Source organism: Streptomyces sioyaensis (assembly GCF_004122735.1).
Lineage (GTDB): Bacteria > Actinomycetota > Actinomycetes > Streptomycetales > Streptomycetaceae > Streptomyces > Streptomyces sioyaensis.
In genome coordinates this window covers 1-56,838 of sequence record NZ_SDIF01000012.1, presented here as the reverse complement: position 1 = coordinate 56,838, position 56,838 = coordinate 1, and the positions used below count along the sequence as shown (strand labels likewise).

Here is a 56,838-nt window from a genome sequence, read left to right as displayed (position 1 = left end):
TGCGGCTCGTCGCCCGCCAGGGAGTCTCCTCCGTCATCACCGCGCCCTGCGTCCGGCCGTACGGATACAGCGTGTCCAGGACGACCAGCCGGGCGCCGGTGGTCTCGACGGCGGCCAGCACCGCCTGCTGGACCCGGGGCATGACCTCGACCTGCTGATGATACCCGACGTTCACGCAGTGGTACACGACATCGGCGCCCTCGACGGCGGCCAGCGCCCCCTCGGGCGTGCTCACATCGATGGCGCGGCCCTGCACGCCGTCGGGAGTGGCGTCCGGCGCCGAGCGGCTGACCAGCCGTACGGCGTGACCGCGGCGGGCGAGTTCGGCGGCGAGCGTGGTGCCGGCCGGGCCGGCACCCAGGACGGCGTGGAGACGGCGTGCGGCAACAGACATGGCGATTCCTTCTCTGCGGGGCGGCGGGCTGCATCGGATCAGGGAGAGGGTGGTGCGGCAGGTTCCCGCTTGCCTCCCTCACTTCTGTTAGAGACCATAACTCTAGCGATGGTCCATTGCAACTGAAGGAGTGGCTACGATGAGCGAGGACCGCTCACCCAAGGCCGTCCGCCGCCCCGCGACGCAGGAGGAGAACATGGCCGCCGAGGTACGAAGCCCCCGCGCGCGCTACCGCGAGCAGAACCGTGCGGAGATCAAGACGGCCGCGTTGCAGCAGCTCGCCGAGGGCGGCGTCCAGGCTGTGGCGCTCACCCGGATCGCCAAGGACATGGGCCTGTCCGGGCCGGCCCTCTACCGCTACTTCGCCGGCCGGGACGATCTACTGGGCGAACTCATCCGGGACGCCTACGACGATGTGGCGCAGGCCATCGGGCAGGCCGACGGGGCCGCGGCCGGGGACGCGCGGGCCACCCTGCATGCCCTCGCCGGCGCCTACCGGAGCTGGGCCGTCGCGCAGCCGCACCGCTACCTCCTGATCCAGGGAACGCCGCTCCCCGGTTACGCGGCGCCGCCCGACACGCTCCAGCGCGCGCGGGCCGTCCTGGGGCCGTTCCTCAAGGTGTTCGCCGCCGGTGAGCCCGCCGAGGCGCTCCGGCCGGTCGTCGCCGAGATGGCCGCGTGGGTACGCAAGGACGACGGCGTCGCCGACTGGGTGGCGCAGCACACCGGACTGCCGGCGCACGGCAAGGCGGCGGGCACCGCCCTCGCCGGAACGGTGCTGGCCTGGTCGCAGCTGCACGGCACGGTCGGTCTGGAGGTGTCGGGCCAGTACGCCGGGATGGGGCACCGCGCACCGACCCTGCTCACCGCGCAGATCGACACGCTGGCCGACTCCTTCCGGCTCTAGCTCCCCGATGCCCGCCGTGCCCGTCCGCGCGCTCCCGGGGCCGCGCCTTGCCGGCGGCCGCTCAGTATCCGGCCGGGCGGATCAGCCCCGTCTCGTAGGCGAAGACGGCGGCCTGCGTCCGGTCGCGCAGGCCCAGCTTGACCAGGATGCGGCCCACATGGCTCTTCACGGTCTGCTCCGCCACCACCAGACGCTCCGCGATCTCGCCGTTCGACAGGCCCTGGGCGATCAGTGACAGCACCTCGGTCTCCCGTTCCGTCAGATCGCCGACCCGGTCCTTGAGCGGGGCGCGCGGGGCGCTGGTCACCCGGGAGAACTCGGCGATCAGGCGCTTGGTGATGTTCGGGGCGAGCAGGGCGTCGCCGGCCGCCACCACCCGTACCGCCTGGGCGAGTTCGGCCGCCGAGGCGTCCTTGAGCAGGAAGCCGGAGGCGCCCGCGCGCAGCGCCTCGTACACGTACTCATCGAGGTCGAAGGTGGTCAGGACGAGGACCTTGACGGTGGCGCCGGCCGGTTCGGTGAGGCGGCGGGTGGCCTCGATGCCGCCGAGCCGGGGCATCCGGACGTCCATCAGGACGACGTCCGGGGCGAGTTCGGCGGTCTTGGCGACGGCGTCGAGGCCGTCCACGGCCTGGCCGACGACCTCGATCCCCGGTTCGGCGTTGAGCAGCACGGTGAAGCCCTGGCGGACCATCATCTGGTCGTCGGCGATCAGTACACGGATGGTCGTCATGGGGTGTCCTCGCCGGCGTCGGCCGGTGTTCTCGCAGGGGCGGGCAGCAGGGCGGTCACTTCGTAGCCGCCGTCCGGGGTCCGGCCGGCGGCCAGTTCGCCGCCGAGCATGGCCGTGCGTTCGCGCATGCCCAGCAGTCCGTGTCCGGAGCCGGGGGAGGGCGGGGCCGGCCCGTCCGGCGCGGTGTTGGTGACACGGAGGGTGAGGTCGTCGGGCCCGTAGCCGAGCTGGACCCGCACCGTTGCCCCGGGCGCGTGCCGCATCGCGTTGCTCAGTGCCTCCTGGACGATGCGGAACGCGGACAGCTCGGCCCCCGGCGACAGCGCGTGCGGCTCGCCGGTGGTCTCGGTGGTGACGGTGAGTCCGGCCGCCGTCACATTGGCGATCAGTTCCTCCAGCCGGCTGAGGGTGGGCTGCGGGGCGTGCCGCACGCCCTCCGCCGAGGGATCCTCGGAGCGCAACACGCCCAGCACCCGCCGGAGTTCGGTCAGCGCGTCGACGGCGTTCTGACGGATGCCCGCGAGGTTCTCGGTCAGCTCGTCGGTGGGGTGCTCGACGAGATGCGGCGCGACCTGCGCCTGGATGGAGATCACGGACATGTGGTGGGCGACCACGTCGTGCAGCTCCCGGGCGATCCGGTTGCGCTCCTCCAGCAGGGTGCGCCGGGCCCGCTCCTCGGCGGTGAGCTCCTCCTGCGCGACGAGCTGGGTACGGGCCACCCGGCGGCCGCGCAGTGCGGCGCCCAGGACCGTCGCGATGATCAGGAGCGAAACCGCCTGCGTCAGATTTTCGTGCTGACCCCGGCCGAGGAACATCAGGCAGACCAGCCCGGCCAGGACGTTGACCCCCAACGCCTCGGCTGCGACCCGGGGGCGTACCCGCAGCGCCAGCAGGAACGCCGTCGCGGCCTGCGCGAGCATGCCGGGTTCGGTCCAGGGGAAGCCCACCTCCCAGGGGAGGCTGCGCTGAGCGGCGAAGGCCGCGCCGACCATCGCGGCCGTCGACACCCACCAGGCCGGTACCGGACGGAACATGGCCGCGAGCAGTGCGCCGGACTGGCAGAGCGCGAGCAGCAGCGCCAGGCCCGGCACCAGCCGGTAGGTATGGGTGAGGAAGTCCGTGGTGAGGATGGCTGTCGCATAAGCGAGCACACCGATCACCGCATGCGGCAGCCGGGCCAGCAGACGGGGCCTGCTCAACCTCGGCAGCGGATCGGCCGCCGCCGTCCACAGATCGTCGCGCAGCGTACGCGGCACCGCCAACAGCGCCGCCCGCCACCGCGGTTCCCCGCCCTTCACGCCCCCCGTGATCATGTGAACCACTTTAGGGCCTGTCCGATGGGTCATGACCGGGCCCGCGGCTTTCCGACCCTGACCCCTGGTACAAGCCCTGGGCACCGGCCGGCCGCCGACAGGGCGGTCCGCCGCTCGGGCACGGCCCGGGCGTGGCCGCGCCGCCCCGCACGGCCCTGCTCGTACGCACGGAACGCGGCCCCGCACACCAGCAGCGCCACCCCGAACACCGGCAGCCAGGCCAGCCGGGCCAGCACCCACGAGGCTCCGTCGGGGGCGGTGTGCAGGCCGGGGAGCGGCCGGCCCGCGAGCAGGCCGAGCGCGGTGACCGCCATCATCGCGGTCTGGTGCCACAGGAAGACGGTCATCGCCGACAGGTTCAGCAGCGCCACCGGCGCCCAGACCAGGGGGCGTTGGAGGACCTGCCGGAGCGGACCGAGCAGCAGCAGAGCCGCCCCGCACTGGGCCAGGCCGAACGTGACGACCGCGAGGGTGGGCGGGTTGAGATTGGATATCCCGGCGCCCGGCACCCCGACCATGGCGGCCGGATACCCGGCCCATCCGACGAGTCCGAAGGTGGCGGCGCCGCCACCGAGCAGCAGCGCCCAGCCGGTCGACCGGCCGCCCAGGCGGCCGCGTGCCCAGGCCGCGCCCAGACAGTACGGAACCAGCCAGCCCGCCGGCACATTGAGCCAGCCGAGCCACTCCGGACCCCCCAACCCGAAGCGGAGCAGGTCGATATGGAGGACGACGGCCAGCGGCCACAGCGGGTGCAGCCGGGCGACCAACGGGGTCGCCGCCGTCAGCGCGAGGAAGACCAGCAGGAACCAGAGCGGGGACCACGCGAGCGTGCCCAGGGTGCGAACGGTCTCCAGGCCGGCCCCGGAGGCGAGCAGGGCGACCACCACCACGCACCAGAGCACCAGGACGGCCGCCACCGGCCGGAACAGCCGGGCCGTCCGAGCGCCGAGCCACCGCCCGTACCTCTCGCCCCGGGCGCGGGCCGCGACATGACTCGTTGCCGCCATCCGGCCGCCGACCAGAAAGAAGACCGCCAGGGTCTGGAAGACCCAGGAGACGGGGGTGAGTTGCGGCATGGTGTGCAGCGGGCTGGCGCCGTGCACGGCGCCGCTGTCGGTGACGAGGGCGGTCACCAGCCAGTGCCCGAGCACCACACCCAGGATGGCGAGCGCCCGCAGGGCGTCGACCCCACGGTCCCGGCCGTCCGGAGTGGCGGCGGCGATCCGCCGGGCGAGCTCACGCATCACGGCCCTCCCCGGACGGAGCCCGGCCGGAGACGATCCGGGCGATGTTCCGCAGGGCGACGGATCCGGGCCGGAGATAGTCGCTGTGGCCGCCGGTCCCCGCCGCGAAGACCCGGGCCCCGAAGGCGTCCGAGACCGGATCGGCGCCCAGCCCGAGCGTGGTGAACGGGAGGTCCAGCTGACCGTGCGGCACCTGGGCGATCCAGTCGCCCGCGCCCCGGCCGGCCCATATGGTCGCCCGGGTGTGCAGGGCCGCAGCGCTGCCGACCCCGGCGCCGGGGCTGCCGTACAGCACGAGGTCCGCCACCTCCAGCCCCGGCGCGGCGCGGCCGCAGACCACCGAACCGTAGGAGTGACACAGCACGGAGATCCGGGCCGAGGGCCGCAGCGCCGCCATCTCGCCGAGGAACGAGCGGAGTTGCGGGGCGGCCGATGCCGCGCGGCCGGGCGTGAGCACCTCGGGACTCACCGTGCCCGGCGTCTCGTACCCGAGCCAGGCGATCACGGCGGACCGGTCGTCGAGCGTCCGCCGGAGCGCCGTCGCGCCGGCCTGGAACCGTGCATAGGTGTCGAGGTTGGTGTCCGAGCCCGGCACGAGGACGGCGATCCGCTCGGCCCGCGCCAGATCGCCGAAGACCTCGGCGGTACGGCCCCCGCCCCGCCCGTCGAAGGAGAGGAACTGCCGCGCCGGGCCGGCCATCCGGCGCAGCGCACGGGCCCGTTCCCGGTCACCGTGCCCGTCCGCCATCCGGGCCGCCGCGCGGATTCCGGCACGGTTGACGGCATACCGCTCGGCGAGCGCGCCGGGGCCGGCGTCCCGCAACGGGGCGAGGGCCACCGGTGCGGGCGCCGGGACGGCCGCGGGGCGGGCCGCGCCGGACACGGGCACGGCCACCGAGGCGGCCACGAGCGCGGCGAGCAGGGTGCGCAGCAGTCGTCCGCTGCGCGGGCGGGACGCCATGAAGATCGGTCCTTCCGTCACGGAAGCCGGTCGTGGCTTCCGAGAGGACGCTATGAAGCGCATGGGTTGGTCCACGTCCCGCCGCGGAGCGCACTTCCGGCCTGGCTCTGAAGTACTAGGGGTAGGGGGCGGCGGCCCTGAACGGACGGTGCACAGCGGCCCGGTGCGACGTGTCCCGCACCCCCGGGACCGGCGCCCGCTGACGGCGAACGGCTGCCGCCGTTGGTGTCAGACAGGGCCGGCGCCGTGCGTGGTGTGTGGAGTGAGCGGGCGGGGGAGTGCAGGGTCGGCGTGGGCATCGGTCCGGGGCTGCCCGGGCCCGTCGGCCGGCGGGCCGTGGCGCCGGGCCGCCCGGCCGCACGGCCGCGCGCGGCCCCGCCGGGGCGGCCGGCGGCGCGGGACCGGAGCGGCCAACCGGTGAAGCGCGAGGCGAAGGGCGTGAGTCGTGGGTGTCGGTTTCACACAAGAGTCGACGTCGGTGCCGGCCGCGGCGACGGCGGTGCCGGAACGCGTCGTGCTGGCCGCCCGTCCGCAGGCCTCGCTGCGTCTGTACGCCCTGCCGCCCGCCGGCGCCGGCCCGGACTGCTATCTGCGGTGGGTGCCCCTGCTGCCGCCCTGGATCGAGCTGTGTTCCGTGGCGCTGCCCGGCCGCGGCACCCGCGCCGGGGAACCGTCGCTGACCGATCCCGCGTATCTGAGCGCCCGGCTCGCCGCGGTGCTCGACGACTGGACCGACCCCCGGCCCTTCGCGGTCTTCGGCCACAGCGCGGGCGCGCTGCTGGCCTACGAGGCGACCCGCCACCTGCGGCGCACCCATGGCCGCCCGCCCGCGCTGCTGGCGGTGTCCTCCCTGTCGGCGCCGCATCTCGACGCCTACAGCGCGGACCTGCCGCCGCGCCTGACAGCCGGTCTTGCCGGACTTCGCGAACTCGTCGGCCCGATTCCCGAGCAACTGCTCGCCGATGCCCGCCTGATGGCCGCGGCCTGCACCCCGCTACTGGCCGACCTGCTGCTGCTCCTGCACTACCGGCACCATCCGGAACCGCCGCTCCGGGTGCCCCTGGCCCTCTACGGCGGCGAGCTGGACCCGGTCACCGGTCTGCGCCAGCTCCGGGCCTGGAACGACCTGGTCACCACCCCGGCCTCCGCGCAGCTCTTCCCCGGCGGGCACGGCTATCTGCAGACGTCGGCGAAGGCGCTGGTCGACCACCTCACCGGCGTCCTCGGCACCGTCATCGAACCCCCCGTGGCGACGGCATGACGGCCACTCGGCCGGACGGCATGACGGCCACTCGGACGGCCGGGCCCGCCCGGCGTGCGGGCGCGGCCGCCGTGGTGTGCCTCGGCCTGTTCATGCTCGGCCTGGATCTGACCGTCCTCAATGTCGCCGTCCCCGACCTCCAGGGCGACCTCGACACCTCCACCGCGCAGGTGCAGTGGATCGTGGACGGCTATGCCCTGGTCCTGGGCGGAACGGTGCTGGCCGTGGGCGCCTTCACCGACGCCTGGGGCCGGCGGCGCTCCTTCGTCTGCGGCGTGACCGTCTGCGCGGGCGCCTCGCTGGGCGGTGCGCTGGCCGGACACCCGTGGCAGGTGATCGCCGCGCGCTGCGTCATGGGGGCCGGGGCCGCGCTGCTGATGCCGGCCACCCTGGCGGTCCTGCACCACCTGTTTCCCGAACCCCGGCTGCGCAGCCGGGCGATCGCCGCATGGGCCGCGGTCGGCGGGATGGGGGGACTGTGCGGTCCGGTCATCGGGGGCTGGCTGGTGGAGCACTTCTCCTGGCGCGCCGCCTTCTGGATCAATCTGCCCCTGGCCGGCGTCATCGTCGTCCTCGCCCTGGCGCTGGTACCCGAGTCCCGTACGGTGCGGCGCGCGGGCTTCGACGTGCCCGGTGCCGCGCTGTCCGCCGCGGGGCTGCTGGCGCTGGTGTGGGCCATCACCGAAAGCCCGCACCGCGGCTGGACCAGCCCGGCGGCCCTGACCGGATTCGCCGCCGCCGCGCTGCTGCTGGCCGCGTTCGTCGCCCGGCAACTGCGCACGCCCGCCCCGATGCTGCCGCTGTACCTGCTGCGGGTGCCGGGCATCGGAGTGGCGGCGGCTGCCCTGGCGTTGATGTCCTTCGCCATGTTCGGGGCGCTGTTCGTGCTGACCCTCTATCTCCAGGGGGTGCTGGGCTTCAGCCCCTGGCAGGCCGGCCTGCGGACGCTGCCGCTGCCGGGCGGACTGGCCCTCGGCGCGGTGTGCGCCGTGCCCCTGCGGACCCGGCTGGGCGGCCGGGTCCCCGTCGTCGCCGGCCTGACCCTCGTCACGGCCGGCTTCGCCGTCCTGGCGACCACCACCCCCGACTCCGGCTACCCGCACTGCGCGGTCTTCCAGCTGGTCGCCGGCGTCGGCGCGGGACTGGTCGCGGCAGCGGCCACCGAATCGGTGATGGGCTCGGTCGCCACCGAACGGGCCGGACTCGGATCGGCCATCAACGACGCCACCCGCCAGGTCGGCTCCGCCCTCGGCGTGGCGGTCCAGGGCTCCCTGCTCGCGGCCGTCTTCACCTCCCGGCTCAGTACGTCCCTGACCGGTCTGCACGCCCCCGCGCCGGTGACCGCGGCGGCCGAACACAGCATGCTGTCCGTCCCCGAACAGGCGCGGCACCTGCCCCCAGCGCTGCGCGCCGGCGTGCTGTCCGCCGCCCGGAGCGCCTTCACCGACGCGATGACGCTCACCGCCGTCGTCGCCGGAGCCGTCACCCTGCTCACCGCCGCGGCGGCCGCCCGCTGGCTCGGCCGGCCGCCCCGCCCCCATGACGCCCGCCGCGCCACACCGCCGGCTCCGCGCGCCATGGTCGCGGACCAGGGACGAACCCCCGGCGCCGCGGAGCGATAAGCCACTCGTTCGGAGGTGCCTTCATGCCCGGTGCCGAAGGACACGGTCGGCGACAGTGGAAGGCGCGCGACCGACCTCCGCGCACCGCCCCGGTGCCGCCCGCCTGTCTGGAGCCGCGATGCCGCACCCCCGTCCGCACCCGCACGGCCCGGCGCGCCCGCGCCCCCGCGTACCGGCGCGCGAGGGCGGTCCCCACCGGCGTCCCTCGCCCGGACGACACCGCGCCCGGGGCCCGCGGCCGGCGCCACCCCCTCCACCGAAGGAGCCCTCCGTGCCCACCAGTACCGAACTGATCACCACCACCCTCACCGAAACCTTCGACCTCGACCCGGCCGACGTCACCCCCGAGCGCACCTTCGAGGAACTGGGCCTGGATTCCCTCGCCCTGGTCGAGATGGGCCTGATGCTCCAGGAACGGACCGGCATCTCCCTGGACGACGTGCCCTTGCACACGACCATCGACGGGCTGGCGGCGCTCATGGACCGGGCCGAGGCCGAACAGGCCCTGACGGCCGCACCGAACAGCAGCAGCTGATGTCCGGACCCTGCCGCGAGGTCGCCGTCACCGGCCTGGGCGTCGTCAGCCCGGCCGGCATCGGCGCCCGGGCCACCTGGGAGGGGCTGCTCACCGGCCGGTCCACCGCCACCCGGGACCCGGGGCTGGCGGGCCTGCCGGTGGACATCTCCTGCCAGGTGCCGGACTTCGACACCGCGCGCCTGGTCGGCCGGAAAGCCGCCTGGCGACTCGACCGCTTCGTCGCCATGGCCCTCCTCGCCGCCCGGCACGCCGTCGCCGACGCGGGTCTCGCCCCCGCCGACTGGGACGCCGCCCGCGTCGGCGTGGTCATGGGGACGGGAACGGCCAGCATGGAGCGCTATGTCGGGGAGTTCGCGAAGCTCGCGGCCGGCCGCCCGCTGGACATCTCGCCGCTCGCCGTCACCCGCAGCGTGCCCAACATGGCAGCCGCCGAAATCGCCCTCGACCTGACGGCCACCGGCCCCAACTTCGCGGTCTCGACCGCCTGTGCCTCCGGCAGCAGCGCCCTCGGCGTCGCCCGCGATCTGCTGCGGGCCGGGACCTGCGACATCGTCCTGGCCGGCGGCGCGGAGTCCGCCCGCCACCCCATCCCCGCCGCCTGCTTCCACCGCATGGGCGCGCTCTCCCCACGGGTGGCCGACCCCGCGGGCGCCTGCCGCCCGTTCGACGCCGGCCGCGACGGCTTCGTCCTCTCCGAAGGCGCCGCCGTCCTGGTCCTGGAACGCCCCGCCCACGCCCGGGCCCGCGGTGCCCGCCCGCGCGCACAGCTGGCCGGCTACGGCGCGACCTGCGACGCCTACCACTACGCCGCCCCCGACCCGGAAGGCCGGGGCGCCGCGGCGGCCCTCACCGCGGCCCTGGCGGACGCCGGTCTGACGCCGGGAGACATCGACCACGTCAACGCGCACGGCACCGGAACCCGCCTGAACGACCTGGCCGAGGCCCGGGCCCTGCGCGCCGTCTTCCCCGCGCCCCCGGCCGTCACCTCGCTCAAGGGGGCTCTCGGCCACGCCATCGGAGCGGCCGGCGCCATCGAAGCGGTGGTCACCGTCATGAGCCTGCAGGAGTCCACCATCCCGCCCACCGCCAACCACGAGGACCCCGACCTCGACATCGATCTGGACATCGTGGCCAAGGCCCCGCGCAGCACGCCGCTGTCCGCCGCCGCCAGTACGTCCTTCGGCTTCGGCGGCCAGAACGCCGCACTCGTCTTCCGGTCCGTCTGACCCGCCGTTCCTGCCCGACGCACCGAAGGGAGCGAGGCATGCGAGCCGTCCCGAGCCGCACCGACCACGTGGTGGTGGTCGGTGCCGGGCTGTCCGGTCTGTCCGCCGCACTGCATCTGCTCGGCGCCGGCCGCCGGGTGACGGTCGTCGAGCGCGCGGAGCGGCCCGGCGGCCGGGCCGGCCGGATCGAGCGCAACGGCTACCACCTCGACACCGGACCGACCGTGCTGACCATGCCGGACCTCATCGACGAGGCGTTCGCCGCGGTCGGCGAACGCCTCACCGACCGGCTGGAACTACGGGCTCTGCACCCGGCCTACCGCGCCCGGTTCGCCGACGGCAGCGAACTGGCGGTGCACACCGACCCGGAGGCCATGGAGGCCGAGGTCGAACGGTTCGCCGGCGCCGGGGCGGCGCACGGCTACCGTCGGCTGCGCCGCTGGCTCCAGCAGCTGTACGCGGTCCAGCGGCACCGCTTCATCGACGCCAACTTCGACTCGCCACTCCCACTGCTGCACCCGGACCTGGTGCGGCTCGCCGCCCTCGGCGGGTTCGGCCGCCTCGACGCCCGGATCGGCCGCTTTCTGCCCGACCCACGGCTGCGCCGGGTCTTCTCCTTCCAGGCGCTGTACGCCGGTGTGCCGCCCGCGCGCGCCCTGGCCGCCTACGCCGTCATCGCGTACATGGACACCGTCGCCGGGGTGTACTTCCCCCGCGGCGGGATGCACGCCCTGCCGCAGGCCATGGCCGATGCCGCCGCCGGCGCTGGCGCCGCATTCCACTACGGACGGCAGGTGACGGGCCTGGACCGCACCGGCGACCGGATCACGGCCGTGCTCACCGCGCACGAGCGGATCCCCTGTGACGCGGTGGTGCTCACCCCCGATCTGCCGGTCGTCCACCGCCTCCTCGGCCGACGGCCGCACCGCCCGCTGCGCCTTCGCCACGCGCCGTCCGCGGTGATCCTGCACGCCGGCACCGACCGGACCTGGCCGCAGCTGGCGCACCACACGCTCTCCTTCGGCGCGGCCTGGGAGCGCACCTTCGACGAACTCACCCGCACCGGCCGGCTGATGAGCGACCCCTCCCTGCTGATCTCCCGCCCCACCGCCTCCGACCCGCAACTCGCCCCGCCGGGACGTCACCTGCACTACGTCCTGGCGCCCTGCCCCAACACCGAGACCGGCCCCGGCGTCCGCACCTGGCACGACCTCGCCCCCCGCTACCGCGACAGCCTGCTCGCGGTGCTGGAGCGCCGGGGACTCACCGGCTTCGGCGCTGCCATCGAGGAGCAGCACCTGGTCACCCCGGCCGACTGGACCGAGCAGGGGCTCGCCGCCGGAACCCCGTTCTCCCTCGCCCACACCCTCGCGCAGACGGGCCCCTTCCGCCCCCGCAACCTCGTGCGCGGCACCGAGAACGCCGTGCTCGCGGGCTGTGGCACCACCCCGGGCGTCGGCATCCCCACCGTCGTGCTCTCCGGCAAGCTCGCCGCGGCCCGCATCACCGGACCGCGGCCGCCCCGCTCCGCCGCCGCCCCGTCCCGCCCCGCGCTGAGAGGCACCCCGGCATGACCGACCGTGAACTGGACGCCGCAGGCATCACCGACCCCTTCCTGCGCGCCGCCTACGCCCACTGCCGCCGGCTCAACTCCCGGCACGGCAAGACCTACTTCCTCGCCACCCGGCTGCTGCCGGCGGCGCGGCGGCCTGCCGTGCACGCCCTGTACGGCTTCGCCCGCTGGGCCGACGACCTCGTCGACGAGCCCGGCGCCGGCCGCACCACCGCCGGCCGCGCCGCCGCGCTCGACGCCCTGCAGCAGTGCCTGGAGGACGGCCTGCGCGGCGCCCCGACCACCGAACCCGTGGTGCGCGCGGTGGCACACACCGCCGCCCGGTACGGCATCGACCACCGCCACTTCCTCGACTTCCTGGCGTCGATGCGCAGCGATCTGACGGTGACGGACTACCCGACCTACGCCGACCTGCGGCGCTATATGCACGGTTCGGCCGCGGTGCTGGGGCTTGAGATGCTGCCGGTGCTCGGCACGGTCGTCCCGCGGGAGGAGGCCGCGCCGCACGCCGCGGCCCTCGGCATCGCCTTCCAGCTCACCAACTTCCTGCGGGACGTCGGCGAGGACCTCGACCGGGGCCGGATCTATCTGCCCGCGGATCTGCTCGCGGCACACGGAGTGGACCGCGGACTGCTCCGCTGGAGCCGGGACACCGGCGCGCGGGACCCGCGGATCACCGCGGCCCTGATGGCGGCCGCCGACCTCACCCAAGGCGTCTACCGCGAGGCGGCCCCCGGCCTCGCCTTGCTCGATCCGTCCTCCCGCCCGTGCATCCGCACCGCGTTCGTCCTCTACGGCGCCATCCTCGACGCCGTACGCGACGACGGATACGCCGTGCTGCACCGCCGCGCGGTGGTCACCCGCCGGCGCCGGGCGGCCACCGCCGCGGGCGGCCTGGCCCGCGTGGCCGCCACCCGGCTCACCACCCGCCTCACCGCTCGGTCCACTGCCCGGGGGCCCGCCGCGCCGCCCGGCAGGCCATCGCGGCAGGTGTCGGTGCCGGCACCGGTGCCGGAGGAAGCCCCATGAGCCGGACGCGCCGCCCCCACCCACGCCTCCCGCTCCGGCTGCGACGCGGATCGCAGCCGTGGGCACAGCAGCGCCCGACCTGGCCCGACGCCAAACCCGCGGTCATCGCCGACGCCGTCAAAGCCGCGCTGGCCCGTCCCTCCGGCAACTGGTTCGTGCTCGGCGCGGCCCGCGACATCGCCGCCGGCCGCGCCTTCGGCCGTACCGTCGCCGGTGTCGAGGTCGTCGCCTGGCGCGACGCCGCCGGCCGCCTGGTCGCCGGTCCCGGCGCCTGCCCGCACCTGGGCGCACCCCTCGCCCTCGGCCCCGTGCACTGCGGCATCCTCCGCTGCCGGTGGCACGGACTCGCCCTGGACGGCGCCCCGTTCGCCGGCTGGGAGCCGTTCCCCGCCCACGACGACGGACTGCTGGCCTGGGTCCGGCTGGACGAGGCGGGCGGCGAACTCCCGCTGCCGGAGCCCGTCCTTCCTGCCCGGCCGCGCCCGGCGGGGGCCGTCGCCGCCGTCCACACCGCCACCGGCGCGTGCGAACCCGAGGACGTCGTGGCCAACCGCCTCGACCCCTGGCACGGCGCGTGGTTCCACCCCTACTCCTTCGCCGACCTCACCGTGGCCGGCCCCCCGGCCGACGGGGAGCGGGCCGAAGGCATCGCCGTCGAGGTCTCCTTCAAGGTCGCCGGCCGGGCCGTCGTCCCGGTCACCGCGCTGTTCACCGCCCCCGAGCCGCGCACCGTGGTGATGCACATCGTGGCCGGCGAAGGGCGGGGCTCGGTGGTGGAGACGCACGCCACGCCGCTGGGCCCGGACGACCGGGGACGCCCGCGCACCGCCGTCATCGAGGCGATCCTCGCCACGTCCCGGCGCCCGGGGTTCGCCCTGGCGCGCGCGGCCGCGCCGGCCCTGCGTCCGCTGCTGCGCGCCGCCGCGGCCCGGCTGTGGCGGGACGATCTGGCCTACGCAGAGCGCCGCTGGGAACTGCGCAGCAGCGGACGCCACCCGGGCTGAGGCCGCTCGGCGCCGGGCCGTCGGGCGCCGAGCGCGCCCCCGGTCACCGCCCGGCCTGCCGGGCCGCCCACCGCAGCACCGCCGAACGCCCCCTCCCCGGCACGGTCCACAAGGTCTGGCCGCGCAGGCCCCAGCGCGCCAGCAGCGCGTTGGCGGCGAGGAACCCGGTCGTCGCGGCCCGCTCCATCAGCGCCACCGGGAACGAGGTGCGCACCACGTCACCCGCGACCACCACCCGCGGGTCGGGCGTGTGCACGGTGGGCCGGTCGCCGTAGCCGCCCACCGGGAACAGCGGACAGTCCGCGCGCCACTCGTGGCGTTCGTCGACGATCCGGGTACCGCGGGTCTCCGGGTAGACGGCGTGCAACTGGCGTACCAGGGTGCGCTGTTCGCGTGGCCGGTCGGCATCGGGAGCCATGGCGTAGGCGTGCAGTTCGACCACCGAGCCGCCGGTACGGGCGGACCAGCGGGCCGCCTCCCCCTCCCAGCGCTCCAGCACGCTGACGTTGTCCAGCGAGCCGAAACCGCTGGTACCCAGGAAACCGGGCCGGTCGGCGCGGACCCGTCGCTCCAGCCACAGCCGGGAGACCAGAAAGGGCGGTGCGGTCCGCAGCCGCCCGATCCGCGCCCGCCAGGCGGCATCCCCCAACCGGGGCGAGGCGGCGACGAGCCGGCGCAGCCCGCCGGGGTCCAGGGCCAGGACCACCGAGTCGAAGCGGCTCTCCGCGCGCTCCCCGGCGACGCACAGCCCGCCGTCCGCCGCCGGTTCGACCCGCACCACCTCCGTGTCCGTACACAGCACCGCCCCGTGCCCGGCCACGTACCGGCCGAGGGGGTCCCACAGCGCCTGCGGGAAGGGCTCGCCGGGCACATCGAACAGCAGCCCCTCACTGGAACCGAGAAAGTAGATGTGGAACATCAACGCCAGTTCCGCGGCCGACAGTTCACCCGGATCCGCGAAGAAGCTCCGCGAGAACACCTCGAACGCGAGGTGCCGCGCGGCCTCCGGGAAGCGGATCCGGGCGAGGAAGTCCCGGGCGCTGACGCGGTCCAGCCGCGCGTAGACCTGCGGCACCCGTACGTCGAGCAGCGGCAGTGCCGCAGCGGGGTTCATCCGCACCAGGTCCCGCCAGCCGAAGGTCGGGCTGAGCGCCACGAAGCCCAGCGCGCTGAACGGCGGTGTCCGCGGCACCCGCGCGAAGCTGTCGCGCAGGCCCGAACGGTGGTGCAGCGGATAGTCCGGCAGCCGCCGGAGCATGTCCAGCCCCGGGTCGACCCGGCGCAGCAGCCCCCGCAGGTTGTAGTACTGCGGAAAGAACGCATGGAATCCGCGGCTCATGGTCGCCGGCGAGCCGTCGGCGAGCCGCACCGGCCAGCCCGCCAGCCGGCCGCCCAGGCTCCGCTCCCGTTCGTACAGGGTCACCCGTACACCCCGCTCGGCCAGCGCCGTTGTGGCGGCGAGGCCCGCGAGGCCGGCGCCGATCACCGCCACGCTCGGCCCGCCGGGCGCGGCCCGGTCCCGCCCCGGCGGCCCCGGCACCCGGTGGGCCCGGCGGTCACGTCCGCGCTGGGCGGCCCCGTCGTGCCGCTGTCGAGGTGTCACGAGCCCTCCTCAAGGGGGTCGTCGGTACGGGGGCGGGTGGCGCGGCGGACCTCCGCGGATGGGGGAGGGTCACCAGAGGGCGGCACGGCGGGGCAGCAGCGGAAGTTCGGCGACGGTGCGGAGCATGGGCAGCACGGGGGAGTGCAGCCCGATGCTGAGGTCTTCCCACAGCCGGGAGCGACCGTCGAGGAACCGCAGCAGCCGCGCCGTCGGCACCGTACGGAACAGCCCGGTGAAGAACTCGGCCCCGTCCACCCGGCCGCTGTCCAGGGCACGCAGCAGCACCGCATCCAGCGCCCGGTGCCACGGGGAGTGCGCGGGCGGGGGGACCGGGGCCCGGCCCGCCCGCAGGGCCGCCGCGATCAGCGCGCTCTGCCGCTGCACGGCGGCGAAGGTGTATCCGGTCGACGCACGGGTCGCGCCGCCCGCCGTCCCGATGCGGAACACCGCGCGTCCGGCCCGCCGCGGGAAGCGCCCGTCGGTCATCGGGATGGCGCCCTGCTCGGTCGCCGTGACGTGGAACGGGCCCAGCCGCAGCACCCGTTCGGTGTAGTGGCGCAGGGCCCGCTCGTAGGCCGCCGTGTCCGCGACGCGGCGGGAGAACTCCGTGTACTCCACCAGCGCGGCACGGTCGCTCAGCGGCAGCACATAGCCGAAGGACAGCCCGTGGTCGGGCTGCGGGGTACGGAAATCCATCAGATCCGCCGTCGCGGGGTCGAACGCCGGCCGCCCGGTGCGCACGAACCACCCGCGGAAATGCTGCCGCAGCGTGGTGCGCGCCGGCGGGAGGCGGCCGGCCGGCCGGGAGTCGAAGGCCCAGCGCGCCCGCAGGAGCACCGGCCGCCCCGACGCGTCGCGCCCCCGCACCTCGGCTCCACCGGGCACGTCCCGTACGGATTCCACGGTCGCCTCGACCCGGACGACGGTGTCCCGACCGGAGAGCCGGGCGCCGACGAGGGCCTCGAAGTCACGCGAGCGCAGCATCTTGTACCGGAAGGGCGCGGGGTGTGCCACGATCGCCGCACCGCCGGGCCCGTGGACGCGCAGCCGTTCCCACGAAGCGGTCAGCGCGCCGTCGAACGCACCGCCGGGGGATTCCCAGTAGCACCAGGTCCGCTCCGGAGGCGTGCGGGGGCCGGGCGGTGCGTCGACGAGAACCACCCGCGGCCCGGGGCCCGTCGACGGGGCGCACAGCCGGTGGGCGAGCGAGAGCCCGGCCGCTCCCGCGCCGACGATGACGGCATCCGCGTCCCGCACACCCGGTCCTCTCTCCGCCTCGGTGCCCCGACGGTGATCCTTGCGCAAGTCCCGGCCGGGGAGAGGCCTGCCACGCGCGGGAATTCCGGCGGATCCGGCCGGGCGTCGCGCCGCGGCCCGGCCGCTGGGCGTGCACAGACCGGCGGGCCGCGCGGGCGCCGGAGGCCGGTGCCCGGGGCGAAGGACGGGGGCGGGCGCGGAGTCCGCCGGGCCATCGGCAAGAATCCTCTCCCACCAATCCAGGTGTCACCCGGCGCCGAATCACCTGTGACCACGTCACAGTCCGGAGGTGTCCATGCCCGTCGCAGCCCGCCGCGGCGACCGCTCCTCAGCGCCGTACGCCGGTGCGCTGGAGTCCCTGCTCGATCGCGTCTCCCGGGGCGATCAGCAGGCGTTCGAGAGTCTCTACACGGCGGTGGCCGGGACCGTGCTGGGCCTGGTGCGCCGGGTGGTGCGGGACCCGGCCCAGTCCGAGGAGGTCGCGCAGGAGGTGCTCATCGAGGTGTGGCGGAGCGCGGCCCGCTTCGACCCGCGGCAGGGCAGCGCCATGGCCTGGATCATGACGATGACGCACCGCCGCGCGGTGGACCGGGTGCGCTCGGTCCAGGCGGCGGCCGACCGCGACCACCGGGCCGGGGTGCACGGCTACACCACCGCGTTCGACGAGGTCAGTGAGCAGGTCGAACGACGGCTGGAGCGCGAGCAGGTGCGGCGCTGCCTGGGACAACTGACCGAGCTCCAGAGGGAGTCGGTGACGCTCGCCTACTACCGCGGGTACACCTACCGGGAGACCGCCGACCTGCTCGGCACGGCACTGGGAACGGTCAAGACACGGCTGCGGGACGGGCTGATCCGGCTCCGCGACTGCCTGGGGGTATCGGCATGAGCACCGTCGAACTGCACACCCTGACCGGCGCCTACGCCCTGGGCGCGCTGACCGGCCGGGAGGCCGCGGCGTTCGCCCGCCATCTCGACCGGTGCGCGTCCTGCACCCAGGAAGTACGGGAGCTCCAGGAGACCGCGGCCCGGCTCGCCCTGGCGGTCGCCGAGGTCCCGCCGGCCGACCTGCGTACCCGGGTGATGGCCGCCCTGCCCGAGGTCAGGCAGCTGCCGCCGGCGGAGCAGGGGACGACCGTGGTCCCGATGCGCCGACGGTTCGGACACCGGCTGCCCTACCTGGCGGCCGCCGCCTGTCTGGTGGCCGCCGCGGTTGCCGGCGGGTACGCCGTCCAGGCCCGGCACGACGCCCACGAGCAGCGGGACCGTAACGTCCGCGCCGAGCAACAGGCCGCCGCGGTGAGCGCGTTGATGACCGCACCGGACGCCACCTTCCACACCACGGCGCTCAAGGGCGGCGGCAGCGGGACCGTGGTGGCCTCCAAACGGCTGGGGCGGACCGCGTTCCTCTACCACGGTCTGCCGGCGCTGTCCGGTCAGCGGGTGTACGAACTCTGGTACAGCCGCAACGGCCAGATGGTGCCCGCCGGACTCGTCGAGACCGGCCGCTCCAGCGGCACCTTGCTGCTGACCGGCGGCCCGCGGGGCGCGGACGGCGTCGGCGTCACGGCAGAACCGCCGGGCGGCTCCAGCCGGCCCACCAGCCCGCCGCTGGCCCTGCTGGGAGTGTGACCACCGGCACACCACCGGCACACCACCGGCCCCCTCGCCCGGCTGACGGCCGGCCCCGCCGCACCTGCCGCGGCGGGGCCGGGCAGGCCCTCGTACCGCCCACCGCCCCCCCGCCAAGATCGTGCCCGTCGAGACCAATCCGCACCGCCACCGGCTCCGAATCCCCTGGTGAGCGGGTTGCCGCAGCACGGAAGCGGCCCCCGCCGCGACAGGAGGAGGCAGCGGCTGTGGAGTGTCGACCGATACAGGACCCGCACCGGCCGCTGGTGGTACACCGCAGCCCGGACACCCCGCAGGCAGCGGTGCTGCTGCTGCACGGCGGCCGGCCCGACGACCGCACCCCGCCGACCCGGCTCGACCTCCCCGCACTGCGGATGTGGCCCTTCGACTGCGCGATCTCGCGCACGCCTGGCGGGCGGGAGGTGCTGCTGGCCTCCGTGCGCTCCCGCCACCGCGGAGGGAACGGGCCGCAGGCGGACGCCGCCCAGGACGCCCGCGCGGCGCTCGACGAACTGGCCGCGCACGCACCGGACGTACCGGTGGTGCTGGTCGGCCACTCCATGGGCGGCCGGGCCGCCCTGCTCACCGGCGGGCACCGTACGGTGCGCGGCGTGGTCGCGCTCGCGCCGTGGTGCCCGCCCGGCGAACCCGTCTCCCATCTGCGGGACCGGACCGTGGTGCTGCTGCACGACGTACGCGACCGGATCACCGACGCGGAGGCCTCCTGGCACTTCGCCGACCGCGCCCGGCGGTCCGGCGCCCGGGTCCATACGGTCGCCATGCCGCGCGGCGGACACACCATGCTCCGGGGCGCCTGCCACTGGCACCGGCTGACCGTGGACCTCGTCGCCGCGATCCTGGACGGCACCTCCGTGCGGGAGGTGCTCGGCGGGGGACCTCCGGGGTAGCCCACCGTCCCTGACGTCCCATCAGCCCCGTCCGCCCGGACGGGGCTTTCGCGTGTACCCGGGTCCCCGTGCCTACTCGGCGACACATAAGGAAGACAGGGAGTACGCGTTAGCCGCTTTTCAGTCAAGGGGAACGCTGGAAACGAGCAAAAGAGGCAACTAAACGGCCAGATTGTCGCGTCTTCCGTGCAGAGTCATAAGGCGGGGCTTTCCACCTCTGCCCCGCACCTAAGGCTCGGAAACCGTTTTTTGAAGGAGATGGCATGCGACCGTTTGCGTTGAGTTACGCCCGCCCGGCGGTGAAGTCGGCCACCAGCACCCCGTACAGCTATGACGCCACGCGGCAACTCAACGTCCTGCCGGACGGACGCCCGGCCACCTGCAGCCGTGCCGTGCTGCTGGCCACCGGCACCACCGCCTCCACCGCCGGTTCCAAGACCCACTTCGACGACTGAGCACCGATGACCGTCCTGGTCCTTACCTGCGAGGAAGACCTCACCGCGGATATCGTGGTCGCGACGCTGCACGAGCTCGGGGTTCCGCTCGTCCGCCTCGACCCGGCCGATCTGCCCGGGCGGGTCTCGCTGTCGGCTGAGTACTCCGACAACGACTTCCACGGATATCTGAAGTCGGGCGAACGCATGGTGAGCCTGAACAGCCTGCGCTCGGTATGGGTACGCAGGCCCGGCGTCCCCGGAGCGCGTTCCGCGGAACAGTCCGCCTGGATCACGGCCGAGGCCGAGCAGGCGCTGTACGGCATGCTCAGTTGCACCAATGCACGCTGGATGAACCACCCCACCGCGGCCGCACAGGCCCGCTACAAGCCCTGGCAGCTCCACATCGCCCACCAAAGCGGCTTCCTCGTACCCCCCACACTGCTCACCTCATTCCCGTCCGCCGCCCGCCAGTTCGCCGCCACCCATCGGGATCTCGTGGTGAAGTCGGTCAGCGGAAAGCACCCCGGCGATCCGCCGATGGTGCTGCCCACCACCCGCATCAGCCCGGACACCGACTTCTCGGGCGTGGCGGCCGGCCCCACCCTGCTGCAGCGGCATGTCCCCAAGGAGGCCGATATCCGGCTGACGTGTATCGACGATCAGCTCTTCGCCGCCCGCAAGAAGGCCGACCCCGAGGAAGTGGACAGCCGCTTCACCCACCACGGCACCTGGGAGCCCGCCGAGGTGCCGGACGCCATCCACCGAGCGGTGCTCGCGTACATGAACGCCGCCCAACTCGCCTATGGAGCATTCGACTTCGCCGAGGACCCCGAGGGGGCCTGGTGGTTCCTGGAGTGCAACCAGGGCGGCCAGTTCGGCTTCGTCCAGCTGGAGACCGACCAGCCCATCGCCCAGGCCATCGCCGGCTGGCTGGCGGTGAAGGCCGCGCTCTGAGACCGGGGCGGCACGTGCGCCGAACGGACCGCGATCCGGTCCGGCCCTGCCGCCCTCCGGCTACTTGCTCACGACGTTGGCGATCACGATGAACAACCCGATCAGCACGTCGACACCACCGACCCGCATCGAGGCCCACCACCCTCGGCGGGCCACCCGGGCCGCCCATACGCCCCAGCCGAACAGCGCCACCATGTTGATGGCCAGGGCGACTTCGACCGCGCCGTTCTCGCTCCACCATCCCGCGGAGGCGCCGAGAAGGGCGGCCACCGTGGGCAGCACCGCGAGCACCAGGGGCCATTCGGTGAACATCGACCGCACCGCGCTCAGGGCGACCCGGGTGTCGTCCTCGGTCATGTGCGCGATCGAATGGGCATAACCGTGCGCCGCGGCCGACGCCACCGCCGACAGCGCCACCCACGCCGCGTCGTACCCGGGGTCCGAGCCTTCGTGGCCCAGGGCGCCTGCCAGGGCGCTGGCGAGCACCGAACCGTACACGCCGCCGAACAGCAGCCGCTGGAGGGGTTGCGCCCGTCTTCCGGGCTGCTGCACCGGAACGCTGCTGCTTTCTGACAAGGCGCCACCTCACAGGACCGACGGAGCATCCCCGCTGCGGGATGCACACACGAGATGTAGCAGCCCCTGGTGCCGATCCGTTCGAAGCTGCGCCGACGGCCACCGCATTCACCCCGCCACCGCGCCGCCGCCCCACCCGTCCTGACCGCCGCGCCGCACCCGCCGCGCGCCCGCCCGGCCGTACGCCGCCCCCGCGGGCCAAAGGGGTCAGGCGCGCAGCGTCAAGGGCGGGTGTGTGCCGTTCAGATAGTGGTCACCGATATCGCGGAGCCGGTGGGTGGCGGAGGACTGTGCCGTCAGGACGCGGGCATTGCGCCAGAACCGGTCGAAGCCCAGGGTGTCGGCGGCGGAACCGGCGCCCTGGGTGAGTTCCAGGATGCGCGTGGTGATCTGCATCGCGGCGCGGCCGGTGGTGTCCTCGGCCGCGGCCACCAGGACCGCGATATCGGCCCGCTCGTCGACATCGAGCGCGGGCCCGGCGAGCAGCCCCCGCGCCAGCGCCGCGGTGGCCGACTCGACCACCGCCGCCGCAGTATGAGCCGCCGTCACCAGCTCCCCGTAGGCGAGCAGGAGATACGGATCCCCACCGGGGCGGTCCGGGTACGCGCTCTCCTCCGGCCCCGTGACCGGCCAACGGCCCGGTGCCGCCCGGTTGCTGTCCCGCGCCTCGGCGAGTGCGCCTTCGGCGGTGCCGAGGCCGACGTGGACCAAGGCGAGCCGGAGCGCCAGCGGGGCGAGCGTGGCGAAGGGGGAGACGGCGTGCTCATCGCGGGGGACCGTGCCGAGCACCTCGTCCGCGGGGACGAGGACGCCGTCGAAGCTGATGCTGCCGGCTCCGGCGAGCCGCTGGCCGAGGCGGTCGTGCTCGACGTCGGTCGTCACACCGGGACGCTCCGGGTCGAGACACACGATCAGTAAGTCACCGGTGTCGGTACCCACCCCGCCGAGCACCAGCCGGTCGGTGACCTGCACGCCCGCGGCGAGGGTCGTGCGTCCGCCGAGTACGTATCCGCCGTCGGCCGGGGTGAGCGTGAGGCCGGTCCCCGGCGCCGCCCCGGCGGCCGGGACGTCCGTGCTCCCACCCCACAGCCACTGCTCCGCCACCGCCCGGCGTTCCAGTTCGTCGGCCTTCTCCGGGGTGCTGAAGAAGCGGGCGCTCCACGACAGCGCATGGTGCCGGCCCAGCAGTTCGCCGATGGAGCTGTCGGCCGCCGCGATCTCCCGGATGACCGCGCAGGCGGTGCGCCAGTCGGTGCCCCGCCGGTCCGGGCCGGGCGGCGTCAGCAGCGCGGGCAGCCCCGCCTCGCGCAGCCGCGCGACCTCGTCGAACGGGGGCTTGCCCGCCCGGTCGCGCGGCAGGGCGTCCACCGCCAGATCGTCCGCGACCTCCCGGGTGACGCGCGGCCGGAGCGCTTCGTGCACACCCGTCTCCACTTCTCTAGTTTTCCCACTGAATTAATAGGGAAAGCATGCTGCGCTGACTGCGCGCGGAGCAAGGGCCGTTCAAGGGGCGGACAACGCGGTCTTGGGATACGGGACGGTGCCCGATAGCGGTGCCCGATGTTCCGGCGCGGTGCCTAAGGGTTTTCCCAGGACGCCGGGTCCTCCGTCAGTGCGGACACCCGGGCCGGCAGCTCGGCCGAGGCGACATCGGCCAGCGACACCCCGTCGAGGATCTGCCGGACGTTGGCCCGCAGTGCGATCCACAGCGGCAGCAGGGACGAGGCGGGGCCGGTGTAGGACAACTCCGGCGGGCGGACGCCGCGTACCGACACCAGCGGCCCGTCCACGACACGGATGACGTCCGCGATGCTGATCGCCGCCGCCGGCTTGGCCAGCCGGTAGCCGCCGTTGCCGCCGCGCTGGCTGTGCACCAGCCCGCCCCGGCGCATGTCGTTCAGGATGCCTTCGAGGAACTTGTGCGGAATGTCCTGGGCGTGGGCGATGGCCTCCGCCTTGAGCGGCCCCGCGTCCCGGGCGGCAGCGAGGTGCAGCGCGGCACGCACGGCATAGTCCGCTCTGGCTGAGATCCGCATGCCCCGCATTATCCCGTACGGGTCACGACGCGGACGCCGTGGGGGCATCCGCGACCCGGTCGCGCGCACCTCACCCGTCCGGTTGCGCGCCCCGACGACCGGACGGACGCTCGACGTACGGCATCGACTCCGAGGTGAGTGTCGTGGCAGACAAAGGCGCGTCCCTATCCGTCGCCAAGCCTTCCACCATGGAGATCCGCGGGCCCGACGGCGTGCGGATGGAGCTCGTCGTCAACGGCGTCTCGCGTGTCCTGCACCTGGAACCACGGGTGAGTCTGCTGGACGCGCTGCGTGAACACATGGCACTGACCGGTACCAAAAAGGGCTGCGACCAGGGAACCTGTGGGGCGTGCACGGTATGGGTCGACGGGCGCAGAGTGCTGGCCTGTCTGACGCTGGCCATCACCTGCGAAGGCCGGGACGTGACCACCATCGAGGGCCTCACCGAGGGCGATGAGCTGCACCCGATGCAGCGCGCGTTCCTCGAACACGACGCCCTGCAGTGCGGGTACTGCACCCCGGGCCAGATCATGTCCGCCGTCGCGCTGCTGAACGAAGGGCATGCCGAGACCGACCGCGAGATCGCCGAGTGGATGAGCGGCAACATCTGCCGGTGCGCGGCCTATCCCCACATCCGCTCCGCCATACGTGAGGTGCGGGACCGGAAGACAGGACAGTGATGTGCGTGCCATCAGCTACACCCGTGCGACGGACGTCCCCGGTGCGGTCGCGGCGGTGACGAACGACCCCGGCAGTTCCTTCCTCGCGGGCGGCACCACGGAAGTCGACCTGCTCCGGCTGGACGTGCTGCGTCCGAACCGGCTGGTGGACATCAACCGGCTGCCGCTGGCCGATATCGAGGACCGGGCCGACGGGGGACTGGTCATCGGGGCGCTGGCCCGGATGAGCGAGGTGGCACAGGCGCCGGGTGTGGTGGAGCGGTACCCGATGCTGTCCCAGTCGCTGCTGCTGGGGGCCTCCGCCCAGCTGCGGCACATGGCCTCCATGGGCGGAAACCTGATGCAGCGGGTGCGGTGCTCCTACTACCGCGACCCCGAATCCGCCTGCAACAAGCGCGTTCCCGGCAGCGGCTGTTCGGCGCTGGAGGGGGTCCATCGCGGCCATGCGATCCTCGGCACCAGCGAGCACTGCATCGCCACCCACCCCTCCGACATGGCGGTGGCGCTCGTCGCGCTCGACGCCGTCGTGCAGGTGGAGGGCGTCAAGGGAACCCGCACCATCCCGGTCGATGACTTCTTCCTGCTCCCGGACGACACACCCGAGCGGGAACACCCGCTCACCCCCGGCGAACTGATCACCGCCATCGAGGTGCCGCCGCTCCCCATGGCGCGGCGGTCGCTCTACCTCAAGGTGCGCGACCGGGAGTCCTACGAGTTCGCCCTCGCCTCGGCCGCGGTGGCGCTGGCGCTGGAGGACGGGGTGATCCGCGGGGTGCGGCTCGCGCTGGGCGGGGTCGCGACCAAGCCGTGGCGGGCGCACCGGGCCGAGGAGACGCTCCTGGGACAGCCCGCTGACGAGGACATGTTCGCGCGGGCCGCGGCCGCGGAGCTGGCCCCCGCCGTCACCCGCCCGATGAACGCCTTCAAGGCCGAGCTCGCCCGGCGCACCGTCGTCCGCGCGCTGCGGACCGCCGTCGCCCTGCGAGGTGAGACATGACCACGGGCAGCACCCTCGAAGCCGTCGGCCGGCCCCTCGACCGCGTCGACGGTGCCGCCAAAGTCACCGGAAGCGGCCGTTACGCAGCGGAATTCACCCCGCCCGGCACCGCCTACGCAGCCCTCGTCGGCGCCCGTACGGCCAGCGGCCGGATCATCGGCATCAACACCGGCGCCGCGGAGGACGCCGACGGAGTGCTCGCCGTGCTGACGCACCGGAACCTGCCGAAGGTCGCCGCCCCACCGCACCTGCTGCCGTCCCTGGCCGGCCATGCCGCCCCCGGGGAGAGCTTCTTCCCGATGCAGGACGAGGTCGTGCACTACTTCGGCGAGCCCGTGGCCATGGTGATCGCCGATTCGTACGAACGCGCCCAGTTCGCGGCCCGGCAGGTCCATGTCGACTACGCGCGCGACGCCTCCGTCACCACCCTCGACGAGGGCAGGGACCAGGCGTACGAACCCGAGGCGATCTTCGCGGGGTTCCTCCCCGCCCGCAGCGTGCGCGGGGACATCAAGGCCGGCTTCGCGGCTGCGGCCCAACGCCTGGATGCCACCTACCACTTCGCCGCCAACCATCACCACCCCATCGAACCCTCGGCCACCACGGCGGTCTGGGACGGCGACCGGCTCACTCTCTACGACGCCACCCAGGGCATCGTGGCCAGCCAGCGCACCGTCGCGGCGCTGCTGGGCATCCCCCCGTCGAAGGTGCGGGTGCGGGCCTCGTTCGTCGGCGGCGGATTCGGCTGCAAGGCCATGATCTGGCCGCATGTGACCCTGGCGGCCATGGCAGCACGATGGGTACGGCGCCCGGTCAAACTGGCGCTCACCCGGGAGCAGATGGCCACCTCCTGCGGCCACCGCGAAGAGCAGGAACAACGCATCGAACTGGGAGCGACGGACGACGGCCGGCTCACCGCGCTGCGCCACCACAAGCTGTCGCTGACGTCGCCGTTCGACGAGTGGGCCGAACCCTCGCTCAGTATCGCCGCGCAGGCGTACGCCTGCCCCCACTACGAGGGTGTGTACCGGCTGATCCGCGGCAACACCATGACGCCCACCTTCACCCGCGGCCCCGGTGAGACGACGGGAATGTTCGCCCTGGAATGCACGATGGACGAGCTCGCCCACCGCATCGGCGTCGACCCGGTACAACTGCGGCTGCGCAACCACGCCCACGCCGACCCGAACACCGGTCACCCCTGGTCGAGCGATGGTGCGCAGGAGTGCTACCAGCGTGGTGCGGCCCGCTTCGACTGGCAGTCCCGCAACCCGGAACCCCGCTCCGAACGGGACGGCAACTGGCTGATCGGCAAGGGCATGGCCACCGCCGGATACCCGGTGTTCTTCCCCATGCAGCCGCAGCGCGCCCGGGCCCGTCTCTACGCCGACGGCTCCGCCGTCGTCCAGGCCGGGACGCAGGAGTTCGGTACCGGCGCGGCCACCGCGATGACCCAGGTCGCGGCCGACGGCCTCGGTGTCCCGCTGCACCAGGTCCGTTTCGAGTACGGCGACACCGATCTGCCGAACGTCGCCGCCACGGTCGGTTCGGCGGGCGCAGGCATGATCAGCGCCGCGGTGCACACCGCGGTCACCGCGCTGCGTGACCAGCTGATCGCGCAGGCGGTCCTCGACCCCGCCTCCCCGCTGCACGGGGTCGACCCCGCGGCCGTCGTCGTCAGTCAGGGGCGGATGGAGCTGCGGGACGACTCCGGTACCGGCGAGACCTACCGCCAGCTGATGGAGCGTCATTTCATGACCGACATGGACGCGCTCGGCAGCTGGAGTCCGCCCGCGCCCGATGTGCCGTACGGGCTCGCCACCTTCGGCGCCCAGTTCGCCGAGGTCGCCGTCGACCAGGACCTCGGGCTGGTCCGGGTGCGCCGCATGGTCGGCGTCTTCGCCCCCGGCCGGGTCCTCAACGCCAAGACCGCCCGCAGCCAGGCCATGGGCGGGATGCTCTGGGGCATCGGCCAGGCGCTGCTGGAGGGCGCCGTGACGGACACCCGCGACGGACGCTGGGCGAACGCCGGCCTGGGAGAGTACCTCCTGCCGGTCAATGCCGACGCTCCCGACGTCGCCATCGAGTTCGTGGAGGTGCCGGACCCGGTCGTCAATCCGCTGGGCGTCAAGGGGCTCGGCGAGGTCGGCATGGTCGGCGCCGCGGCAGCCATCGCCAACGCCGTCTTCCACGCGACCGGATACCGGGCACGGGAGCTGCCGATCAGGATCGAGCACCTGCTGTAGGCCGCGGACCGACGACCGGCCGGACCGCGACCGGCCGGACGCCGCCGGCGCACCGCACCGCACCGCACCGCATCGCACCGCGCGGCGCAGGCCGAGGTCATCCCCTCATCCCGCCGACGTCGTCCCTCATCCCGCCGATGTCGTCCCCTCGTCCCGTCACGGACGAAGCCCCCGTACGGGCAGGATCCGTACGTATGCCGCCGGAGCCCCGGCATACGGACATGCCCGGCCCTCCCGCCCGGCTCCCCGGACCGCGACCGTGGCGGCGCGGAATCCATGCCGCATGATTTCGGCAGGCTGCCGTCACCGCGGAGGGGTGCATGTACGGACAAACCGATACCGGTCGGGTCCTGTTGGTGGACGATGACGCGGCGATCCGGCGGTCGCTCGGCCGCGGGCTGCGGCTGAACGGTTTCACCGTGGGGCTGGCGGAGGGCGGCAGAGCCGCGCTGGAGCGGCTGGCGCAGTCGCCGCCGGACGTCATGGTCCTCGACATCTCGATGCCGGACCTCGACGGCATCACGGTCTGCCGGCGGCTGCGGGAGAGCGGCAACGACATACCCGTGCTGATGCTGTCCGCGCTCGACGAGGTCGCCGACCGGGTAGCCGGGCTGCAGGCCGGCGGGGACGACTACCTCATCAAGCCGTTCGCCCTGGACGAGCTGGTGCTGCGGCTGCGGGCCCTGCTGCGCCGCCGGCCGCCCGCCGCCACCGATGCCGTACACCTCGGCGCCCTGGTGCTCGATCCGGCGGCGCACCGCGCGCGGCTCGACGACCGGGAGCTGACGCTGACCCGGCGGGAGTTCGCCCTGCTGGAGGTGCTGGCCCGGAACGCCGGGCAGGTGCTGACCCGGGACCAGCTCCTGGAGCGCGTCTGGGGCTATGACGTCGAGGTCCGCACCGACGCCGTGGACACCTTCGTCAGCTATCTGCGCCGCAAGCTGGAAGCGGGCGGACGGAGCCGGATCGTGCACACCGTGCGCGGCGTGGGGTTCGTCCTGCGTGACGACGAGAGCGGGGCGGCGCGATGAGGCTGTCCACCCGGATCGCGCTGGTGGCCGGGACGGTGGTGCCGCTGCTCCTGGTGGCGTCCGGCTGGGTCCTGGTGACGCTGGTGGGCAAGGACCTGCGCGCCCAGGCCGATGAGCGTCTCGCCGCACGTGCGCAGAGCGTGGCGGTGGCGGCCCGCGGCCTGCTACGTGCCACCTCGCACGACCGGCCGCGCGCCGAACAGGCCCGCCAGCGCAAGCTGTTCACCTCCGCCCTGGACGTCGGAGTGCGGCTGGCCGGCCCGGCCGGCACCCTCATGGACGGCCCGCAGCCCACCGCGCCGGTACCGCTGCCCAGGGCAGGCACCCGTGCGTCGACCGTGCGGTCGCAGGGGCAGAGCTGGCGGGTGCTCGCCGTACCGGTGAACGGCGGCGGCCCCGGGGCGCGCGGGATGCTGTGGCTGTTCTCCCCGGACACGGCACGCGAGGCACAGCTCGGGCTGGTGCGCCGCCGGGTGCTCACGGTGGCCCTGCTGGCCGCTCCGCTCGCCGGCGGCGTCGGCTGGCTGCTCGCTGCCGGCGCGGCCCGGCCGCTGCGCCGACTCCAGCAGCGGGCCGGCGGCCTCGACCCGCACAACGGCGCCGCACGGCTGGAGCACACCCCGACCGGGATCACCGAGGTCGACGACCTCGCCCGGACCTTGCAGACCTTTCTGACCCGCTACGACGAGCAGGCCGCCCGCACCGTCGAGGCGCTGGCCTCGGCCCGCTCGTTCTCCGCCGCCGCATCCCACGAACTGCGCACGCCCCTGATGAGCATGCAGACCAACCTCGACATCCTGGAGGCGTTCCAGGATCTCGACGCCGCCGACCGGGCGGAGACCGTGCACGATCTGCGGCACGAACACGCCCGCCTGCTGGGCCTGCTGGTGATGCTGCGCGCGCTGGCCCAGGGCGATCTGGTCGAGGCGGAGTCCTTCGAAACCATCGATCTGGCCGAGCTCGCCGATGAAGCCGCCGCCGATCTGCGGCGCCGGCATCCCACGGCCGAGGTGGTGGTCGACAGCAGCCCGGGGCTGACCCTCCACGGCTGGCGGCCCGGTCTGCGGTCGATGCTCGACAACCTCCTGACCAACGCGCTGGTCCACGGCCGGTCCGCGCGCACCGTGGCGTATGCCGCCCTCTCTCTGCGGCCCGCCGACGCGGACGCCGCGCCCGGCATCGTCCTCCGCGTCGACGACCGCGGCCCGGGCGTACCGCCACAGCGCCGGGAGGAGGTCTTCCGGCGCTTCCACCGCCGTCCGGACAGCCCCGGCTCCGGCCTCGGGCTCACCCTGGTCGCCCAACAGGCCGCCCTGCACGGGGCGGAGCTACGCGTCCTGGACGGTCCCGGAGGACGCGGGGCCCGCTTCCAGGTCACGTTCCCCGCCGAGTGGTCCGGCCACCCCCGGCAACCGGCGCTGCCCGCGCACCGCGACTGGCTGGCCGACCCCGCGGACCGGGACCGGTCGCCCGACCCCGTGGACCGGCCACAAGGTTTCCACAAGGAACACCTCTAATTTCTCCGCACGGCCGGGCACCGTGCCCGGCCTTCCTGTGAGGAGGACCTCCATGCGTACCCGAACCCTCGCCATCACCTCGGTGGCTGCCTGTACGGCCCTGCTCGGCGTCGGGGGCACCGCCGTCGCGGCCGGCAGCTCCCCGGCGCCCTCCCCCTCCGCCAAGCACCACACGGGCGACGGGGCGAAGTCGCTGTGCAAGCGCGCCCCCAAGATCGACAAGCGCCTCACGAAGGCCCTGCACCGACTCCAGGGCAACGCCGAAGTCCGCGGCTCCGTCGCCCGCCTGGAGAAGCGGGTGGCAAGCGCGAAGGCCGCCGGACACAACGAGATCGAGACCTTCCTCAGCCACAAGCTCGCCCACCGCAAGTCCATGATCCCCACGCTCCAGCAGCGGCAGAAGGACCTCGCCAAGGTCGCCGCCTGGTGCCGTACGCAGCGCAGCACGACCTCGTCGTGAACCGCACCGGGCACTTCGTGGTGCTCGTGGTGACCACCCTGGCGTGCGCCCTGCTCGTCGCCGGATGCGGCAACGGGGTACGCGCCGAGGGCGAGGCTTCCCCCGCGGCGTCGTCGTCCGCCTCACCGGCGCCCAACAGCGCGGCGGAGATGCAGAAGCTGGTGGACGCCGCCGCGAGCGCGGCCGCCGCCGCGGACTCCGACGCGGCCGCGGACCGCTGACGGCCGCACACGTACGCCCCATCACGGGGTGGGGCGTACGAGGCGCGGGAAGCGCGCCACCGGCACGCGCAGGGGACCCGGCACGCGCAGGTGAACCGGCTCAGTCCTCGGCCCGCTGGGTGACCGGGGCCCCGGTCCGATCGCCGGGGAACTCGTACCAGCGGCGCTGCAGACAGACGTAGCGGGTATCGGCCTCGACGAGGTGGAGGAAGGCCGTGACGGTCTCGTGCAGGCGCTCCTGGAGCGCGGGGTCGGTCAGCTGTCCGTCCTCGGCGAACCCTTCGTGCGCCGAGGCGAGGCTGAACATGTCGGGGTAGACCCGGGTGCCGAGATGCTCCAGCGGAACCCTCAGCGCCCACAGCCCCCGGTTGCCGCCGACCAGGGACGGCGAGGCGGAAACCAGCAGCGCGTGCTTGGTCTTGAACGGCTGTGGCCGGACGCGGGAGACCCAGTCGATCGCGTTCTTCACCACCCCCGAAACGGAGGCGTTGTACTCGGGGGAGGCGAGGACGAAGGCGTCGCACCGTTCGAGCCGGTCGCGCAGCGCGAGCGCCCCGTCCGGCACTCCGTGCGCGGCCTCCGCATCACCGTCGTACAGCGGCATGTCGAATTCCCGCATCGAGGCCAGATCGACATCGGCGCCGGCCTCGGTCATCATGCGGCTCACCAGCGAAGCCAGCCGGGCATTGGTCGACGCGGTGCGCAGCGCGGTGCCGAGCACCAGCACGCGCAGCGGACCGGGGTGTGCATCCGTGGTCATGGTGACGTCCTTCCGGTCCTCGCCCCGCGGGCCCGTTGCCGCACGCGCCGGGTCACCGTCCGGGGGTGACGGCAGCGTACCGGCGCCGGGCCTGGAAATCCGGAACCCACGGCGCCACGCCCGACGGGCCCCAGGCTCCGCCGCCAGAGCCCCAGGCCCCGCCGCCCGGGCTCGGCTCACCGACGCCGGCCGCCGCGGCCCCACCACGCGCGACCACGACGCAGGGGCGGCGGCGGATCGTGCTCCGCCACCGCCCCTGACTGATCCGGGAACGCGGGACCGGTGTGCGGCCCGTGGTACGGGCCCCGGCACCTATGCCGCTAAGCGGCGGCACTACGCGCCCGGTTCCGTGCGGCCCGGCGTCGCATGGCGCGCCGCTCGTCCTCGCTCATCCCGCCGCAGACGCCCGACTCCTGACGGGATTCGAGCGCCCACTGCAGGCACTGCCCCATCACCGGGCAGCGGCGGCACACGGCCTTGGCCTCCTCGATCTGCAGTAGCGCCGGGCCGGTGTTGCCGACGGGAAAGAACAGCTCCGGGTCCACCTCGCGGCATACCGCGTCATGGCGCCAGTCCATGGCTACCTCCATTCTCCGCGCTCGAACGCGGTCCACAGGCGATGCGTCGAGGCGCCGGATCGGCCGCTCGTCTCACACGTCCCTGCGACGGCGCCTCGCTGTCCTCGCGTGCCCGCTCCTGCGCCCGCAATGCGTCGTCCCGCCGGCGAACACATTCCGGGCGCGGAACTGCCACGCCGTCGGCGTGCGTTGCCCGCGGTGAGCGTGCGCAGCACGGCAGCGGACGGGGCACGAGAGGTGACTCGCCACCATATGTGGCACGAGAGGTGACCCGCCACCATGTGCGGTCTTTCTCCCCCGTCCCTTCAGGAGGCCTCCTCACTTCAGGAGCCCGCGTCCGTGCAGGAGCCGGCGTCCTTCAGGAGTCGTCGTCCTCCAGGAGTCGACCGCCAGGCCAACTCGGCGCCCACGTCTCGAAGTTGGAAGACTCCTTCTGATGGCGTGCGGGTTTCGCGCACTGCCCGGACGCCAAGGGCGAGGTGCGGCTCCCCTCAAGGAGCCGCACCTGGGGCTTCGCTGTTCCGAGGTGGTTCAGTGCCTACAGCTCCAGTGGCCCTTGTGCCATGTCCGCTGCCAGTAGCCGTGGTGCCAGTACTTGCTCCAGTACCCCTTGTGCCAATGGTGGTGGCCGTCGTACCAGCCCGGGTGCCACCTGTACTCCCAGAACCCCCGGTGCCACCTCTTGGTCAAAAAGCCCGGGTGCCAGGTGCACTTGGCGTGAATGCTCTGGCTGACCGCGGACGTGGTGGCCGGCGCGGCGGGAGTGGCAGCGGCGGCCATTCCCGCGCTCCCCACGGCTGCTCCGCCCGCCAGTAGGGCACCGGCCGCGGCGACCGCCAAGGAGCGCCTCATCTGCTGTGTTCGCATGGGTTCACACCTCCTGTTGAGCCCGCTGGGGCTCACGAAAGGACGCTCGGGGCACCGTCGCGACGAGCCGCGCGGCATCGCCCGGACTCGGCGTCCGAGCCGCCCGCGACTCCGGGTGCGGGGACCGTGCCGGCCTTCCTGCGTCCGGCCCCTCTCGGTCCGGCCAGGCACCCTGCTCGCATAAAAGCGGCATAAAGAAAATTTAACCCAGATTGGGCGCGAGTGAGGGGGTTGCGCAGGGTCGCGACCGGTAACCCGCCGACGCCACCGATGCCGACGACGCCAGTCACGACGCCACCGGCGCGGCCCCCGCCCTCAGGCCGCCATATGTCCCGCACACTCGTCATACGTCCCGATCAGGGGACTACGGTCGACACCTCGGCCCGGCGCCACGCCGGTCGTCACGCGGTGATCGGGAGGGTGAGAAGGATGCTGGTTCTCGGACGTTCGCAGGTCGAGGCGTTGCTCGACATCGATGCGCTGATCGATGCCCTGGCGTCGGCGATGGCGGACCTCAGCGCGGGGCGCGCCGCGGCCCCGGACCGCGTTGCCGTACGGGTACCCGAACGGGACGGCTTCCTGGCAGCGATGCCGGGCCATGTGCCGTCCGCCGAGATGCTCATGACCAAGCTGGTCTCCGTGTTCCCGCACAACGGCGGCGGCCCTCTGCCGACCCATCAGGCGCTGATCGTCGCCTTCGATCCGCACACCGGAGAGCCCACCGCGCTGCTGGACGGTACGGCGATCACCGCGGCCCGGACCGCCGCGGGTTCGGCCCTCTCGGCCCGTCTGCTGGCCCGTGACGACGCCTCGGTGCTGGCACTCCTGGGCACCGGCGCACAGGCCCGGTCACACGCCGCGGCGATGTGCCGGGTCCGCCCGATCCGGCAGATCCGGGTGGCCGGCCGGGACCGGGCGAAGGCGGCCGCGCTGGCCGACCTGCTGTCGGCCGAACTCCAGGTTCCCGCCGCGGCGTTCGCCGGTTACGCCGAGGCGCTCGACGGTGCGGACATCGCCGCCGCGACCACTCATGCCGTCGACCCCGTGATCCGCCGTTCCTGGCTCTCGCCGGGCGTCCACGTGACCTCGGTGGGCTTCAACCCGGACGGCCGCGAGATCGACGATGCCACGATCGCGGAGGCGCTGGTGTGCGTCGAATCGCGGCAGGCGGCACTGGCTCCCTTCCCCGCGGGCAGCAACGATCTGCTGCTGCCGCTCCGCGCGGGCCTCATCACCGAAGATCACATACACGCCGAGCTGGGCGAACTCCTCACCGGCCAGGCAGCGGGCCGCACCTCACCGGACCAGATCACCCTCTACAAGTCCGTCGGTGTGGCCGTACAGGACGCCGCGGCCGCGGCCCTGATCGTCGCGGCCGCCCGGGAGCAGTCGGCCGGGACGGAGATCCGGCTGGCGTGACGCACGAGCGCCGGCGCCCGGAGAGCCCCGTCGAGGGCGGCGAGGCCGGGCCCGGCGCGCTCACCGTCCGTACGTCCGGTGGCACAGCTGCACCAGGTCCGCGCGGACCCGGCCGGACGCCATCCGGCACACCACACCCGGGTCGACCGTCGCCCCGCGCCGCGGCGGCCGGGGGAGCGCCCGCGACTGCGCACCCGCGGGGTGCCGCCGCCGTGGCACCGCCCGTACGGGCTGGGGACGCGTACGCGCCCTGGGCGGTGCGGAACGCGGATGATGCGGCGCGGCCCGTCCCGTGGGCCGCTCCCGCCCGTTCACTGCCGCAGCGTGCCCTCGGGTGGCAACCTTCTTGGGCAACTTCCGCTGCCTCCCGGGCTTGTGCCGTGCGGAAGCCACATCCACCAGCCGTTCCCGCGTGGACTTCTCGGTGGGCATCACCAGCGGTGAAGGCCGGGCCGGAGCGACCGTACGGCCGCCCGGAGCGGGACCGGGCCCGTGCACGGATCCACCGGCCGGGAGGGAGACGCAGCCGGTGGCGGCAAGGAGGACGGCCGTAGCCGCGGCAAGACGAAGAAGGAGAGGACGCACGACTTCACGGTGTCGGAGCCTCGTGGGCTGTCCAAACGACGCGCCGGTACTCCACGCGGACGAAGGACAGATGCGAACCTACGTGGGACTCCCGGCTGACGACCAGCGTTCGAACACGGTGGGCCGGCACCGGGCCGGCCGCACGTGTCGTCCTGCCGCCCTGTCCTGCGACCCGCCCCTCCCTGCCGACCTGAGGCTCCGTCACATCGGCAGTGACCGGAGTCGCACCGGCCCCTCGGGCCAGCGTTCCCCGTCCCGTAGGGGCGTCCACATGGTGTGCAGCGGCATCACCACGGGCCCTTCGGGTTGCTCGACAAGTACCTCCCCCGGAAGCTCCTGCCAGCCGAGCCGCTGGTACAGGGGCAGGAGTTGCGGCCGGCAGAACAGCAGCCCGTACCGCGGCCCCATGGTGCGGGCGTGTTCCCGTGCGGAGGTGACGACGCGCCGTGCCAGCCCCTGCCCCCGCAGATCAGGAGCGACGGCCACCCCGCCGAAGCCGACCACCTCCGTCTCTGCCGTGCCGACCGTGAGGGGAAGCGTCACCAGACCGGCGTGTGCCACGAGTCGGCCATCGCGTCTGATGCCGAAGTGCTGCTCCTTGGCCAGCCAGGTCAGGCCGGTGTGCGCGACGCCGAACGGGTCCTCGACGTCCCCGACGATCTCGGTGAGTTCCTGCTTCGTGTACCGCGTGAGCGGGACGACGGTGGGTGGCGCAGACGGTGGGTTGGCAGTCATGTCCGCATCATGCGGTGTGCACCGGCCGGCGGCAACGGATATCAGCTCAGACCGAGGTCCGGACCGAAGACCTCGTAGTGGATCTGCGCGGCGGGCACTCCTGCGGCCAGCAGTTGGGTGCGCGCCGCCTTCATGAACGGCACCGGCCCGCAGAGATACGCGGTGGTGCCGGCCGGAAGGGAGAGTTGCGTCAGATCCATCAGACCGGTGCGTACGGTCACCGCCTCGGCCGTAACCTGCTCCGCCCGGTCACACCGGACTCCTTCGCCGTCTTGGAGTTCTCCGCCGTCCTGGAGTCCCTCCTCGTACCAGAGTTCCGCCGTTGCGTGGGTGAGCTTGTCGGTGAGCCGGCGGAGATCCGTGCGGAACGGGTGGGTGGCGGGCGACCGGTCGGCGTGGGCGGTGATGATGCGGCGTCGGGAGCCCGCGGCGGCGAGATGCGACAACATGCCGATCATCGGCGTACAACCGATGCCCGCCGAGGCGAAGAGCAGCGGTCCCTCGCCGTCCTCCTCGCTGAGCACCACATCGCCGAACGGCGGGCTCACATAAAGGATTTCGCCGCCGTGGACGTATGCGTGCAGATAGCCGGACACCTCGCCCGCGGGGTCCTCGGACGGGGCCCCGGCCCGGCGGCCGGCCGCCACCCGCTTCACGGAGATCTGCAGCCCGCCGTCCGGCTGTCCGGACAGGCTGTACTGACGTATCTGCCGTGCGCCGTCGGGGAGTTGGACCTGTACCGAGACGTACTGGCCGGGGCGGGACGGCGGGACGGGCGCGCCGTCGGCCGGCTGCAGAAGGAAGGTCGCGACCTCGTCGGTCTCCTGGATGCGGCCGGCCACTCGATAGGGCCGCCACACCCTGCCGTCCTGGACGCCCGCCTCGGCGCCGATCCGCTTCTCGATGGCGATCAGGGCGTGGGCCATCAGCCAGTACACCTCGTCCCAGGCGCGCACCACCTCATCGGTCACCGCATCGCCGAGCACCTCGGCGATGGCCGCGAAGAGGTGCTCCCGAACGATCGGGTACTGGTCCTCGCGCACCCCGAGCGAGGCATGCTTGTGTGCGATCCGCGCCAGCATGGTGTCCGGCCGGCTGTCCGGGTGCGCGACGAGATGGCCTGCGAACGCGGCGATCGCCCCCGCAAGGGCCTGCCGCTGGCTGCCGTTGGCCTGGTTGCCGCGGTTGAAGAGGTCGCGCAGCAGCTCGGGGTGCGCGGTGAAGAGCTTCTCGTAGAAGAGTGCCGTGATCTCGTCGATGGCCCCGCTCACGGCGGGGAGGGTGGCGGTGACGGTCTTGGCGGACTCGCTCGACAGCATCGACTGCTCCGATTCTCGAAGAAAGGGGAGGAGGGAGAGGAAGGAAAGCGGAGGAGAGGGGAGAGAGCTGAAACTTGCATCTGGGATGCGTATTTTGGCCAAGGGGAGGGCGCGGCCCTGGAGGCGGACTCGGTCCTGACGCCGGGCTCGGGTCGTGGGGTCGGTCGGAGGTGTCGCTCGCGCTCAGGTCGCGGGGCGGGGGGCCAGGCTGAGCAGGATCGGGCCGGTCGGGCTCTCGATCAGATCGGCGATGGAGAGCGGGTCGAGCGAGGCGTAGAACGCTTCCTGTGCCGCCCGGAGCGCACCACGCAGCCGGCAGCCGCCGCGCAGTGGACACGGTGGTTCGTCTTCGCATCCCACGACATCGTCGACCCCCTCCAGTTCGCGCACCAGCCGCCCCAGCGACCCCGTACGCCCCGCGGTCGTGAGCGTCAGCCCTCCGCCGCGCCCGCGCCGTGCCTCGACGGCGCCGAGGTGCTGGAGCTTGCTCACCACCTTGGCGGCGTGGGTGTACGGCACCTCGACGGCGCTCGCCACCTCGCGGGTGGTGGGTGCGTCGTCCTTGTTGCCGAGCACCGCCAGGCGCATGGCAATACGGAGGGCGATGTCGGTGCTCTTGGTCAGTCGCACACCCGCACTCTATAGAAGTGGTAACTGAAATGCCAATTAACTGCCGTGCCTCGGCCGTTCCTCGTGGCACACCGGGCGGGCGGCTCCTCGTAGGTGCGGCCCCCTCCACGGTTGGGAAGGGGGCCGAGCCGTCGTCGTCGGTCCGGTGGTCGCGTCCCGGTGCTCAGTGCCGGACGCCGGAGGCCTGCTGCTGGAGGTAGGCGGCGACGGCGGCGACGTCGTCGGCGATGGTCAGGAGGCCGTTGATATCGGCATTGGGGGTCGAGGCCCCGTTCACTCCGTCGAAGAACACATCGAAGTGGCCCTTGCGGGTCTCCAGATAGCCGGCCGCGGTTTCGGCGCCCACCGCCAGCCGGTCGTTGAGCGCGTCACCGCCCGCGGCGGTGCCGGTCTTGGCGAAGACCTTGCCGCGCGAGGGGCAGTGCCGGCAGGAGTCCGCCAGCGTTCCGTCGACGCCCAGGACCGGCAGCGAGGTGCGGAAACGCTGCGCCTCGGGGGTGTGCTGCCAGTACGTCAGGATCTGCGCCAGGGCGCGCGGTGTGGTGCGGTCGACCGGGTTGCCGCCCCGGCCGTCGGCGAGCTGTACGGCCCTGCGGTCCACGTGCGCGCGGTCGAGGAACCCGGCGAGTACGGGGAAGCCCTCCTCGCAGTCGGAGCTTCCCGTGGTCGTCGCCATCAGGCACATCCCGAGGTTCGCCCCGAGATTGTGGCTCACCTTGAGGATCAGCTTGGCGTACTGGGCATAGGGCGGGGAGGTGTACCGGGCCACCGCGGGCGCGCCCTGGTAGGAGCGCGGCAACTGGCCGGCAGGGTTGCCGCCCACCGGCTTCGCCCGGACCGTGACGCCGGCGCGCTGCAGCGCCTCGATCATGGCCGTCCGGCCGAAGGCGTTCGGGTCCTTGATGCCGGACACCCGCAGGACGGGGGCGGAGCCGGCGGCGATGGTGCCCGACAGCCGGATGCGGGTGCCGTCGGGGGAGCTGGTCACGTTGATGTCGGTCGGTTTGCCCGCCGCGACGGTGCGGACGGCCGAGGTGACGTGGTACGGCGCGACCTTCGGGCGCCAGTCGAGGCCGGCCGGGGCGCCCGCTCCGGCGCCGGGGGAGGTCAGCAGATCGATCAGGTTGTCATTGATGATCAGCGGCGTGGGGGTCGGGTCGAGCACCGGGTCCGGACGGAACAGCCGCGCATCGATGACCACGTTGCCGTCGACCCGCCGGATGCCCGAGGCGCGTACCTGCCGGGCCAGCTGGTCGATACCGGCCAGCGGGTTCTCCGGGGTGAGGGTGGCTCCCGGGACGTCGTTGGCGTAGGTGTGGTCGATGGTGGTGTAGGCGACGGTGCCGTCCTTGCGGGTGCGGCCGCCGAGCGTCAGGTCGCCCTGCGCGACCAGGTCCAGGTTGCCCCTGAGGGTGCTGCCCAGGCGCCGCCCGACGGCGTGGACCGGCGTGACGAAGCGGTGGCCGCTGCCCAGGGTGTGCCAGGTGCCGCTGACGCTGAACAGCTTGGCCGTCGACCCGGGGATGAAGAACTGGTCGGCGTAGCGGGACTGCGTCACCTTGCCGCTGGCCGGGTTCCGTTGGAACAGCCCCCATTGGGCATGGCGGTAGTCCGGCTTCCGCATGACCGCCGTGATGCGCGGATCGAGACGGCGGGGGGTGGTGGACGACGGCGTTGCCTGGACGAGGCCCGTGAGGACGACGCCGCCGGCCAGCAGAACGCTCAGGGTGCCGACGATGCGCCTTCGGGCCGTCCGGTGTGTGACGGAGGGTGACATGCAGGCTCCACCAATGGTGTTGTTCTGACGTAAATCTGCCGTTATGTTCCTCCTGAAGGTACTGCTGACCCCCGGTGCCGGGGCGCCACCGCGTCGTCGGGGTCCCCCGGACGATCCATTCCGGGCGCCCGACGATCCGGATGCCGATGATCCGGGCGCCGAAGGTCATGATGTCGAAGGTCCGGATGTCGACGATCCATTGCGGACGCCGTGTGCGTAAGGCGGGGCGGGAGAGTCGCCCGCCCTCCCCCCGTCATGCCCGGTGGACGAGGAGTTCGGTGTTGCGGTCCGCCGGCCTGCCTGCCATTTCGTGGACGCCGCCGCTCATGCCGGCGGCCAGGCCGGGAGCGTTGTAGGACAGCTCGCGGTAGAGGGAGGCGAGGCCGACCGCCGAGAGGTCGTCGAAGTCCGCGCGGTGCGGAGCGGCCGACTCGATGAGGGTGGTGAACAGCGACAGCGTGCCGTCGTGGTTGTCGACCAGTTCGATGATCCGCGCGTGCTGCGGATAGTCCACGTGCGAGGCGGTGTTGACCTCCCAGAAGGAGCGGGCGGCCGTCGGGTGGGCGTGCGGCGTGATGCGGTTGACGTGGCTGTGGCCGTTGATCCACGCCACCACGTTGGGGAACCGGCTCAGCAGGGCGATGAGCTCCGCACCGTCGTGCCGCGTCTCCTCCGCGCGCGCCGCGTCGGGGCGCCGGGTCATGCTCGGGCTGTGGTGGTGGCTGAAGATCAGGATGTGCGCGTCGTCGGCGCCGGCATTGCGCACGAGCCGGCCGTCCGCGTCGTAATGACGGGAGCTGTGGGCGGCCAAGGTCCGCTCCAGCCACTGGAGTTGGCCGGTTCCCAGCGACCCTTGGTAGTGGCCGCTGCGGTAGGTGGTGTCGATGCTGATGCCGAGGACGCCCTCCGCGACGGTGAAGGTGTAATACGTCTGGTCGTCGTTGAGGTGGTCGTCGGTGTAGCCGTGCCCCACCGGCCCCGCGCCGGCGAACGCCGGGTTCAGATGCGCCCGCAGATATTCGTGCGGGGTGAACATCCGGCGCCGCTCGTCCGCGGTCACCGTCCGGGCTCTGGCGGCGTTGCGTCCGAGGATCTCCTTGAGCACGGTGCTCTTGGGGTCGTCGCCGGAGTCCAGCACCTTGGCGAACGCGGCCACATCGGTGTCCGGTACGGAGAACAGCTTGCGTGCCCCCGTGATGTACTCCGTCAGCTCCGGGTCCTGCGGGGCCAGACAGCCGCCCGGCAGATCGTCGTGGTTGCCGGGCGTCGAGTACCAGGGAATCCGCAGGCCGGGACTGGTGACGGGGCGGATCGCGGCGTCGAGATACCCGGGTATCGACGGCAGCCCCCGCTTCTTGTCCTGGTCGCGCAGGCCGTCGGCCGGATGCCAGTACAGCGGGAGGCCGCAGTTCTGTACGCCTTCGTAGGCCGTCGGGTCCCCGGTGTTGGGCGTGATACGGCCGCCGCTCATGAGGGTGAGGAACCACTCCAGCTCGATCATGGAGTGGTTGTCGATGTTGTCACCCGTGGACATGACGAAGGCCGGCCGCCGGCCGGTGTGGGGTCCGCCCCCCAGCGCGTTGGCCTGCTCCACCAGCGACACCGCGCCGGCCACCGACAGCGCCTCCTGCGCGCGCCACGAGCCCGGCGAGCCGGCGCGCAGATATTCGGTGCGCAACGGGCTCTGGACGTCGGCCACATGGAGATCGGTGAACTGGACGAAGCAGGCCAGAGCGGTCCGCCGGTCCTTGCGTGCGGTCCCGGCGGAGGCGAGTTCGCCGCGGACCACCAGCGGCCAACCGGGGCCGGAGCCGAGGCGGCGGTAGCCGCCGCTGCCGGTGAGATGCGCCGCGGTTTCCAGCGTCGTGACCCCGTACGGGGCCGCCCGCCGCCCGGCCGGACCGGCCGGCGACGTGCGGGGGAGAGGGTGTGCGCCCGGAGCCGCGCTGCTGCGGCGCTGGCTCGGCAGTGCCCATGCGGCACCGGCTCCGGCGACGGCGGCACCGGAGCTGAGAAGGAAGCGACGACGGTTGGTGGGGATGTGGGTTTCGATACCGGCCATCAGGCCCTCCGTGCCGTGGCCGGCATGCCTGGCCACGGCGGTGTCACCAAACGGAATGTCTCGTTCCAGAGTTTGGGTGACGCGCGTAACCGCTAGCTGAACGCGCCCGGAACGCGGCACACCCATTGCCCGTCGGTACGGTCCGCGGCCCGGCTGCCGGTCGGTGCGGCGGGAGGCTCGGCTGTCTGTCGACGCGGCCCGTCGCCCGGCTGCCTGTCGGTACGGTCCGCTGCCCGGCCGGACGATCGCGTAGCGCGTCGCCCTCCGGCACGCGGCCGACCATCGACTCTCGGGTTGTCCATGTACGCTCACGGGCATGGCATGCCGCATCAGTGAGTTGGTCATCGACTGCGCCGACCCCGGCCGGCTCGCCGCCTTCTGGAGCGAGGTCCTCGGCTACGTCGAACTCGGCCGGGAGGACGACGGCAGCATCGAGATCGGGCCGCCCGACGTCGGCTTCGGCGGTCCGCAGCCCACCCTCGTCCTCAGCCCCAGCAGCGATCCGCGGCCGGCGAAGCTCCGACTGCACATCGACGTCAACGCCACCGACCGAGACCAGGACGCCGAGCTGCAGCGGCTGCTCGCTCTCGGCGCCGGGCGCGTCGACGTCGGCCAGACCGGCACTGAGAGCTGGCACGTCCTCGCCGACCCGGAAGGCAACGAATTCTGCCTCCTGCGCGCCCGGCTCCAGCCCCTCTGACCGCCTGTCTGACCACCTGAGCCCTGGCGTCAAGCCGCTCGGCGGCGAACGGCTCGGGGGCGAGCGGTCCGGGGGCGAGCCGTCCGGGGGCGACCTCAGAAGCCCCCTACGCCTCGCGTCGCGCCGGGCGGCCGCTCAGGTTGAGGGCGGTACGGAGGTCGACCGACGGGTCGAGGCGCGCGTCGATGCGGGCGTGCAGCAGCGGTCCGCCGGTGGTGAAGATCTTGGTGCCGAGCGCGGCATTGAGTTTGGCGGCGGCGACCGCGGTGACCGTGATGCTGGTGTTCATCCGCAGCATCGCGGCATCGGTGTCGACGGACGCATTGGCGGCGGGCCGGGTGAAGGTGCCCAGGGTGACGTCCGCCCCGCGGTCCAGGCCGGCTCGCAGGGTGCCCTGCGACAGGTCGCCCACGAAGTCGGAGATCTTGACGGCTTTGCCGGTTCTGCTGTTGAGCAGCGCGAGACCGGTGTCGGCGAACCGAAGCTCACCGCCGACCTTTCCGCCGCTGTTGGTGACCGCACCGCCCTCGATGTCCAGGCTCACACCTGCACCGGTGTAGTGGTGCTGGCTGATCCTGCCGTCGGCATCGACGTCCGCGATCGTCACACCGTGGTCCTTGAGGGCGGCCAGGAGAGTGGGGGGAGCGTCGAAGCGGGCCGTGCCGCCCTCGACGGGAACCTCGGTGTTTCCGGCGCGGCGGCCGGTGGCGGTCCGGTCACCGGGCGACCCGGCGACGGCGGAGGGGCTCGCCGGTGCGGGCGCGGCGGCGAGAAGAGTGCTGGTGAGCGCCAGGACGGCAGCCGTGGCGAGAAGGCGGAGGCGAGCGCGCATGCATGTCCTTTCTCCGGTGCCACCGAGCGCCCGGAGCGCACGGTGAGTGATCGAAATATCACTTTACGTGCTCACCGGCTGGTCTCACGGGTGCACGGCCCGGGGTGGCGTCCGACGGTGCCGCCGCTTTCGGGAGGCCGTCCCGCTCACCCGTCCGGGCGCGTGGCGTACCGCGGGGAGCCGGTCGGTGCGGGTGTCGCGCGGGTGTCGGCAGGAGTCGTGGCTGCGGTCCGAACGGCGGCCTCGGTCACGGCCGCATCGCCGGGCATCGCCGGGGCACCGATGGTGCGCTCGACCGTCTGGCGCGCCGCCATGACAGTCGCAACTCGACCTGAAATCAGATTGATTGATGGAGAGTCAACTGAACTGGGGAGGGGCTCGCCCACCCTCGCCGCTACCGTGTTCCTGCCCTTCGGCGGTGGCCCCGCCGAAGGCTGCCCGCCGGACGGATCCGGCGGGTACCCCCGGCGAAGCAGGCAGCTGACATGAAGTCTTTGGTACGTGCGGCATGCATGGCCCTGGCGATATGCCTCGTCCTGATGGGCATGGCCGTCCCCGGTGCGGGGGCTGCTCCCGCCGTACCGGCCCCCGCGGCGTCCGGACGGGCGGCCGCCGGGACACCCGCCGGCGCATGGACCGCCCCGCTGTCCACCCGAGGCCGCTTCATCGTCGACGCCGACGGCGCGCGATTCCGGCTGAAGGCGGGAAACTGGGACGGGGCGCAGGGCTCCTGGAACGGCTCGGGCGATATCAACGACGCCTCCAGCCACCACAGCGGCCAGAACTCCCACGGCATCCCGCTCGGCCTGGACCGCGTCGCCCTTCCGGCGCTGCTGGACGACTTCCGCGCGCTGGGCCTCAACACCATCCGGCTGCCGTTCTCCAACGAGATGATCCATGCGACGGCCCCGGTACCCGATGCCGCGGTCGCCGCGAACCCGCACCTGCGCGGCAGGACACCGCTGCAGATCTTCGACGCGGTGGTCGCGGACCTGACCGCAGGCGGTTTCGCCGTCATCCTCAACAACCACACCAACACCACCCGATGGTGCTGCGGCCTCGACGGCAACGAGCGCTGGAACAGCCACCAAACCACCCGGCAGTGGGCCGACGACTGGGTCTTCATGGCCCGTCGCTACCACGACAACGCCCGGGTCGTGGGGGCGGACCTCTACAACGAGGTGCGCCGCGATGTCTGGGACGACCCCAACTGGGGCCTGGGCGACGGCCACGACTGGCAAGCCGCCGCGCAGGAGGCGGCGGACCGGATCCAGACCGAGGCCAACCCCCGCCTTCTCCTCATCATCGAGGGCATCAACTGGACCGGCCTGCCGGTGGACGGCCTGCCGCACGGCCGCCCCACCCTCACCCCCGTCCGTACGCTCTCGCACACCCTCGTCGTCTCCGGCAAGCTCGTCTACTCGGCCCACTTCTACGGGTACACCGGCCCGCACCACAGCGGCGCCACGGGGCTGGGCGAGACCAGCGACCCCCGCTATCAGGACCTGTCCCGCGAGCAGCTGCGCACCGTACTGCACGATCAGGCCTTCTTCGTCTCCGAGGAGTCCGGACAGCACTTCACCGCACCCCTGTGGATCAGCGAATTCGGGGTCGGCGCCGAGGAGACCGGGGCCGCGGCCCGTACCTGGTTCGGCAATCTGACCGACTACCTTGCCGACACCGACACGGACTTCGCCTACTGGCCCCTCGTGGGCTGGAGCACCGACGGCCAGGGCCGGCCGGGCGGCGACAGCTGGGCCCTGCTGCGGTACGACGACGCCGGGAAGCGCGGCGGAATCCTGGACGGCCACGACTGGCGTGCAACCGCATGGAACCGGCTGATGACGACCTCGCACAGCACGGGCCCGGTGCCGGTGACCCCCGCGTGGCACATGCTCACCCTCGACCACCGGGACTTCGTCCAGTCCCTGAGCACCCGGGCCCTGGGTGACTGGGACAGCGGCGCCCGCAAGGCGGCCTGCCCCGACGGCGAACGGCTGATCGGCATCAGCCACACCCGGGGCCGTGGACTGTGCACCGACGCGCCCACGGCCCGCGATCTGCGGCGCCCCGGCGGCGTTCCCCAGGTCGTCCGGGACGAGCGGTACGTCCCGGCGGACGGGGACTGGGCCCCCGGCTACAGCAAACTCCAGTGCCCCGAAGGGCACTTCCTCACCGGCTACAGCGTGCGCGGGGAGCGGGTCTCCGCCGCCCTGTGCATGCCGGCCCGGTCCGCGCTCGGCTCCCGCGGCGCAACCGTCTGGTTCGACCGCGGCGACCACCGCCCGCCCGGCAGCCCCGGTGGCGACTTCGCCTACGGCCACTCCAAAGGACAGTGCGCCACCGACACCTACGCGGCGGGTATCGCCTACACCAACCGCCTCGGTCACCAGGGCAGCCCCGACGCCCTGTTGTGCCGGCCTCTCTCCTGACGGGCGGCTCAGCCGAGGAGATCCAGCAGACGCTGAGACTGCCGCTCCACCGCGTCGGCCGGGTTTCGTCGGTTGCCGCCCTCGGCGTCGAAGAGCAGCAGGAACAGCCAGACGAGGGCGAGAAGACGGCGGCAGTCCCGCAACCGGCCCAACTCCGCCCTGGTGACGTCGAATTGGCTGAGGAACGAGGAGACGTCGAGGGGGTGCTCCACCCAGCTCGCCACATGCTCGGTGATCTCCGCCAGCTCGAAGGCCCGGTCGCTGCGGCCCGAGTCCTCGAAGTCGACGATCCGGACGGTGGAGCCATCCCAGAGGAAGTTGGCGAGATTGCCGTCCCCGGCACCGAAAACCTGCGGAATCCCCGGTGCGACGGGCCGGTCGAGGTGCACCGACGCCAGCCAGGCCACCCCGGCATCCATGGCTTGTGCCACCTGCCCGCTGACGCGCGGCCGCATCGAGGGCGTCCAGCGACGGATCCTGGCGACGAGTTCGGCCGCGTGGTCCGGCCGGGGCGGGACGGCTCTCGTGGTCGTCGGTCGCCGGTCCGTGGTGACCGTTGCCGCTGGTGATCGTTCCCAGGTGGTGAAGAGAATCGTCACTGCCTCGGTCCTTGCCCTGTTCTGGCTCGCCCCGGCCGCGCCGGCCCGTGCCGACGGCCCGGAGGTGATGCCTCAGGTGGCGGGCCGGGGGCTGGTCGCCGCTTATCAGGCCCTCCACTACGACCCCTCCGTCGGGCTCAGGGACGGGCGCGGTGCGGGGCGCCATGTGCTGTGGCCCGCGAGCTGGAAGGTCTGCGCGCAGAGCCCGGAGGCGGGCACCCCGTTGCGGGACCGGAAGGTCACGCTCATCGTCGTCAAGAACGACGAGTCGTGCCAGCCGTGACCCACGGCGGCCGGTAGCGCGGGCCACGGTCAGCCGCGCGGGAGGCGGCCCTTGCTCTCCATGGCGGAACGCACCCGCTCTTCGGCCAGGCGGCGACCGGCGGTGTGCGGGGTGACCGCCTGCTGCCGGGCCTCGTCCAGGACGGTCACCGTATTGGCGCGCAGCTTCGTCGAGACCGTCTGGAAGATGCCGGCGGCGTCCGGGCGGAACCCGGAGTACCGGGCGTCCATGGCGAAGGCGGCTGCGACCACCCCGCCGGCGTTGGCCACGAAGTCGGGGACCACGGTGATCCCGCGCTCGGCCAGGAGGGTCCGGGCCTGCACGGAGGTGGGCAGATTGGCGCCTTCCACCACGAGCTGCGCCTTGAGTTCCTGGGCGGTCGTGTGCGTGATGACGTCCTGGAGCGCGGCGGGCACCACGATGTCGCAGTCCACGGTGAGTTCGCTGCCGGTGGGCAGCGCCTTACCTGTGGGGTGGCGGGTGACGAAGTGGTCACCGTGTTCCGCCCGTGCCGTCAGCAGCGCGCCGACGTCGAGACCGCTCGGGTCGTGCAGCGCCCCCTGGGCGGTGGACACCGCCACGACGGTGGCACCGAGTTCGGCGAAGCGCCGGGCGGCGGCGCTGCCGACCGCGCCGAAGCCCTGCACCGCGACCCGGGAGCCGGCCAGCGACAGCCCCTGGTGCTGTGCCGCGGCGTCGGCGGCCTCGGCGACCCCGTAGCCGGTGATCCCGAGCCGGTCGTAGGCCACCCCGCCGAGGTGCGCGGGGGTGCCGACGGCGGCACCGCGGTCGCCCAGCTCGTCCTGGATGAGGGCGGCGTCATCCTCCGTCAGGCCCATGTCGAGTCCCATCACGTACTCGCGGGGCACCTCGTTGGACAGCGCGCGGGCAAAGGCCCGCAGCACCGCCTCCTTGTCGCGGGAGGCGGGGTCGGCGACGATGCCGGCCTTGGCGCCGCCGTAGAAGAGATCGACGGCGGCCCATTTCCATGTCATGACGCGGGCCAGCCGGGACACCTCGTCGACGGTGACGCCGGGGCTCATACGGGTGCCGCCCTTGCCGATGCCGCGGGCGGTGTTGTCGATCACCAGGACGCCCTTCATGCCGGTGCGCCGGTGGGAGACGACGACGATCTTCTCGGGGCCCCACTCGTCGACGAGCGAGAGTGCATCAGTCACGGGTGTGTTCCTTGTCGGTAGGGAGGATGGGGGCGGCGGCGCGGCCGGAGGTGTCGGACGGTGCGAGCGCGTGGGCGATGAGCTGGGCGAGGTGGGTGCCGTGACGCCGGGTCTGCTGGGCGATCTGGGTGCGGCAGCTGAAGCCGTCGGCCAGGATCCGGGTGTCGGCCGCGGCCGCGCGCACCGCGGGGAGCAGCACCTGTTCGCCCGCGGCCACCGAGACCTCGTAATGGCCGCGTTCGAAACCGAAGTTGCCGGCCAGACCGCAGCATCCGGAAGCGAGCGTGGTGTTGTCGATGCCCATCCGGGCCAGCAGCGTGCTGTCGGCGCCGAAGCCGGAGGTGGCGTGCTGATGGCAGTGGGTCTGGCTGATCGAGCGGGCCGCCGCCACCCGCGGGGGCTGCCAGTCGGGGGCCTGGTGGACGAGGAGTTCGGCGAGGGTGCGGGTGGACCGGCCGAGGGCCCGGGCGTCCTCGTCGCCGTCGAGGAGTTCGGGGAGATCGCTCCTGAGGGCCGCCGTGCAGCTCGGCTCCAGTCCGACGACGGGGACGCCGGCGCGGACGGCCGGCCGTAGTGCCGCGGTGGTGCGCCGGGCGATACGTCGGGCGACGCCGAGCTGCCCGGTGGTGATCCAGGTGAGTCCGCAGCACTGGGTGCCGTCAGGGACCTGTACCCGGAAACCGGCGTGCTCCAGGACGGCCACGCCCGCGGTGAGGACCTCGGGGCTGAAGTGGTTGTTGAACGAGTCGACCCACAGCACGACCGGGCCGCGTCGGCCGTCGCCCTGCGGCGTACGGCGGCGGAACCAGCTCAGGAAGGTCCGGTCGGCGAAGCGGGGGATCTCCCGTTGGTCGGCGATGCCGCCGAGCCGTTTGAGGGCCGGGGCCAGCCGGGAGGAGGTGAGCGCGTTGACCAGCCGGGGGACCCGGGCGGCCGGCCGTGCCAGCAGCGGCAGCCAGCCCATGGTGTAGTGCGAGGCGGGGCGCAGCCGCCCCTGGTAATGGTGGTGGAGGAACTCCGACTTGTAGGTGGCCACATCCACCCCGACGGGGCAGTCGGCGCTGCATCCCTTGCAGGACAGGCACAGATCGAGGGCGTCACGGACCTCGGTGGAGCGCCAGCCGTCGGTGATCACCTCCCCCTGGGTCATCTCGTACAGCAGACGGGCGCGGCCGCGGGTGGAGTCCTTCTCGTCCCGGGTGACCCGGTAGCTGGGACACATCACGTCGCCGCCCCCGCTCGCCGAGCGGCACTTGCCGACGCCGACGCACCGGCGGGTGGCCTTGGCGAAGTCCCCGTCGTCGGCGGAGAAGGGGAGGACGGTGGCCATCGGCAGGGGAGTGCGGTGCGGGCTGACCCGCAGGTGCGTGTCGACGGGCAGCGGCCGCACGATCATGCCGGGGTTGAGGCCGTTGTCGGGGTCCCAGACGTTCTTGAACTCCTCGAACAGGGCGATGATCTCGGGCCCGTACAGGAGGGGCAGCAGCGCGGAGCGGGCCTGGCCGTCGCCGTGCTCGCCGGACAGCGAACCGCCGTGCGCGGCGATCAGCCGGGCGGCGTCGGTGACGAAGGCGCGGAAGACGGCGGTGCCCTCTTCGGTGCTGAAGTCGAAGGTGATGCGGACGTGCAGACAGCCCTCGCCGAAGTGCCCGTAGACGGCGCCCTGGAGCTGATGGCGGTCCATCAATGCGGTGAACTTCCGTAGGTAGGAGCCCAGTTGGTCGGGTGGGACGGCGGCGTCCTCCCACCCCGGCCAGGCTTCGTGGCCGTCGGGCGAGCGGGTGGCCAGGCCGGCGCCGTCCTCGCGGATCCGCCACAGCCGGCGGGCGCGCGCCGGGTCGGTGATGACCTCGCTGCCGGTGCAGCCCGGGGCCTGTCGCGCGGCCTCGGCCAGCGCCTCGGCCTGCCGGGGCAGGGTGTCCGCGGTGCCGCCGAGCTCGGCGAAGAGCCAGGCCCGGGCGGCCGGCAGGGTGTCGATGGCGACCCGGGTCTCGGGCCGGGTGACGATGTCGGTCAGCGCATGGTCGAGCCCTTCCAGCGCCAACGGCCGGTGCCCGAGCAGTGCGGGGACCGCGTCGGCCGCCGCGCAGGCGTCCGAGAAGCCGAGGACGACCAGCGCCCGCTCGGGCGGCGGGGCCAGCAGACGGACGGTCGCCGAGAGCACGACGGCCAGCGTGCCCTCGCTGCCGACCAGCGCCCGGGCGAGGTGGAAGCGCCGCTCGGGCAGCAGCTGTTCCAGCGCATAGCCCGAGACCTGCCGCGGGAACCGCCCCAGCTCGGTGCGCAGCACCGCCAGGTTGCGCTGGGCCAGACGGTGCAGCGCGGCGATCAGCTCCGCGCGGTCATCTCCCGCGGCGATGGCCTCGTCGATCTCTTCCTGGGTCATCTCGCCGAGCCGGACCACCGTGCCGCGGTAGGTGACCACCTCCAGTTCGAGGATGTTGTCGGCGGTGCGTCCCCAGGCGAGCGAGTGCGATCCGCACGCGTTGTTGCCGATCATGCCGCCCAGGGTGCAGCGGCTGTGGGTGGAGGGGTCGGCACCGAACAGCAGCCCGTGCCCGGCGGCGGCCGCCTGCAGCTCGTCGAGTACGAGGCCGGGCTGCACGGTCGCGGTCCGGGCGTGCGGGTCCAGCGCGAGCAGCCGGTTGAAGCAGCGGGAGAAGTCGAGCACCACGCCCGGTCCGACGGCCTGCCCGGAGGTGCTGGTGCCCGCTCCCCGGCAGGTGACCGGCACGCCCAGGCGCCGGCACACGCCGAGGGCGTTGAGGACGTGCCGGCGCTCCCCGGGGAAGACCACGGCCAGCGGAATCCGGCGGTAGTTGGAGGCGTCGGCGGAGTACTGTGCCCGGGTGCCGCGGTCGCCGGCGACCGTGCCGCAGTCCCCCTGCCGGAGGGCTTCGGCCACAGCTGCAGTGTCGAGGCTGCCATGGCCCTGGGCTGTCGCGGTCACAGTGCGTGCTCCTTCGTGCTCACCGGCCACTTCGGCCTGGTTCCCACCACGATGTGTGGCGGCCGGGGCGCCCGACAAGACCCAGCAGGACGAAACAATTGACGCTTGAGGGCAAAGGATGCTTATGCTGCTGTTCACCTGCGTCCCAGGGAGTCCGCGTTGCTGAAGCCACTGCATCTGCTCACGCTGAAGGCCGTCGTCCGCAGCGAATCGTTCGCCCTCGCCGCCCGCGACCTCGGCTACACCGCCTCTGCCATCTCGCAGCAGATCTCCGCCCTGGAGAAGGAGACCGGGCTGTCGCTGTTCGAGCGGGAGGCGCACGGGATCCGCCCCACCGCCGCGGCACACCGGCTGGTCGACCTCAGCGCCCCTGTGCTGGCCGCCATGGACGAGCTGGACCACCAGGTCCACGAGCTCGCCGCCGGCGCCACCGGCCGGCTGCGGCTGGGCAGCTTCCCCACGGCCGACGTCCGGCTCGTCCCCTCCGCGCTGTCCGCCCTCGTCGAAACCCACCCCCGGGCCCAGATCCAGCTGGAGGAGGGCGAACCCGAGGAACTGATCACCGCCCTGGGCCATGGCGATCTGGATGTGGCGGTGGTGTACGAGTACGGGCTCAGCCCCCGGCAGTGGCCGGCCGGCCTGACCCGTCATCACCTGCTGCGGGAGGATCTGGTCCTGCTGCGGGCCCGCGGCAGCGGCCTCAGCGCCCAGCTGCCGCAGCTGTCCCGGGCCCGCTGGATCACCAGCCGGGAGGGCACTGCCGGGGCCCGCTCGTTCGTCCGGCTGTGCGCGGCCGCCGGGTTCGAGGCCGCCGTCGCCTTCCGCAGCAACAACTACGCCGTGGTGCGGGAGCTGGTGTCCGCGGGTCTCGGGGCGGCCGTGGTCCCGGCGCTCGGCCATGTGCCCGACGAAGGCATCGAAGCCACCCGGCTCACCCAGCGCTCCGCACACCGCACCGTCATGGCGCTGCACCGCAGCGAGAACAGCAATCCGCTGCTCACCACCACGCTCGACGCCCTGCGGCGCGCGGTGCCCGCCGGGGAGCCGTATCTCCACCCGGCACCGGCCGAGTGAGTGCCCCGGCTTCCGGGCAGGCGGGGCGCCGGGAGCGGGCGGTTGACGCGCCCTGCCCGGACCCCTGCCGTACCCCCGGACGTGCGCGGTCCGGCCGGCCTGGACGAAGCGCTTCACCCCTCCCGGACGAAGCGCTTCACCCCTCCCGGACGAGGCACTTCGCCCCTCGCGGGGGAGGGACGAGGCGCGGGCGGGGCCGTCACCCGGCGGGTACGGGCGGGGCGTCGCCGGAGTCGGGCATCTCGTCGAGGGCGTCGAGGTCCACCGACCCGCCCGGCATGACCGTGCGGGTGCGGCGGTAGCCGTACGTGGCGTAGATGATCAGCCCGACGACCAGCCAGCCGCCGAGCCGCACCCAGGTCTCCCACTGCAGGAACGACATCAGCCACATCGAGAACGCCATGCCCAGGACGGGCACCACCGGCATGCCCGGACAGCGGAATCCGCGCTTCAGGTCGGGCTTGCGGTAGCGCAGGACCAGCACGGACGCGGACACCACCACGAACGCCAGCAGCACGCCGATATTGGTCAGTTCGGCCACCGCGTTGATGGGCAGCACCCCCGCCAGCACGGCGGAGACCACACCGATCAGCCAGGTGGCGCGGTGCGGAACCTTGCGCTGGGGATGGATGGCACCGAACCAGGCCGGCATCAGGCCGTCCCGGCTGAGTGCGTACCACAGGCGGGCGGCGCCCATCATGAAGGAGAAGGTCACGGTGACGATGCCGATGACCGCGCCGACGGCGATCACATTGGCCAGCCCGCTCAGCCCCACGCTCCGGAAGGCGCTGGAGATCCCGCTCTCCGGGTTGATCTCGGTGTAGTGCTGCATCCCGGTGAGCACGATGCAGACCAGCACATAGAGCACCATGGAGACCGCCAGCGACAGCATCATCGCCTTCGGCAGCTTGCGGCGGGCCTCCAGCGACTCCTCCGCGGCGGTGCTCAGCGCGTCGTAACCGAAGACGGCGAAGAAGACCGTCGCCGCTCCGGTGAACGCCCCGCCGAGACCGAACGGCGCAAAGGGCTGCAGATTGCCGGTCTTGACCTTGGTGAACCCGACCACGATCACCAGCAGCACGATGGCGATCTTGACGATGGTCAGCACCGTCTCCACCCGGGCCGAGGTGCGGGTGCCGCGGGTCAGCAGCCAGGCCACGCCGAGACAGATCGCGACCGCCAGCAGATCGATCTGGTGGCCGGCCCCGGTGCCGGGCGCGCCCAGGGCCCAGGCCGGCAGATGGATGCCGACGGCCTCCAGCAGAAATCCCAGGTAGCCCGACATCCCGATCGCCACGACGGCGACGATCGCGGTGTACTCCAGGAGCAGGTCCCAGCCCACGATCCAGCCGACGATCTCCCCCAGGACCGCGGCGCAATAGGTGTAGGACGAGCCCGCTTTCGGCACCATGCCGGCGAACTCGGCATAGGCGAAGGCCGCACACAGCGACGCGGCACCGGCCACCAGGAACGAGATGAGCACCGCGGGACCTGCGACATCGCGGGCGACGGCCGCGGCCAGGCTGAAGATGCCGGCCCCGATGATGGCACCGATGCCGATCATCGTGAGCTGGGTGAGGCCCAGGGTGCGCACCATGCGCTCACCGGCGGGCTGTTCATGGGGCAGTGTGCGCCTGAAGATTCCCTGCGGACCTCTTCCCAGTACGGCGGGAAGCGGAGATTTCGGGGTGTGATGGGGGGACATCGTCAGCTCCCTATCAGGCAACGGCAGCACGACGGGCTGCCGTCGTGGCGTGGGTCACCACTGGCCTGAAACCATCACTCACGATCCGCCCCGGCAAAAGGGACCGCAGCGCGACAACTTGCGTGGCTGAGGGCAAGAAGGGCTGGTGGACGGGCCCCGCAGGGCGAGTGGACGCCCTTCTTGCACGGCGGGCGAACCGGCCCCGGGGAATCACGCAACTCACCCTGGAATCGGGGCTGTTGGGCGGAGTTACCTGGCGGTGTCGCGCCGGGGACCGGACACCGCCTGGAGCACCTCGACCAGCGCCGCCACCGTCGGCCGGTGCTCGGCGGAGGAACGGACCAGCACGACGATGTGCCGCTCGATCCGCTCCCGCAGCCGTACGACATCGAGCCGGGACGCCCGCAGGCTCAGCATCAGATCCGTCACGGTGCTCACCCCGATACCCGCCTCGACGAGCGCCAGCGTGGCGGCCGTGTCCGTCACCTCGTGCTCGACCCGGGGCTCGACGCCCGCCCGTCGGCAGGCGGTGCGCACCGCGCGGCCGTAGTAGCTGCCGGGTGACGGCAGGATCCAGCCCAGGTCCTGGGTGTCCGCCAGGCCGATCACCTCGCGTCCGGCCAGCGATCCGGCGGGGACCGCCAGCGCGAACCGCTCGCGGTACAGCTGCCGCACCCGCACGGCGGGCTCGCGCGGCATGGGCACATCCGGGTAGCCCACACCGAGCGCCAGATCCACCGCGCCGGAGGAAACGGCGCGGTGGACCTCGTCCACGTCCATATCGCGGCTGTGCACCGTCAGCCCGGGGTGCACCCGGCGCACCTCCTGGAGGGCCGGCGGCAGGATCTCCGCGGCCGCCGTGGCGAACAGCCCCACTTGGATCACCCCGGAGATCTCGTGACGGGTGCGCTCCAGGGCCTCGACGGCCTCCGCCTCCGTGGACAGGATCCGCTCGGCATGACACGCCAGCGTCCGGCCGGCGTCGGTCAGCTCCACCCGCCGCCCGACCCGCCGCAGCAGTTCCATACCGGCGGCCTTCTCCAGCGCGGCGATCTGCTGGGAGACCCCGCCGGGCGTGTATCCAAGGGCTTGTGCCGCCGCGGTGATCGTGCCGCGTCGGGTCAGTTCCACCAGTGAGCGCAGCTGGGCACTCGTCCAATCCATATAGAGATCGTAATAGATCAGACGCACTAACTGTTCGTAGACGTCAACGGTTGGAGTGCTGCACGATGACGAGCAGCTAGGGCCGGCCCCTCGGACAGGCCCTGGCTGATCAGCTCTTTTCGCCCTGCACTGACCGCCCGGGCTCGCGCCGTCCGTCCTCACGGCGTGCGGCTGCGGCCTCCGGAAGGGATCGGCCTCTTGTCCATGTCCTCCAGCTCCCGCCGCGTTCCGTCCACCGCCGATGTCGTGATCATCGGCGGCGGCGTGATGGGCACCAGCATCGCCTTCCACCTGGCCGAGGCCGGGGTGCGCCGGATCGTCGTCATCGAGCGCGGCGAGCTGGGCGGCGGCAGCTCGGGCAAGCCGATCGGCGGTGTCCGGGCCCAGTTCTCCGACCCGCTCAACATCGCACTGGGCAGCCGGAGTCTGCGCGCCTGGCGGGACTTCGGGCAGCGGCCCGGGGCCGACGTCCGGCTGGACCAGGTCGGCTACCTCTTCCTGCTCACCAGCGCCGAGCAGGCCGCGGACTTCGAGTCCGGCATCCGGATCCAGAACGAGCTCGGGGTCCCCAGCCGCATGATCGGCACCCGCGAGGCACAACAGCTCTGCCCCTACGTCAGCACCGACGGACTGGTGGCCGCCGCCTACTCCCCGGACGACGGCCACGCCCGGCCCGGACTCGCCGTCCGGGGCTATGCCCGCGCCGCCGCCCGGGCCGGCGCCGTCTTCGCCACGCACACCGCCGTCACCGGCCTCGACACCACCGGCGACCGGGTCACGGCCGTCCACACCGCGCACGGCCGGATCTCCTGCGCCACGGTCATCTGCGCCGCCGGCGCCTGGTCCGCGGAGATCGGCGACATGGCGGGGGTCCACCTCCCGGTGCGCCCGGTCCGCCGCCAACTCGCCTTCACCGCACCCCTCGCGCCGCCCGCCCCGCGCATCCCCTTCACCATCGACTTCGCCTCGACGGCCTACTTCCACAACAGCGACGACGGGCTGCTGTTCGGCCTCGCCGACCCCGGCCAGGCCGAGGGCTTCGACACCACCTGGACACCGGACTGGCTCGAACTGTTCCGTGCCGCCGCACGCCGCCGGGCCCCCGCCCTCGCCGACATGGAGACCACCAGCGGCTGGGCCGGACTCTACGAGGTCACCCCCGACCGCAATGCGCTCATCGGGCGCTCCGGCGCGGTGCACAACTTCCTGTACGCCACCGGCTTTTCCGGCCATGGATTCCTGCAGGCCCCCGCGGTCGGCGAGATCATGCGCGACCTCCACCTGGAGCGCGCACCGTTCGTCGACGTGACCCCGTTCAGCGCCGACCGCTTCACGACCGGTGCCGCGGTCCGCCCGGAAATCCATGTGGTGTGAATCCCCGACGGAAGGACGACCCCCGATGATCGGCCAGTGGCAACTCCGCGCCGCCTTCGCGCAGCGGCTCTCGGACATGTACGGGCGGGAAGTGCCCGCCTACACCACGCTCGTGGACGTCTCGCGCGAGGTCAACGAGGACGTGCTGCGCGCACAGGGCGCCGACGCCGAGCGCCTGGGATCCATCGGCCGGGTCACCGCGGAGCGGCACGGCGCCATCCGCGTCGGCACCCCCGCCGAACTCCAGCAGGTCGCCCGGATCTTCGGCGCCCTGGGCATGCACCCGGTGGGCTTCTACGACCTGCGGGAAGCCGCCGCCAGCGCGGTCCCCGTCGTGTCGACCGCCTTCCGCCCCGTCGACGGCGAGGAACTGGCCCGCAACCCCTTCCGCGTGTTCACCTCCCTGCTCACCCCCGCGGACCCCCGCTTCTTCGACGCCGACCTGCGCGCCCGCCTGGAGAACTTCCTTGCCGGCCGCCGGCTCTTCCCCCAGGAGCTGCTGGACCTCGCCGACCGCGCGGAGGCCGCCGGCGAACTGCCCGAAGCGGACGCCGAACGGTTCCTCCAACTCGCCGTGCAGTCCTTCGAGTTGTCGACGGATCCGGTGGACCGGGCGTGGTACGAAACCCTGGAGCGGGTCTCCGCCGTCGCCGCGGACATCGGCGGCGTACGCAGCACCCACATCAACCACCTGACCCCCCGCGTCCTGGACATCGACGAGCTCTACCGGCGGATGACCGAGCGCGGCATCGAGATGATCGACACCATCCAGGGGCCGCCCCGCTGGAAGGGCCCCGATGTCCTGCTGCGCCAGACCTCCTTCCGCGCCCTCGCCGAGCCCCGCGCCCTGCGCACCCCGGACGGCGAGGTGATCAGCGGTGCGCTGCGGGTGCGCTTCGGTGAGGTCGAAGCCCGCGGCATCGCGCTCACCCGCCAGGGCCGGGCCCGCTATGACGCGCTGCTCGCCCGCGTCGACGAGGAGGCGGCCCGCCGGCCCGACACCGACCGGGCCGACCTCGCCCGCGCCCTGTGGGCCGAGGAACTCCCCGACACCGAACAGGAACTGGCCGCACAGGGCCTGGCGCACTTCACCTACCACCTCGTGCCCGGCCGGCCCGACGACGGGAACCGCCCGCCCGCCGGCCTCCGGGACCTGGTGGCACAGGGCTGGGCCCGCGCCGAACCCGTCGTCTACGAGGACTTCCTGCCCCGCTCGGCGGCCGGCATCTTCCAGTCCAACCTCAGCGAGGAAGGCACCAGGAACAACGACCAGGAGGCCGCCGCCTACGACAGCGCCTGGCTCTCCGGCGTCCTCGGACGCGAGGTCCTGGACCCCTTCGACCTCTACGAGGAGCAGCAGAACCGCTCCCTCGCCCAGGTCGCCCGAGCACTCGGACTGGACCGGACACCCCGCTGAACCACCCGATCCCTCACCCCGCCCCCCTCACTCCCCCAAGG

The 56,838-nt window shown here is 73.1% G+C and carries 50 protein-coding genes (1 of these 50 only partly in view); 27 read left to right on the top strand and 23 right to left on the bottom strand.

Annotated features, from left to right (window positions below; genetic code table 11):
* Nucleotides 1–394 carry the start of an NAD-dependent epimerase/dehydratase family protein gene (locus tag EST54_RS06775; RefSeq protein WP_129246023.1) on the bottom strand. The gene continues 563 nt to the left of window position 1, outside the view, so only the first 394 of its 957 coding nucleotides appear in the window; the start codon lies at nt 392–394; its stop codon lies off the left edge, out of view.
* Between the two features lie 196 nt (nt 395–590).
* Between EST54_RS06775 and EST54_RS06770 the strand changes: the two genes are divergently transcribed.
* Nucleotides 591–1,301: a TetR/AcrR family transcriptional regulator gene (locus EST54_RS06770; protein WP_129246105.1), complete on the top strand. Its 711-nt coding sequence runs from the start codon at nt 591–593 to the stop codon at nt 1,299–1,301.
* A 61-nt stretch (nt 1,302–1,362) separates the two neighbouring features.
* Here EST54_RS06770 and EST54_RS06765 read toward each other — a convergent pair whose 3' ends face one another.
* From EST54_RS06765 to EST54_RS06750, 4 genes are read right to left on the bottom strand one after another with little or no spacing between them, the layout of a single operon-like run.
* Entirely contained in the window at nt 1,363–2,034 is a 672-nt protein-coding gene (locus EST54_RS06765) for a response regulator (RefSeq protein ID WP_129246021.1), read from the bottom strand.
* Nucleotides 2,031–3,347 carry a sensor histidine kinase gene (locus EST54_RS06760; protein WP_129246019.1) on the bottom strand — a complete coding sequence of 439 codons (1,317 nt, stop codon included), beginning with the start codon at nt 3,345–3,347 and terminating at the stop codon, nt 2,031–2,033. Before EST54_RS06760 ends, EST54_RS06765 begins: the two co-directional genes overlap by 4 nt.
* 29 nt (nt 3,348–3,376) lie before the next feature.
* A complete protein-coding gene (locus EST54_RS06755; protein WP_129246017.1) occupies nt 3,377–4,591 on the bottom strand; it encodes an acyltransferase family protein in 1,215 nt (404 codons plus the stop codon).
* Nucleotides 4,584–5,552: an alpha/beta hydrolase gene (locus EST54_RS06750; protein ID WP_129246015.1), complete on the bottom strand. Its 969-nt coding sequence runs from the start codon at nt 5,550–5,552 to the stop codon at nt 4,584–4,586. The genes EST54_RS06755 and EST54_RS06750 overlap by 8 nt, the downstream gene beginning before the upstream one ends.
* A 445-nt stretch (nt 5,553–5,997) precedes the next feature.
* On the opposite strand from EST54_RS06750, the gene EST54_RS06745 reads away from it, so the two are divergent.
* From EST54_RS06745 to EST54_RS06715, 7 genes are all read left to right on the top strand, one after another.
* Complete coding sequence (locus tag EST54_RS06745; RefSeq protein WP_129246013.1) at nt 5,998–6,813, top strand: thioesterase II family protein; 816 nt, start codon at nt 5,998–6,000, stop codon at nt 6,811–6,813.
* The gene (locus tag EST54_RS06740) at nt 6,810–8,435 is read left to right on the top strand and encodes an MFS transporter (protein WP_239012488.1); all 1,626 of its coding nucleotides are present in this window, start codon (nt 6,810–6,812) and stop codon (nt 8,433–8,435) included. Before EST54_RS06745 ends, EST54_RS06740 begins: the two co-directional genes overlap by 4 nt.
* Before the next feature lie 271 nt (nt 8,436–8,706).
* A complete protein-coding gene (locus EST54_RS06735; RefSeq protein WP_129246011.1) occupies nt 8,707–8,970 on the top strand; it encodes an acyl carrier protein in 264 nt (87 codons plus the stop codon).
* Nucleotides 8,970–10,199: a beta-ketoacyl-[acyl-carrier-protein] synthase family protein gene (locus tag EST54_RS06730; protein WP_129246009.1), complete on the top strand. Its 1,230-nt coding sequence runs from the start codon at nt 8,970–8,972 to the stop codon at nt 10,197–10,199. The genes EST54_RS06735 and EST54_RS06730 overlap by 1 nt, the downstream gene beginning before the upstream one ends.
* 38 nt (nt 10,200–10,237) lie before the next feature.
* On the top strand, nt 10,238–11,773 hold the full coding sequence (gene crtI / locus EST54_RS06725) for a phytoene desaturase family protein (protein WP_129246007.1): 1,536 nt from the start codon (nt 10,238–10,240) through the stop codon (nt 11,771–11,773).
* Nucleotides 11,770–12,801: a phytoene/squalene synthase family protein gene (locus EST54_RS06720; protein WP_129246005.1), complete on the top strand. Its 1,032-nt coding sequence runs from the start codon at nt 11,770–11,772 to the stop codon at nt 12,799–12,801. The genes crtI and EST54_RS06720 overlap by 4 nt, the downstream gene beginning before the upstream one ends.
* Nucleotides 12,798–13,805: a DUF5914 domain-containing protein gene (locus EST54_RS06715; protein WP_129246003.1), complete on the top strand. Its 1,008-nt coding sequence runs from the start codon at nt 12,798–12,800 to the stop codon at nt 13,803–13,805. Before EST54_RS06720 ends, EST54_RS06715 begins: the two co-directional genes overlap by 4 nt.
* A gap of 43 nt (nt 13,806–13,848) precedes the next feature.
* Here EST54_RS06715 and EST54_RS06710 read toward each other — a convergent pair whose 3' ends face one another.
* Entirely contained in the window at nt 13,849–15,408 is a 1,560-nt protein-coding gene (locus EST54_RS06710; RefSeq protein ID WP_129246001.1) for an NAD(P)/FAD-dependent oxidoreductase, read from the bottom strand.
* 69 nt (nt 15,409–15,477) lie between these two features.
* Nucleotides 15,478–16,665, bottom strand: coding sequence for a lycopene cyclase family protein (locus EST54_RS06705; protein ID WP_129245999.1), 1,188 nt, complete (start codon nt 16,663–16,665; stop codon nt 15,478–15,480).
* Between the two features lie 295 nt (nt 16,666–16,960).
* On the opposite strand from EST54_RS06705, the gene sigK reads away from it, so the two are divergent.
* The 5 genes from sigK (at nt 16,961) to tgmB (ending at nt 20,593) form a co-directional block, all read left to right on the top strand.
* On the top strand, nt 16,961–17,551 hold the full coding sequence (gene sigK / locus EST54_RS06700) for an ECF RNA polymerase sigma factor SigK (RefSeq protein ID WP_129245997.1): 591 nt from the start codon (nt 16,961–16,963) through the stop codon (nt 17,549–17,551).
* Nucleotides 17,548–18,294, top strand: a complete 747-nt coding sequence (locus tag EST54_RS06695) for an anti-sigma factor (protein WP_129245995.1) — start codon at nt 17,548–17,550, stop codon at nt 18,292–18,294. Before sigK ends, EST54_RS06695 begins: the two co-directional genes overlap by 4 nt.
* A gap of 227 nt (nt 18,295–18,521) precedes the next feature.
* A complete protein-coding gene (locus EST54_RS06690) occupies nt 18,522–19,202 on the top strand; it encodes an alpha/beta fold hydrolase (RefSeq protein ID WP_244942456.1) in 681 nt (226 codons plus the stop codon).
* Between the two features lie 263 nt (nt 19,203–19,465).
* Nucleotides 19,466–19,657 carry a putative ATP-grasp-modified RiPP gene (tgmA, locus tag EST54_RS06685; RefSeq protein WP_040901932.1) on the top strand — a complete coding sequence of 64 codons (192 nt, stop codon included), beginning with the start codon at nt 19,466–19,468 and terminating at the stop codon, nt 19,655–19,657.
* Between the two features lie 6 nt (nt 19,658–19,663).
* Nucleotides 19,664–20,593, top strand: coding sequence for an ATP-grasp ribosomal peptide maturase (gene tgmB, locus EST54_RS06680; protein WP_129245993.1), 930 nt, complete (start codon nt 19,664–19,666; stop codon nt 20,591–20,593).
* Nucleotides 20,594–20,653: 60 nt separating this feature from the next.
* On the opposite strand, the gene EST54_RS06675 is transcribed toward tgmB, so the two are convergent.
* From EST54_RS06675 to EST54_RS06665, 3 genes are all read right to left on the bottom strand, one after another.
* A complete protein-coding gene (locus EST54_RS06675; protein ID WP_239012490.1) occupies nt 20,654–21,169 on the bottom strand; it encodes a hypothetical protein in 516 nt (171 codons plus the stop codon).
* A 207-nt stretch (nt 21,170–21,376) separates the two neighbouring features.
* On the bottom strand, nt 21,377–22,591 hold the full coding sequence (locus tag EST54_RS06670; RefSeq protein ID WP_244942455.1) for an acyl-CoA dehydrogenase family protein: 1,215 nt from the start codon (nt 22,589–22,591) through the stop codon (nt 21,377–21,379).
* 155 nt (nt 22,592–22,746) lie between these two features.
* A complete protein-coding gene (locus EST54_RS06665; protein WP_129245985.1) occupies nt 22,747–23,205 on the bottom strand; it encodes an RrF2 family transcriptional regulator in 459 nt (152 codons plus the stop codon).
* A gap of 188 nt (nt 23,206–23,393) precedes the next feature.
* Between EST54_RS06665 and EST54_RS06660 the strand changes: the two genes are divergently transcribed.
* The 7 genes from EST54_RS06660 to EST54_RS06630 all read left to right on the top strand — a co-directional run bounded on the left by EST54_RS06660 (nt 23,394) and on the right by EST54_RS06630 (nt 30,357).
* Complete coding sequence (locus EST54_RS06660; protein ID WP_129246100.1) at nt 23,394–23,885, top strand: (2Fe-2S)-binding protein; 492 nt, start codon at nt 23,394–23,396, stop codon at nt 23,883–23,885.
* Nucleotide 23,886: 1 nt separating this feature from the next.
* Nucleotides 23,887–24,882 (top strand): FAD binding domain-containing protein, encoded by a 996-nt coding sequence (locus EST54_RS06655; RefSeq protein ID WP_129245983.1) that lies wholly within the window; start codon nt 23,887–23,889, stop codon nt 24,880–24,882.
* A complete protein-coding gene (locus tag EST54_RS06650) occupies nt 24,879–27,128 on the top strand; it encodes a xanthine dehydrogenase family protein molybdopterin-binding subunit (RefSeq protein ID WP_129245981.1) in 2,250 nt (749 codons plus the stop codon). Before EST54_RS06655 ends, EST54_RS06650 begins: the two co-directional genes overlap by 4 nt.
* Before the next feature lie 320 nt (nt 27,129–27,448).
* Nucleotides 27,449–28,159, top strand: a complete 711-nt coding sequence (locus EST54_RS06645; protein ID WP_129245979.1) for a response regulator transcription factor — start codon at nt 27,449–27,451, stop codon at nt 28,157–28,159.
* Nucleotides 28,156–29,676, top strand: coding sequence for a sensor histidine kinase (locus EST54_RS06640; protein ID WP_129245977.1), 1,521 nt, complete (start codon nt 28,156–28,158; stop codon nt 29,674–29,676). Before EST54_RS06645 ends, EST54_RS06640 begins: the two co-directional genes overlap by 4 nt.
* A gap of 52 nt (nt 29,677–29,728) precedes the next feature.
* Nucleotides 29,729–30,136 carry a hypothetical protein gene (locus EST54_RS06635; protein ID WP_129245975.1) on the top strand — a complete coding sequence of 136 codons (408 nt, stop codon included), beginning with the start codon at nt 29,729–29,731 and terminating at the stop codon, nt 30,134–30,136.
* The gene (locus tag EST54_RS06630; protein WP_239012508.1) at nt 30,103–30,357 is read left to right on the top strand and encodes a hypothetical protein; all 255 of its coding nucleotides are present in this window, start codon (nt 30,103–30,105) and stop codon (nt 30,355–30,357) included. Before EST54_RS06635 ends, EST54_RS06630 begins: the two co-directional genes overlap by 34 nt.
* A gap of 100 nt (nt 30,358–30,457) precedes the next feature.
* On the opposite strand, the gene EST54_RS06625 is transcribed toward EST54_RS06630, so the two are convergent.
* Nucleotides 30,458–31,117, bottom strand: a complete 660-nt coding sequence (locus EST54_RS06625; protein ID WP_129245973.1) for an NADPH-dependent FMN reductase — start codon at nt 31,115–31,117, stop codon at nt 30,458–30,460.
* Between the two features lie 320 nt (nt 31,118–31,437).
* Entirely contained in the window at nt 31,438–31,695 is a 258-nt protein-coding gene (locus EST54_RS06620; protein ID WP_129245971.1) for a WhiB family transcriptional regulator, read from the bottom strand.
* Between the two features lie 1,296 nt (nt 31,696–32,991).
* Here EST54_RS06620 and EST54_RS06610 point away from each other — a divergent pair.
* Complete coding sequence (locus EST54_RS06610) at nt 32,992–33,981, top strand: ornithine cyclodeaminase family protein (RefSeq protein ID WP_129245967.1); 990 nt, start codon at nt 32,992–32,994, stop codon at nt 33,979–33,981.
* Between the two features lie 786 nt (nt 33,982–34,767).
* Here EST54_RS06610 and EST54_RS06605 read toward each other — a convergent pair.
* From EST54_RS06605 to EST54_RS06585, 5 genes are all read right to left on the bottom strand, one after another.
* Nucleotides 34,768–35,301: a GNAT family N-acetyltransferase gene (locus EST54_RS06605; RefSeq protein WP_129245964.1), complete on the bottom strand. Its 534-nt coding sequence runs from the start codon at nt 35,299–35,301 to the stop codon at nt 34,768–34,770.
* Between the two features lie 41 nt (nt 35,302–35,342).
* The gene (locus EST54_RS06600) at nt 35,343–36,620 is read right to left on the bottom strand and encodes a globin domain-containing protein (RefSeq protein WP_129245962.1); all 1,278 of its coding nucleotides are present in this window, start codon (nt 36,618–36,620) and stop codon (nt 35,343–35,345) included.
* A gap of 183 nt (nt 36,621–36,803) precedes the next feature.
* Entirely contained in the window at nt 36,804–37,250 is a 447-nt protein-coding gene (locus EST54_RS06595) for an RrF2 family transcriptional regulator (protein WP_129245960.1), read from the bottom strand.
* 163 nt (nt 37,251–37,413) lie between these two features.
* A complete protein-coding gene (dacB, locus tag EST54_RS06590) occupies nt 37,414–39,027 on the bottom strand; it encodes a D-alanyl-D-alanine carboxypeptidase/D-alanyl-D-alanine endopeptidase (protein WP_129245958.1) in 1,614 nt (537 codons plus the stop codon).
* 253 nt (nt 39,028–39,280) lie between these two features.
* Nucleotides 39,281–41,089: a TIGR03767 family metallophosphoesterase gene (locus EST54_RS06585; RefSeq protein ID WP_129245956.1), complete on the bottom strand. Its 1,809-nt coding sequence runs from the start codon at nt 41,087–41,089 to the stop codon at nt 39,281–39,283.
* Between the two features lie 316 nt (nt 41,090–41,405).
* Between EST54_RS06585 and EST54_RS06580 the strand changes: the two genes are divergently transcribed.
* Complete coding sequence (locus EST54_RS06580) at nt 41,406–41,789, top strand: VOC family protein (protein WP_129245954.1); 384 nt, start codon at nt 41,406–41,408, stop codon at nt 41,787–41,789.
* A 106-nt stretch (nt 41,790–41,895) separates the two neighbouring features.
* On the opposite strand, the gene EST54_RS06575 is transcribed toward EST54_RS06580, so the two are convergent.
* The gene (locus EST54_RS06575; RefSeq protein ID WP_129245952.1) at nt 41,896–42,621 is read right to left on the bottom strand and encodes a hypothetical protein; all 726 of its coding nucleotides are present in this window, start codon (nt 42,619–42,621) and stop codon (nt 41,896–41,898) included.
* Between the two features lie 512 nt (nt 42,622–43,133).
* On the opposite strand from EST54_RS06575, the gene EST54_RS06570 reads away from it, so the two are divergent.
* Nucleotides 43,134–45,053, top strand: a complete 1,920-nt coding sequence (locus tag EST54_RS06570; RefSeq protein WP_239012491.1) for a glycoside hydrolase family 5 protein — start codon at nt 43,134–43,136, stop codon at nt 45,051–45,053.
* An 8-nt stretch (nt 45,054–45,061) separates the two neighbouring features.
* Here the strand turns inward: EST54_RS06570 and EST54_RS06565 are convergent, their stop codons facing one another.
* Complete coding sequence (locus EST54_RS06565; protein WP_244942454.1) at nt 45,062–45,652, bottom strand: phosphotransferase; 591 nt, start codon at nt 45,650–45,652, stop codon at nt 45,062–45,064.
* Between EST54_RS06565 and EST54_RS06560 the strand changes: the two genes are divergently transcribed.
* The gene (locus EST54_RS06560; RefSeq protein WP_129245948.1) at nt 45,633–45,935 is read left to right on the top strand and encodes a PASTA domain-containing protein; all 303 of its coding nucleotides are present in this window, start codon (nt 45,633–45,635) and stop codon (nt 45,933–45,935) included. The two genes, EST54_RS06565 and EST54_RS06560, sit on opposite strands and share 20 nt — an antisense overlap.
* Nucleotides 45,936–45,964: 29 nt before the next feature.
* Here EST54_RS06560 and EST54_RS06555 read toward each other — a convergent pair whose 3' ends face one another.
* The gene (locus tag EST54_RS06555) at nt 45,965–47,113 is read right to left on the bottom strand and encodes a Glu/Leu/Phe/Val family dehydrogenase (protein ID WP_129245946.1); all 1,149 of its coding nucleotides are present in this window, start codon (nt 47,111–47,113) and stop codon (nt 45,965–45,967) included.
* Complete coding sequence (locus EST54_RS06550) at nt 47,106–50,063, bottom strand: FAD-binding and (Fe-S)-binding domain-containing protein (protein WP_129245944.1); 2,958 nt, start codon at nt 50,061–50,063, stop codon at nt 47,106–47,108. Before EST54_RS06550 ends, EST54_RS06555 begins: the two co-directional genes overlap by 8 nt.
* Before the next feature lie 159 nt (nt 50,064–50,222).
* Between EST54_RS06550 and EST54_RS06545 the strand changes: the two genes are divergently transcribed.
* The gene (locus EST54_RS06545) at nt 50,223–51,137 is read left to right on the top strand and encodes a LysR family transcriptional regulator (RefSeq protein WP_129245942.1); all 915 of its coding nucleotides are present in this window, start codon (nt 50,223–50,225) and stop codon (nt 51,135–51,137) included.
* A gap of 199 nt (nt 51,138–51,336) precedes the next feature.
* Here EST54_RS06545 and EST54_RS06540 read toward each other — a convergent pair whose 3' ends face one another.
* Nucleotides 51,337–52,734 (bottom strand): amino acid permease, encoded by a 1,398-nt coding sequence (locus EST54_RS06540; protein ID WP_174857403.1) that lies wholly within the window; start codon nt 52,732–52,734, stop codon nt 51,337–51,339.
* A gap of 357 nt (nt 52,735–53,091) precedes the next feature.
* Complete coding sequence (locus tag EST54_RS06535) at nt 53,092–54,006, bottom strand: LysR family transcriptional regulator (protein ID WP_129245938.1); 915 nt, start codon at nt 54,004–54,006, stop codon at nt 53,092–53,094.
* Nucleotides 54,007–54,210: 204 nt separating this feature from the next.
* Here EST54_RS06535 and EST54_RS06530 point away from each other — a divergent pair, with 204 nt between their 5' ends.
* Together EST54_RS06530 and hglS are read left to right on the top strand one after the other, a co-directional pair.
* Nucleotides 54,211–55,380 (top strand): NAD(P)/FAD-dependent oxidoreductase, encoded by a 1,170-nt coding sequence (locus tag EST54_RS06530; RefSeq protein WP_129245936.1) that lies wholly within the window; start codon nt 54,211–54,213, stop codon nt 55,378–55,380.
* 25 nt (nt 55,381–55,405) lie between these two features.
* Nucleotides 55,406–56,797, top strand: a complete 1,392-nt coding sequence (gene hglS / locus EST54_RS06525) for a 2-oxoadipate dioxygenase/decarboxylase (RefSeq protein WP_129245934.1) — start codon at nt 55,406–55,408, stop codon at nt 56,795–56,797.
* The last annotated feature ends 41 nt before the right edge of the window (nt 56,798–56,838 follow it).

What these genes read in the sequence shown, in the direction of transcription:
- EST54_RS06770 (WP_129246105.1), top strand. Translation starts at nt 591, where the DNA reads ATGGCCGCCGAGGTACGAAGCCCCCGCGCGCGCTACCGCGAGCAGAAC.
- EST54_RS06765 (WP_129246021.1), bottom strand. Translation starts at nt 2,034, where the DNA reads ATGACGACCATCCGTGTACTGATCGCCGACGACCAGATGATGGTCCGC.
- EST54_RS06760 (WP_129246019.1), bottom strand. Translation starts at nt 3,347, where the DNA reads ATGATCACGGGGGGCGTGAAGGGCGGGGAACCGCGGTGGCGGGCGGCG.
- EST54_RS06755 (WP_129246017.1), bottom strand. Translation starts at nt 4,591, where the DNA reads ATGCGTGAGCTCGCCCGGCGGATCGCCGCCGCCACTCCGGACGGCCGG.
- EST54_RS06750 (WP_129246015.1), bottom strand. Translation starts at nt 5,552, where the DNA reads ATGGCGTCCCGCCCGCGCAGCGGACGACTGCTGCGCACCCTGCTCGCC.
- EST54_RS06740 (WP_239012488.1), top strand. Translation starts at nt 6,810, where the DNA reads ATGACGGCCACTCGGCCGGACGGCATGACGGCCACTCGGACGGCCGGG.
- EST54_RS06730 (WP_129246009.1), top strand. Translation starts at nt 8,970, where the DNA reads ATGTCCGGACCCTGCCGCGAGGTCGCCGTCACCGGCCTGGGCGTCGTC.
- crtI (WP_129246007.1), top strand. Translation starts at nt 10,238, where the DNA reads ATGCGAGCCGTCCCGAGCCGCACCGACCACGTGGTGGTGGTCGGTGCC.
- EST54_RS06720 (WP_129246005.1), top strand. Translation starts at nt 11,770, where the DNA reads ATGACCGACCGTGAACTGGACGCCGCAGGCATCACCGACCCCTTCCTG.
- EST54_RS06715 (WP_129246003.1), top strand. Translation starts at nt 12,798, where the DNA reads ATGAGCCGGACGCGCCGCCCCCACCCACGCCTCCCGCTCCGGCTGCGA.
- sigK (WP_129245997.1), top strand. Translation starts at nt 16,961, where the DNA reads ATGCCCGTCGCAGCCCGCCGCGGCGACCGCTCCTCAGCGCCGTACGCC.
- EST54_RS06695 (WP_129245995.1), top strand. Translation starts at nt 17,548, where the DNA reads ATGAGCACCGTCGAACTGCACACCCTGACCGGCGCCTACGCCCTGGGC.
- tgmA (WP_040901932.1), top strand. Translation starts at nt 19,466, where the DNA reads ATGCGACCGTTTGCGTTGAGTTACGCCCGCCCGGCGGTGAAGTCGGCC.
- tgmB (WP_129245993.1), top strand. Translation starts at nt 19,664, where the DNA reads ATGACCGTCCTGGTCCTTACCTGCGAGGAAGACCTCACCGCGGATATC.
- EST54_RS06665 (WP_129245985.1), bottom strand. Translation starts at nt 23,205, where the DNA reads ATGCGGATCTCAGCCAGAGCGGACTATGCCGTGCGTGCCGCGCTGCAC.
- EST54_RS06660 (WP_129246100.1), top strand. Translation starts at nt 23,394, where the DNA reads ATGGAGATCCGCGGGCCCGACGGCGTGCGGATGGAGCTCGTCGTCAAC.
- EST54_RS06650 (WP_129245981.1), top strand. Translation starts at nt 24,879, where the DNA reads ATGACCACGGGCAGCACCCTCGAAGCCGTCGGCCGGCCCCTCGACCGC.
- EST54_RS06645 (WP_129245979.1), top strand. Translation starts at nt 27,449, where the DNA reads ATGTACGGACAAACCGATACCGGTCGGGTCCTGTTGGTGGACGATGAC.
- EST54_RS06640 (WP_129245977.1), top strand. Translation starts at nt 28,156, where the DNA reads ATGAGGCTGTCCACCCGGATCGCGCTGGTGGCCGGGACGGTGGTGCCG.
- EST54_RS06635 (WP_129245975.1), top strand. Translation starts at nt 29,729, where the DNA reads ATGCGTACCCGAACCCTCGCCATCACCTCGGTGGCTGCCTGTACGGCC.
- EST54_RS06625 (WP_129245973.1), bottom strand. Translation starts at nt 31,117, where the DNA reads ATGACCACGGATGCACACCCCGGTCCGCTGCGCGTGCTGGTGCTCGGC.
- EST54_RS06620 (WP_129245971.1), bottom strand. Translation starts at nt 31,695, where the DNA reads ATGGACTGGCGCCATGACGCGGTATGCCGCGAGGTGGACCCGGAGCTG.
- EST54_RS06610 (WP_129245967.1), top strand. Translation starts at nt 32,992, where the DNA reads ATGCTGGTTCTCGGACGTTCGCAGGTCGAGGCGTTGCTCGACATCGAT.
- EST54_RS06605 (WP_129245964.1), bottom strand. Translation starts at nt 35,301, where the DNA reads ATGACTGCCAACCCACCGTCTGCGCCACCCACCGTCGTCCCGCTCACG.
- EST54_RS06600 (WP_129245962.1), bottom strand. Translation starts at nt 36,620, where the DNA reads ATGCTGTCGAGCGAGTCCGCCAAGACCGTCACCGCCACCCTCCCCGCC.
- dacB (WP_129245958.1), bottom strand. Translation starts at nt 39,027, where the DNA reads ATGTCACCCTCCGTCACACACCGGACGGCCCGAAGGCGCATCGTCGGC.
- EST54_RS06585 (WP_129245956.1), bottom strand. Translation starts at nt 41,089, where the DNA reads ATGGCCGGTATCGAAACCCACATCCCCACCAACCGTCGTCGCTTCCTT.
- EST54_RS06580 (WP_129245954.1), top strand. Translation starts at nt 41,406, where the DNA reads ATGGCATGCCGCATCAGTGAGTTGGTCATCGACTGCGCCGACCCCGGC.
- EST54_RS06575 (WP_129245952.1), bottom strand. Translation starts at nt 42,621, where the DNA reads ATGCGCGCTCGCCTCCGCCTTCTCGCCACGGCTGCCGTCCTGGCGCTC.
- EST54_RS06570 (WP_239012491.1), top strand. Translation starts at nt 43,134, where the DNA reads ATGGCCCTGGCGATATGCCTCGTCCTGATGGGCATGGCCGTCCCCGGT.
- EST54_RS06540 (WP_174857403.1), bottom strand. Translation starts at nt 52,734, where the DNA reads ATGGTGCGCACCCTGGGCCTCACCCAGCTCACGATGATCGGCATCGGT.
- EST54_RS06535 (WP_129245938.1), bottom strand. Translation starts at nt 54,006, where the DNA reads ATGGATTGGACGAGTGCCCAGCTGCGCTCACTGGTGGAACTGACCCGA.
- EST54_RS06530 (WP_129245936.1), top strand. Translation starts at nt 54,211, where the DNA reads ATGTCCTCCAGCTCCCGCCGCGTTCCGTCCACCGCCGATGTCGTGATC.
- hglS (WP_129245934.1), top strand. Translation starts at nt 55,406, where the DNA reads ATGATCGGCCAGTGGCAACTCCGCGCCGCCTTCGCGCAGCGGCTCTCG.